This window comes from Streptomyces sp. NPDC002588 (assembly GCF_040295925.1).
Lineage (GTDB): Bacteria > Actinomycetota > Actinomycetes > Streptomycetales > Streptomycetaceae > Streptomyces.
In genome coordinates, this window is sequence record NZ_JBEOWF010000039.1 from 2578 (window position 1) to 55989 (window position 53412).

Genomic DNA, 53412 nt, shown 5'->3' on the forward strand with positions numbered 1-53412 from the left:
CCCTCGGATCCAGAACCTCCAGCAAAACCATGGACGACTGAAAGTGTAAATGTCATCCGTGAAAGCTCCCTCGGATCCAGAACCTCCAGCAAAACCATGGACGACTGAAAGTGTAAATGTCATCCGTGAAAGCTCCCTCGGATCCAGAACCTCCAGCAAAACCAGGCTGGCCGCCCGCCCGGCTGCCCGCCCGCCCGCCCGGCCGGCCGGCCAGCCGAGGACCGGTTCAATGGATCAATGGAATAACGGAATAATGGATTTCTGGTTCGAGGACCCAACGGTTCTCTGCGAGCAAAGTAAGGCAAGGCCTACCGGGGTCGTCAACCGTCGGTGAAGTCACCCAGAGAAGCCAACATCCGAGTTAGGGGCGGAGAACAACCGCTTTAGCTGCGGGTTTGTTATTGCCCCCGCACGGCAAGTAAGGTCCTGCCACCGATATACCGGAGAGGCCGCCCGTAGGGGGGCGGCCTCTCCTTTCCATGGGATCGGTTATCGCCTACAGAACGGACAACGCATGACCCACATGGAGAAGGCCATGGTGCCACGCCGAGGCCTCCGCATCGACCTCACCCTTCGCCCTCTGCCGTTCCCGCTCATCGGTCTCGGCGGCGCTTGGCTGGGCGTCCGGGCCGACACTGACGTAGCAGTCGCCGCCCTGGTGGCGCTCGTCGTTTCGGTTCGCATGACGATCACCCGTATCTAAGCGCCACGGCCCAGCGGCGGCCCCAGCGCAGCAACGAGCCCCCTAGCCGCGAAGAAACCGCAGGTAGGGGGCTCGTTCAGTACTCCGGCCGCCACAGGACCCGCCGCGCTGAGGTCCCACAGAGGTCCCAGGCCGTGAGAATGCCCCCGCTCCGCGCCATATGCGCAGGTCGGGGGCATGATCACACTGCTTACTTCTTCTTGCCCTGGTTCTTGACCGCCTCGATTGCGGCTGCTGCTGCCTCTGGGTCGAGGTAGGTGCCGCCGGGGGTCAGGGGGTTGAAGTCGGCGTCGAGTTCGTAGGACAGGGGGATGCCCGTGGGGATGTTCAGGCCCGCGATGTCGGCGTCGGAGATGCCGTCGAGGTGCTTGACGAGGGCGCGGAGGCTGTTGCCGTGGGCGGCGACCAGGACCGTGCGGCCGGACAGGAGGTCCGGGACGATGCCGTCGTACCAGTAGGGGAGCATGCGGACGACGACGTCCTTCAGGCACTCCGTGCGGGGGCGCAGCTCCGGAGGGATGGAGGCGTAGCGGGGGTCGGAGGACTGGGAGAACTCCGAGTCGTCCGCGAGCGGCGGGGGCGGGGTGTCGTACGAGCGGCGCCACAGCATGAACTGTTCCTCGCCGAACTCGGCCAGGGTCTGGGCCTTGTCCTTGCCCTGGAGGGCGCCGTAGTGGCGCTCGTTCAGGCGCCAGCTGCGGTGGACCGGGATCCAGTGGCGGTCCGCGGCCTCGAGGGCCAGCTGCGCGGTGCGGATCGCGCGCTTCTGGAGGGACGTGTGGACCACGTCGGGGAGGAGGTCGGCGTCCTTCAGGAGTTCGCCACCGCGGACTGCCTCCTTCTCGCCCTTCTCGTTGAGGTTGACGTCCACCCAGCCGGTGAACAGGTTCTTCGCGTTCCACTCGCTCTCGCCGTGGCGGAGGAGGATCAGCTTGTACGGTGCGTCGGCCATGCGTATGAGCGTAATCCACCGTCCTGATGCGTTGCGGCCCTGCTCGTCCCTCGGACGGCGAGGCGACGGCGATGCGACGGCCGTTCGGTCGGTTGACTGGATCTGTTAATCGAGTGGCTTCCCGGCCCACCGCCCCCGTAAGTTCTGGTCACCGAGTTCGCCACTTACACGCGGGAGCCCGCCATGTCCGTCGCCGCCCTTAGACGTGCCTCCCGCGAGACCCTCTCGGGGCTGCCTCGCGAGTTCTGGTGGCTGTGGACGAGCACCCTCGTGAACCGGCTCGGCGCCTTCGTCGCCACCTTCATGGCCCTGTACCTGACGCTCGACCGCGGGTACTCCGCCTCGTTCGCGGGGCTCGTCGCCGCACTGCACGGGCTGGGCGGGGTCGTCTCGTCACTCGGGGGCGGGGTCATGGCCGACCGGATCGGGCGGCGGCCCACGCTGCTGTTCGCGCAGACCTCCACCGCCCTGTCCGTCGCGGTGCTCGGGTTCGTGACCGGTCCGTGGGCGATCGCCGGGGTCGCCTTTCTCGTCGGCGCGGCCTCCAGCGCCTCCCGGCCCGCCGTGCAGGCGATGATGGCCGACATCGTGCGGCCCGAGGACCGGGTGCGGGCCTTCTCGCTCAACTACTGGGCGATCAACCTCGGGTTCGCCGTGTCGTCCATGGCCGCCGGGTTCGTCGCCGAGGTCAGTTACCGTGCCGGCTTCCTGATCGAGGCCGGGATGACGCTCGTGTGTGCCGTCGTCGTCTTCCTCAAGCTGCCCGAGTCCCGGCCGCGGCGGCAAGAGGGGGAGAGGTCCGCCGACAAGGGCTCCGTGGGGCTCGGGGCCGTACTGCGCGACACACGGTTCATGGGTGTCGTCGGGCTGTCGTTCCTGATCGCGGTCATCTTCCAGCAGGGCTCGGTCGCACTGCCGGTGGCGATGGGAGCCGCCGGGTTCACGCCGGCCGACTACGGCATGGCGATCGCCGTCAACGGCGTGCTCATCGTGGTGCTGCAGATCCCTGTGACCCGGTTCATCGAGCACCGGGATCCGCGGCGGCTGCTCGTGGTCTCCTCCGCCCTCGCGGGGTACGGGTTCGGGCTCACCGCCTTCGCCGGGTCGGTCGGCGTGTTCGCGCTCACCGTGTGCGTGTGGACGCTCGCCGAGATCGTCAACGCGCCGACCCAGACCGGGCTGGTCGTCCGCCTCTCCCCCACCCACGGGCGGGGCCGCTACCAGGGCATGTACACGCTCTCCTGGGCGGTCGGCTCCCTCGTCGCCCCGCTGATGTCCGGCTTCGTCATCGACCGGTTCGGGGCGGAGTGGCTGTGGGGGATGTGCGCGGTCGTGGGGACGGTGGCGGCCGCCGGGTACGCCCTGCTGATGCGGCACCTGCCGGACGGGGACGGGGCCGCCCCCGCCGACCGTACGGCCGGCGCTTCGAAGCCCGAGGTCAGCGCCGCGTGAGCCGACGGGGACGGCGCCCTCCGGCGGTCACCGAGCAGGCCGGCGCCGTCCCCGTCGGCTCACGGATGCATCCGCGCACCCTTCAGCACCTTGTCCACCGCGTTGCGCGGGCCGTGCAACGCCAGTCCGACCAGGTCCAGTCCGGCCGTCGGCACGGCTCGCACCGCCGCGCGGTTGTCGCGGTCGTTGCCGGTGGCGAAGAGGTCGCTGGTGAACACCGCACGCGGGAGGGAGCGGGACAGCACGCGCGCGTGGGCGGCGGCCAGCGTCTCCTTCGTGCCTTCGAAGACCAGCACCGGCTGGCGGAACATCGGCAGATAGCCCACGCCGTCGGCGTCCTCGTACGGCTCCCCGATCACCTCGGGGACCACCGTGCCCAGGCCGCTGACCAGGAACGCGGTGACGTTCAGGCGCTGCCAGGTCTCCAGGTCCTCGCGCAGCAGGACGGCGATCTTCGTGTCGAAACGGACGGGTCCGGCGGGTCCGGCGGGTCCGGCGGGTACGACAGGTTCAACATGTCCAGCGGGTTCCACAGTGCTCTCGCTCATGCTGTGAGACTGCCGTTCGGCCCACGCCGACGTCTTGTACGTTCTTTGCATGGCCGCCCGGCAGGAAGTCTCCGCATGGCGTCCGGCCGTCCCGGGCGTCGTCGAGGTCTTCCATGCCCGCTTCACCGGCTACGCCTACCCGATGCACGTCCATGACGCGTGGACGCTGCTCATCGTGGACGACGGCGCCGTGCGGTACGACCTCGACCGGCACGAGCACGGCACCCCGCACGACACGGTGACGTTGCTGCCGCCGCAGGTGCCGCACAACGGCTCCCCCGCCACCCCGCACGGCTTCCGCAAACGGGTGCTGTACCTCGACACGGGCGTTCTCGGCGAGGATCTCATCGGGCCCGCCGTCGACGCGCCCGTCCTGCGCGATCCGGTGCTGCGGCGCAGGGTGGGGCAGTTGCACTCCGCGCTCGCCGCGCCCGGCGACGAACTGGAGGCGGACAGCCGGCTGACGTTGATCGGGGAGCGGCTGCGCACCCATCTCCAGGGCCGTGGCGGACGGTCCCCCCGTCCCGACCCGGCCCTCGCGCGCCGGCTGCGGGAACTGCTCGACGCCTGCGTCGTCGACGGCGTCGGTCTGGCGGAGGCGGCGCGGGTCGTCCAGGCCCATCCCGCGCATCTCGTACGGGCGTTCAGCGGCGCGTACGGCATCGCACCGCACCAGTACCTCACCGCCCGCCGCGTCGACCGTGCCCGGCGGCTGCTGCTCGACGGCCGGCCGCCGGGCGAGGCCGCGGTGGCGGCCGGCTTCTACGACCAGGCCCATCTCACGCGCCACTTCAGGAAGTTGGTGGGCGTCACACCGGGCCGGTACCGTCGCGTGCCCTGATCCGCGGAAGTCCTCCGTCCGGTGATCACCCAGGGCTGGCGTCCCGTTCATGGACGAGACACAGCGCACGGAGAACGGACGGGACAAGGCACAGAGCAGACGACTGGGGCGGTTCTCGGCCGCCCTCGCGGGGGCGGCCGCACTGGTGGTGCTGAGCGTCGGCGTCGCCCTCGCGGCCGCTTCGGACGAGGGTGACGGCTCCCTTCCCACGGTGAGCGAGAGCCCGAGCCCGAGCCCGAGTCCGTCGGAGTCGGGGGATCCCGCCGACAGCTCGGGCGGCAGCGCAGGAACCGACGGCGGCACCATCGGGGGTACCGACGGCGGCACCGATCCCGACGCGAGCGAGACCCCCGTCGAATCGGAGCCCAGCGCACCGGCCGACCTGGACGAGCTGAACCGGCGCATCGCGGAGCTCGATGCGAAGGTCGACCAGCTGCCCACCAAGCAGGAGCTGGCGGACGCGCTGCGCGCCTTCGCCGACCAGCTGGACAAGCCCTGACGGGCTGACAGGCTGACAGACCTACGGGCTGACGGGCTGCCCGTCCCGGGGTCAGCCGGCCGGGCCGGGGCGCTGGGTCAGGTGGGCGAAGGCGTCCAGGTTGTGGGTCGGCTCGCCCCGGGAGACGCGCCATGCGTACTCCCTGCGGATGGCGGCGGCGAAGCCCAGCTCCAGGAGGCTGTTGAAGGCGCCGTCGGAGGCCTCCAGGACCTGGCCCAGCAGGCGGTCGGTCTCGTCCGGGGTGACGGCGGCGAGCGGGAGGCGGGCGGTGACGTAGACGTCGCCGAGCTGGTCGACGGCGTAACTCACGCCGTACAGCTTGAGGTTGCGCTCCAGGAGCCAGCGGTGGACGCCGGCCTCGTTCTCGTCGGGGTGGCGGATGACGAAGGCGTTCAGGGAGAGCGAGTGGCGGCCGACGATCAGGGAGACCGTCGTCCGCAGCTTGCGGGTGCCGGGGAGCTGGACGACGTAGGTGCCGGGCCGGGGGCTCTCCCACTCCAGCTCGGCGTCCTGGAGGAAGCCCTCCAGGACCCGCGCCGCCGTCTTCTCCGCGTCCGAGTCACCCATGCTGGGAGCGTACGTGACGGCGGTGGGCCTGGGCCGCTGCCGCGTAGACGTCGGCGGTGGTGGCGGCCGCGGTGTCCCAGCCGAAGGACTGGGCGTGGGCGGCGGCGGCCGCGCCCATCCGGGCGGGCAGTTCGGGGGCGTCGGCGAAACCGGCCAGCACGCGCGCGTACGCCGCAGGGTCGTGACCCTGGACCAGGAAGCCCGTCTCCCCGTCCCGTACGGCCACCGGGAGGCCGCCGACCGAGGCCGCGAGCACCGGGGTGCCCGCCGCCTGCGCCTCTATGGCGACCAGGCCGAAGGACTCGCTGTAGGAGGGGACGACGAGGACGGACGCGGCGCGGAACCAGTCCGCGAGCCGATCCTGTCCGACCGGCGGGTGGAAGCGTACGACGTCCGAGATGCCGAGCCGGGCGGCCAGCTTCTGCAGGCCCTCCGGCTTGGCGAGGCCGCTGCCGCTCGGGCCGCCGACGACCGGTACGACGATCCGCGACCGGAGGTCGGGGCACTCGTCCAGGAGTACCGCGACCGCGCGCAGGAGGACGTCCGGGGCCTTCAGGGGCTGGATCCGGCCCGCGAAGAGGGGGATCAGGGCGTCCTGGGGAAGGCCGAGGCGGGCGCGGGCGGCGGCGCGGCCGTCCGCCGGACAGAAGCGGTCGAGGTTCACGCCGGGGTGGACGACGGCGACCTTGCCGGGGTCGGCGTGGTAATGCCGTACGAGCTCGTCGGCCTCCTCGGCCGTGTTGGCGATGAGGCGGTCGGCGGCCTCGACGATCTGTGTCTCGCCGATGACGCGGGCGGCGGGCTCGGGGGTGTCGCCGTCGGCGAGGTTGGCGTTCTTGACCTTGGCCATGGTGTGCATGGCGTGCACCAGGGGGGCGCCCCAGCGCTGGGCGGCGAGCCAGCCGACGTGACCGGAGAGCCAGTAGTGCGAGTGGACGAGGTCGTAGTAGCCGGGGCGGTGGCCGGCCCAGGCCTGCATCACTCCGTGGGTGAAGGCGCACAGCTGGGCGGGGAGGTCCTCCTTGGCGAGGCCCTCGTAGGGGCCGGCGTCGATGTGCCGGACGAGGACGCCGGGGGCCATCTCGACCTTCGGGGGGAGGGCGGCCGTCGTCGCGCGCGTGAAGATCTCGACCTCGATGTTGATCGCGGCGAGGCGTTGCGCGAGCTCCACGATGTAGACGTTCATGCCGCCGGCGTCCCCGGTGCCGGGCTGGTGGAGCGGTGAGGTGTGCACGGAGAGCATCGCGATACGGCGGGGGCGGCGGTGGAGCCTGAGCCGCGGGGGCGTCGCCGGAGAGCGACGCCCGAGCCTGCTGGCGTACTGGCTCACGTGGCGTTCCTCCTCCTTGCTGTCCTTGCTGCGGGCATGCCGGACGGGAGGGGTGGGGCCCTCCTCGGGGGTGCAACATCGGAGGAGGGCATTCCCATTCCGGGCGGACCACGAAGAGAAACGATTTTGCCGAGCCATTACCCGGTGTCGCTCAACCGTTCGAGGGGGCGAAGCGTCATGCAGGGCCGCCCAATCCCGGCCATCCACTCCAGATCACCACCCACTCCCGGCCACCCGCTTCCGGTCACCCACTCCCGGGCCATCCACTCCCGGCCTCCGCTCCCGGGCCATCCACTTCCGGTCATCCACTCCCGGCCTCCGCTCCCGGGCCATCCACTCCCGTTCACCAGCCCCCCGTCGCCTACCCTCATACGCATGGCCTCCCGCGTGCCCCTCCCCCACTCTCGGCTTCGCCCGAGCGGGGGGACCCCCATCGTGGGCGTCGTCACGCGCGGGACCACCAACCCCAACCGGCTTCGCCGCATGGACCGCTGGATCGCCGCGGCGCACGGTGCCGAACTGCGGCGGGCCGCCGATCCCGTGGCCGTCGACCTCGGATACGGGGCGGCCCCCTGGACGGCCGTCGAACTCCTCTCCCGGCTGCGCCGCGTCGCGCCACGCGCGCGCGTGGTGGGTGTGGAGATCGAACCGGCCCGGGTCGCGGCCGCGAAGCCGTACGAACGCGACGGGCTCACCTTCCGGCACGGCGGGTTCGAGCTCCCCCTCGCCCGGCGGCCGCACCTCGTACGGGCCGCCAACGTGCTGCGGCAGTACGAAGAGGGGGAGGTCGCCGGGGTCTGGGAACGGCTGTGCGCGCGGCTCGCACCGGCCGAGGGGAACTCGGCGGGCGGGCTGCTGGTGGAGGGGACCTGCGACGAGATCGGGCGGCGGCACGTCTGGGTCGCGCTGGGGCCCGAGGGGCCGCGCACGGTCACCTTCGCGACCCGGCTGGGCTCCCTGGAGCGGCCGTCGGACCTGGCGGAACGGCTGCCGAAGGCGCTGATCCACCGCAATGTCCCCGGGGAGCCGGTGCACGCCTTCCTGCGCGACTTCGACCGCGCCTGGGCGGCCGCCGCGCCCTACGCGTCGTACGGCGCCCGTCAGCGCTGGATCCGGGCGGTGCGGGACCTCAGGGCCGACTGGCCGGTGACGGACGGGCCGGGACGGTGGCGACAGGGGGAAGTGACGGTGCGGTGGGGCGCGTTGGCGCCGCGCACCTGACCGTTGACCCGTAGGTGCCCCCCCCCGGGAACGATCTCCGTGCGTCGTTCGTCACATGGACGGGGAGATCATCATGCGGTGCGCATGAGGGGGGCAGGACTGTTGCTGTCGCTTTCGTGTCGCCTCTGTCACTTTCCGGCGTGACGTGGCACGATCCCCCGGGCACCGTATGTTACTGACGGGAAATCAGTTTGGGGGACGAGGTATGGGACCGGGCAAGCGCGGCCTGTTCGCGGCGGCGGTGGCGGTCGTCTGCGCGGTGACCGTGCTGGGGGCACCCGGCATGGCGTTCGCGAGGCCCGAGCCCTCACCGTCCGCCACGGCCACGACCAGCCCGGACCTGACCCTCCCGCCCAGCAGGGACCTCGAGGCCGTCCGCGAGAAGCTCGACACGCTCTACCACGACGCCGCGGTCGCCACCGACGCGTACAACGCGGCCGAGGAGGCGGCGAAGAAGCAGTCCGCCGAGATCGTGGCGCTGGCCCAGAAGATCGTCGAAGGCCAGGAGCGGCTGGCCGACCTGAAGGACCGGGCCGGAGCCGCGGCCCGCTCCCAGTACCGCACCGGCGGACTGCCGGACGAGGCACAGCTGATGCTGAGCGACGACCCGACCGAGTTCCTCGACGGCGCCGGCCGGATCCTCCAGGGCCAGCAGGCGACCAAGGGCCTGATCGCCGAGCTGACCCGCACCCAGCAGGACTTGGAGCAGTACTCGCAGGACGCCTCAGCGCAGTGGGCCGAACTGGAGGCGAACCGCAAGGCCAAGGCGAGCGCCCAGAAGAAGATCGAGAAGCAGATCTCGGCGGCCGAGAAGCTCGAGTCCCAGCTGGAGAAGAAGGAGAAGGAGCGGCTCGCCGAGCTCCAGAAGCAGGCCGACCAGAAGGCGCAGACCGCCTGGCTGGACACCGGCATCCTCGACGAGATCGACGGCAGGGCGAGCGAGCAGGGCAGGAAGGCCATCGCGTACGCCACCGCCCAGATCGGCAAGCCGTACGAATGGGGCGCCGAGGGCCCGAAGTCGTACGACTGTTCCGGGCTGACCTCCGAGGCCTGGAAGAGCGCCGGGCAGCAGATCCCACGCACCTCGCAGGAACAGTGGAAGCAGCTCCCGCACGTGGACATCGAGGACATGCGCCCCGGCGATCTGATCATCTACTTCGACGACGCCAGTCATGTCGCGCTCTATGTGGGCGACGGCCGGATCATCCACGCCCCGCGCCCGGGCCGCACGGTCACCCTGGCCGGCGCGGGCACCATGCCGATCCTCGCCGTGGTCCGACCGGACGCCTGAGGCAAATCGTTCAAAACAGCCGAACTCGCCTGTATGTACCGGCCGAAGGGCGCCGGCCGTGGCCTCCGCCACGTGACGCACGGCACGCCCACCGGGCCGCCAAACCCGGCAGGGACGTGACCTTCGTCATTCCCCCACCCCTGCCACCCCGCCCAACTGCGGTACGGAAAACCGCATATGACGGCGGCCTGAGATCAAACCGCTTGCCGCACACCATTCCACTCCGGCGCCTTCTGCCGCTATGGTCCCCGTCGGTGGGTCGAGGTCCCTCGTCCCCGCCATGCCCTCGGGGGGAGGGAAGGAACCGACACGATGCCCGTACCCGTACCGCGGCAGAGAGCGATCCCGGCCGTGGAGTGTGGTCAGGCGCAGGCCGTACCCTCAGGCGGCCCCTCCAAGGACGCCGCCCCGCCCCGGCGGGAAACCGCCCCGGGAGACGAGACCGCGCGCGACGAGGCGCCGGTCCCCGCCGAGCACGACACCGCACCCACCACGCTCACCCTGCTGCTGATCGAGGACGACCCCACGGCCGCGCCGGTCGTCCCGGGTCTGTTCGACTCGGACGGCAAGCCGATCCGGATCCGCACCGCCCGCAACCTCACCGAGGCCGAGCGGCTGCTGACCGACGACGTGCACTGCATCCTGCTCGACCTGGCGCTGCCCGCGCCCGGCAAGGCGGGCGAGCCCGACGACGAACTCGCCGTACTGCGGCACGTCCTGCGACTCGCACCCCGGCACGCCGTGCTCGCACTCACCGCCTCCGGTGACGCCGAGCGCGGCGCCGAAGCGGTGCGCGTCGGCGCCCAGGACTACCTGTTCCGCGACGAACTGGACGGCCGGCTGCTGAGCCGGGCGATCCGGTACGCCGTGGAGAGGAAACGTTCCGACACGGCGGAGCGGAGGCTTGCCGAGGGCAAGCTGCGCGCGCAGGAGAACGCCCGCCTCGAGCGCGGCCTGCTGCCCACGCCGCTCCTGGAGGGCTCCCCGCTGCGGTTCGCCGCCCGCTACCGGCCCGGCCGCTCCCGCGCGCTGCTCGGCGGCGACTTCTACGACACCGTCCGCACCCCGGACGGCACCGTGCACGCCATGATCGGCGACGTCTGCGGGCACGGCCCGGACGAGGCGGCGCTCGGCGTGGAGCTGCGCATAGCCTGGCGGGCGCTGACCCTGGCCGGGCTGTGCGGGGACGAGCTCCTCGGCACCCTGCAGCAGGTCCTGGAGCACGAGCGCGACAACGACGAGATCTTCGCGACGCTGTGCACGGTGGACATCTCGCCCGACGGCCGCCGCGCCGGCCTGTGTCTGGCCGGCCATCCGGCGCCGCTGATCGCCCGCCCGAACCGGCCGGCGCGACTGCTGCCGTACGACAACAACGGCCCCGCGCTCGGGCTGCTGCCGGGCGCCCGCTGGCCCCGGACGCAGGTGGAACTGGGCGCGGAGTGGAGCCTGATGCTCTACACCGACGGGCTGATCGAGGGCCGGGTCGGTGCCGGACGCAAGGAGCGGCTGGGCGAGGACGGCATGGTGGAGATGATCCGCCGGCAGCTCTCCGAAGGGTTGAGCGGAGAGGCGTTGCTGCGGGCCGCCGTGAACGAGGTGCGGGAGCTCAACGGAGGTGAGCTGACCGACGACGTGGCGGTTGTGCTGTTGGACCGGGTGCCGTAGCGCTCCGCCGGGAGCGCCGGTTCGCAAGCCCGCCGTCGCGGGGTTTGCCCGGTGCCGCCCGCGGGCTGTGTGCGGCTGGTCGCGAGCGCGCGGCGCACCCGCGGATCACATACGGCCCCGGGCCTCCGGAATCCGCAGTGAAGGTGGGGGGCTTCGCCCCCTTCGTCCCCTCTACCGGCCGCCGTTGTACGGACCGTACGGGCCGTCGCTGCTGGAGCCGCCGCCCTTGCGGCTGCGGCCGCCGCCCGGGAGGGCGCGCAGGGCCGGGCGGACGTCGACCATGTAGACGATCGTCGCGACCAGGCCGATGATCGGCAGGAACGACAGGATCGGGAAGATCAGGTTCACCACGAAGGCGATCCCGAGGACGATCAGCCAGAACGGCTTGGTCTGCTTGTCGGCCGCCCGATAGCCGTCCTCACGGCGGATCGTCGCGTCGACGAGAGCGAAGCCGCTGAACACGATCAGGGCAAGGCTCAGCAGCGCCATGAAATTGTTGAACCCCTGCATCAGCACTACGTCCACCACCCGGCTCGGCACAACCTGGCTCGTCCTTACGCGGTCACCGTACCCGCAACCGCGCTCCCGCTACCCGTACAACGGGCCGGGCACCGCGTGAGTGCCCGGCCCGTGACCGTATGTCGGTATTGATGTCGGTGTCGGCCGTCGGTCTCACTTGGCGGGCGGCGTCGTCTTCTTCGCGGTGGTCTTGCGGGCCGCCGGAGCCTTCTTGACGGCGGTCTTCTTCGCGGGCGCCGGCACGGGCACGACCTTGGCCTCGGCCGCCGGAGCGGGCTTCGGCGCCGCCGCGGCCGGGGCGGGCTTCGGCGCCGCCGCGGCGGGAGCGGGCTCGGCCTTCGGGGCGGGCTTCGGCTCGTCGTCCTTGCCCTCGACCGCGATCGCCAGTTCCTCGATCTCCTCGGCGGCCTCGCCGCGCCAGGTCTTGACGGCCTGCTCGCCGTGCTCGGCGACCTTCTCGTAGGTCTCGCGGGCCTTGACGGCGTACTCGGCGGCGACACCGACGCCCCGCAGCGCGAGGTCCTGGGCGTTCTCGCCGAGCTTCTTCAGGTCGGCGTCGAGGGTCGAGCCGAGCTTCTTGATGTCGCCGTCGAGCGTGGCGATGAAGTCGTTGACCTTGGCCTGGAAGGACTCCTGGGCCTCCTTGGCCTTGCTGCCGGCCTCCTTGGCGCGGGCGGCGGCCTTCTCCTGCACGGCCTTGGGGTCGGTGTTGCGCACGGCCTCGATACGGGCCGGCGCCTCGGTGCGCAGCTGCTCGACCAGGGCCGGCACCTTCTTCGCCTGCTGGAGAGCCAGGTCGGCAGTGCCTGCGGCGAAGTAGAGCGGGGTCGGGTCGCTGAAGGTCTTGCGCAGGTCGTCGGTGATGGCCATGGTGTAGTTCCTCCCGGATGCGCGTTCGTCGTGTTCGTCGTGTGCGGCTGAGGTGGTGCGGTCCGCAGCGGGCGGCCGGTCCCCTGGTCCGGTCAACCCGCCGTCTGCTGCGGATCGGCGTCGCTCCCGTCCTGCCTGTCCCCGGGGGTGTCCACCGTGCCCTCGCTGAATCCGTTCTCCTTGCGGAAGGACTCGTAGATCTGCAGGAGCACCTGCTTCTGCGCCTCGGTCAGGGTGGGGTCGGCGAGGATGACCGCGCGGGTCTCCACCTCGTCCCGGTCCCGCTCCGCGTCGAGGATGCCGGCCCGCACGTACAGCGTCTCGGCGGAGATCCGCAGGGCCTTGGCGACCTGCTGCAGCACCTCCGCGCTCGGCTTGCGCAGCCCGCGCTCGATCTGGCTCAGATACGGATTGGACACCCCGGCGGCGTCGGCGAGCTGCCGCAGCGAGAGCTGGGCGTTGCGCCGCTGCTCGCGGAGGTAGTCACCGAGATTGCCGACGTTGAGCGATGCCATGCCTCCACTGTGCACCACCGCCGCTAACTATTGCAAGCACCCGCTTGCAAAAGTGTGCCACGCCACTGGGACGGGCTTGTCGAGTGTCCTGTCCCTGTCCGGAGACCCGGGATGGATGCGGATGAGGTGTCGGTGGAGGACATCGAACTGGAGTACGTCAGCACAGCCGGGGTCCGCGAACGGGACAGCGCTTCCCCACCAAGAGCCCGATTCGCGGCACCAGCCGCGTCTGGCTCACGAAAACCGTCAAGTCATCGGCCGCGGAGATCGAGTATCGGCTCGGCAACCCCGAGGGCGTGGCCACACTCATCGCCAACCGAGACGAACCTCACCTTCCTCGTCCCACTCAGCTCTGAGCGTCCTTGGTCAACGACCCGATCCGAGGGGTCAGTTCAGCAGGGCGGCCGTGAACATCTCGCGGCGCTCCGCCAGCCAGGTCTGCATGCGGTCCCAGCGTTCCCATCCACCGCGCTCGGCCAGCGCCTGGAGATAGACGGGGTCGCCGTCAGCCACGCGGCGGGCGACGAAGGCCCGGCAGACCTCGGTGGCCTGCTCGATGACGCCGAACAACTCGGCGCGGTCCCGCGGCGAAAGGCCGTAGCTGTCGGCAAGGATCCGCAGCCGCGCGGGCGCATCCAGCCCGGAGGGGTAGAAGGCGGCTGCGGATGCGGGATCGACCAGGGGCACCCAGTAGCGGGCGGTCATGGCGACGTCCCAGAGGGGACGGCCCGGAGCTGCCAGATCGAAATCGATCAGGGCAGCGGCACGGCCGTCGCGGAAGACGACGTTGTCCGGGCACACGTCGTTGTGGCACAGCATCGTTCCCCCCTCCGGGTCGGCCAGGCCCCCTGGCCACCCGGCACGGGTGTCGACCTCGACGGCCGCGCTGGTCTCATGCAGGCGTCGCAGCAGACTCCCCACCGATTCCAGGGCGGTCTTCGTCATCGCCCAGTCCGCGAACGGCGGCAGAGCCACGTCTCCAGGAATGAAGGTGAGCTGTTCACGACCATCCTCGGTGAGACCGACAGGGGTCGGCGCTGCGTCGAAGCCGTGCTCTTTCAGGGCAAGGAGGTACGCATGCAAGGCGCGAGCGTTGCGCGGCGCCGGGCGCTCCACCAGCGCACCACGGCGGAAGACCGCCCCTGCGTTCACCATGCCGCCGACCAGCGCCTCGCCCTCAGCCGTCATGACGATCACGCTACCGCCGCATCGACTCCACGCGGGCCGAGCCCCGAAACTCCGACGCGAACAAGCGCCCGAGGCCGGTACAAGACCAGGATCACCCAAGCCATGCCCAGGGACACAACCCAGGTCACAGCAAGAGCGCGTACACGTCAGCCGAGGACGCTAGAGACTTGGCACGTTGCGCACATTCCGCTCGCTGACGTCGGGCAGGAAGCGGGCCACGGTGACGAAATCGGCGTCGTCGTGCAGGACAATCAGTCCATGATGCGCAGCGGTCGCGCAGATCATCAGGTCGAGCGGACCGGCCGCACCGAGGGCACCCTTCTCGGCGAGAGCATATTGGGCGGTTTCGACCCAGTCCCACAGCCTCTTCGGAAGAGGTACATCGGGGTACAGATCGGCGAACATCTCCCCCATGGCCTCGTACTCCGCCGCGTTGCGCGCCGAACGCCGGAACTCGGCCCGCTGGGCGGCGCACGACCCGATGGCCCGGAGAGTGGTGGTCTCCAGCCACGCGTCCCTCAACCGCTCCTCGCGGAGGAGGCGCCACAGACCCGAGGAGTCGAGCAGGTAGTGGATCACGCGCCACTCTGTTTGTCCTCGACGCGGCGCCGCTGCCAGCCCTCGTAGTCCCACTGCTGGGCGGCGTGGAAGTGCTTGGCCACGAGCGCAGCCCGCTCATGGCGTTCGGCGTACTCGCGAAGGGCGGCATTGACCACGTCTTTCTTGGTGCCACCACCAGCGACACGCATGGCCTTCTCCAGCGCATCGTCATCAAGGTCGATTGTCGTCACGCTCATACTGGACTCCTTTATTCAAGGGCAATATCGAGTATATGTATGTGCGGGACATGCCTGCCCGGGGTCGCCAAACGCGTTCCAGCCCCCAGCCCCCAGCCCTCGTCGTGGTCGCTGAACGCCGGCAGAGACTGATCCCGGGTCGCTGGAGCTGGTCGGCGCCGCGCAGGCGAAGCAGGCCTGGCCCGTGGTGCATGCGGGCGTGCGTCCCTATCGCGTCGGTGAGCTCACGCCCCTCCCCGGACACTGGGACGGCCTGTCCGACACATCAGACGGCACGAACGGACCGTTGCGGTATCTCGTCCACCGTGACCAGCGCGGCAATGTGGACGGCATCGCCAACCTTCGACTGCCGTGGTCCTCGACGGCGGACAAGGCGGGAACGCTCGTCGTGGAGGCCCTTGAGGCGACGAATCCGACGGCCTACCACGCCCTGTGGAGTGTGCTGATCGACTTCGATCTCACCAAGACCGTCGTGGCACCCGGCCGTCCGCGCGACGAACCCCTGCGGTGGATGCTCACGAACCCGCGCGCGATGCGCATCACCCGCCAGTCGGACAACCTGTGGGCGCGCCTTCTCGACGTCCCCCTCGCCCTGACGCGGCGCTCGTACGACACACCTGGCGAGCTGAAGTTCACCATCGACGGCGACCGGATGTGCCCGGCGGACAACCGGACATGGCGTCTCCGAGCGGACGGTGCCTCGGTGACGTGCGTTCCCACCAGCCAGGTGGCGGACCTGACCATCACGATCCCGGCGCTCAGTTCGCTCTACTTCGGTGGCATGTCGGCGCACGACCTGGCGTATGCGGGCCGCATCACCCCGCACACCGACGGCGCGGTCGGACAGCTGGCCCGGTTGTTCCGGATCGATCCCGAACCGCACAACTCCTTCGGCTTCTGACGAGTTGGTGCGTGACAGCGGGTGAGGCCGTCGGGCGCACTTCGAGTGTTCGTGCCGGCAGTGCTGCGCTGTGACCAGCGGCCCGGCGACCTGGCCGGCGGCAACGGAGTACACCGCGCACCGTGACCCGATGGGTCCGGGAGGTCGTCGGCCTGCTCGCCGCCCGCGCCCGACGCCTGGACCGGGCACTGAAGAAGATCGCCCGAATGGGCGGCGGCGTGGCGGTGTGCGCGTCCTCGACGCCGCAGACCGCCTTCTTGGCCCTGGCGGTGAAGTCATCGGGTTCGCGGGTCAGACTGCCGGACGCGGTGTGCAGGACCAGGGTGCCGGTGGGGTTGCCCTATTGGGCCAGGTCCGCCTTGGCCAGCAGGTCGGCCGTCTCCTGGAAATGGAATCGGCCGCGCAGAGCGGGAAGCGGGCCTGCGCCGTGAGCTGGGCAGGCCGAGGGAACATCGGTCACAGGCAGCGCGGGTGAGGGGCGGCGGGCCGACGGCCGCAGGAATGGAGCGGCTCCATCAGGAGCGCGCGGGTTTCCGGGCTGCAGGTCAGGCCGGGGATGAGCCGGGGTCAGACCGTCTCGGCCCGGAAGCACAGCACATTCCCTGAGGGGTCGCTCACCGTCAGCGTGGATCCGGCCAGGGTGTGGGGCCAGGAGGCGGCAGCAAGCCGCTCGGCCAGCACCTGCAGCTGGTCCGCGCTCGACACGAGCAGGTCGACTGCGATCAGCTGTGCGCTGTCGCCAAGAGGTGGCCCGGCCGGGCCGGTGCTGAAGCGATTGGTCACGACCAGCAGGGCGCGGTGCTGGTGCACGCCGACGGCCAGGAACATCTGTCCCAGCCGGCCCTGGACATCGAATCCGAGCAGGTCGGTGTAGAAGGGTTCACTGTCCTGCAGTTCTGCGTCGGTGACCTTCAGCTGTACGTGACTCATTTCGGTGCCGGCGGGCAGCCCGGCGAACGGCGCGTCGGCGCCGGTCTCGCCGGTGAAGTCCTGCAGCGTCATCGGGTCGGCGACGACGGCGGGGCTTGCGCCCTGCCAGCGCCATTCGCGCTGCGGCCGGGCGCAGGTGATCTCAACGCAGTGGCCGTCGGGGTCGGTGACGTAGCAGGAGCGGGCGACGCTGTGGTCGGTCAGTTGGGCCTACCGAGGCGCCGTACGAGTCCCGGTCGAGTACCTGAAGGCCGATGGAGCGTGTGTAGTAGTCCAGGCTCCGCCCGAGGTCGGTGACCGTGAACTCGACAGGGCCGAGCGTGAGGTGGGCATTTGCCCACGATGCCGAGGCAGCAGAAAGGGTCATGATCACGTGTTCCTTCCGGCGGGGATGCGCTCGAACGGCCTGGTGACTTTGGCCACGGCACCCATGGCCTTGAAGAAGAGGATCAGTTTTCGCGGCAGGCCCTTGACGAACATCATGTCCAGGCCGCGCTGGGACGCTGCGGCCGACTTGGCCCCCCGCGCGAACATGGTCTTCTCGTAGCGGGCCAGCGCGGCCTCGGTATCGCCGCCGGACACGATTTCGCGTGCGAGGTCGGCGCCGTCGATGAGCGCCAGATTGGCGCCCTCGCCCGCGAACGGGGACATCAGGTGCGCGGCATCGCCGACCAGTGTCACGCCGGGTACCCGCTGCCAGGCCAGGCCGGTCGGCAGGGCGTACACGGGCCGAGGCCAGAACATGTCGTCGCACGCACGGACGAGATCGGTCAGCTCCGTCGCCCAGTCGGGGTACTGGCGCAGCAGTCCCGCGCGGGCGGATGCCGGATCGTCCCAGTCGATGCCGCTGGTGGCGACCCAGTCCTCGCTCACGCGCATGCCGCATCCGAGCGCGATGGCGTCTCCGCCGTGTCCGCCGATGTATTTGTGGTCCGACAGGGCGAAGAAGTTGCCCCGCCCGGTCACGGCCAGGGCCTGAGGATGCCGGGACGCCGCATCGGACAGGCGGATCTCCACCAGGGTGATACCGGTGTAGGCGGGCTTGGCGGATGTCACCAGCGGACGGATCTTCGACCAGGCACCATCCGCGCCGATCAGCAGACCCGCGCGCTCCCGGGCACCGTCGGCGAAGTCGAGGATCCACTCCTGCCCCGCCTGCTGGGCCGTCACGACCTTGCGTCCCCACTCGATCGTGCCGGGCTCCAGCGAATCGATCAGCAGTTGCCGGAGATCGGCGCGGCCGATCTCCGGACGGCCCCGCCCACCGGGCGGCTCCCGGCGGTCGATATGAACCCGGCCGCTCTTGTCGAGCAGCCGCGTGTCCTCGCCGCCGGTGTGCGTGCGCGCCCGAAACTGCTCGAACAGGCCGGCCTCCCGCAGAGCGATCTGGCCGGTGTCCTCATGGATGTCCAGCGAGCCGCCCTGCGGCCGTGCGTCTGGCCCCGTCTCGGCCTCGAAGACCGTGACGGCCACGCCGTCGCGCTGAAGGATCCGCGCGCAGATCAAGCCGCTCAGACCGGCGCCGACCACCGCCACACTGCTGACTGACATGAGACTCATCACCCTTCTGACATGCAGGGGAAGCGCCGGCCACGCTCATCGCGCCGGATGACCCGCACCCTGCGACCGGTCGTCGAGGGCTGGGACGCTGTGCCCGCCCACTTTTGAAACGGTATTCGTGACGAACACTGTTCGTCAACGCGTTGACGGGCGACGTTCGCGACGAATACCGTTCTGAAGTGCCTGACAAAGACCCTTTCCGGGAATCGCGCGTCGAGAGCCGTCGCAGCCGCCCGGCAAAGCCGCCGCTGAGCAGGGACGTGATTGTCGAGGAAGCGCTGCGACAGATGAGCACGGAGGGCGGTGCACCCCTCAGCCTTCGCCGGATCGCGAAGGCCCTGGATACCGGGCCGGCGTCCCTGTACGCGTACGTGGACGGCATGAGCGAGCTGCAGGCTCTCGTTCTCGACCATGCGCTGGCGGGAGTGCAGACCGACTCAGTCGGGTCCTGGCGTGAGCGGCTGGAGGCGCTGCTGATCTCGCACGCGACCGTGCTGGCCCGCAGTCCCGCCCTGGCCCGGATGGTCTTCCAGACCACAGCCGTGGGCCCCAACGCCCTGCGCATCAACGATGCCGTGCTGCAGCTTCTTGCGGAAGGCGGCGTCGATCAGGCGAACGCGGCCTGGGCCATCGACCTGCTGGACATGTTCGTGAGCGCCACGGTGGCCGAACACGCCGCAGACACCGGGGCGGCCCAGCCTGGAGGGCCGATCGAACAGGCTCTGGCACGGGCGTCGGCCGGCGAACACCCGCACGTCCATGCAGCCCGTGACGACATTCTCTCGGGTACAGGTGAGGAGCGGTTCCGCTGGGGCGTCGACATTCTGGTCCGCGGCATCCTCTCGCGCGCACAGTCGCAGTGACCCACCCCGCGGCCCAGCCGTGATCGGACAGTCTTCCTGGGCCCGGACCAGGGCGGTCGTCCAGGCGGGGGCGGTGCGTGAGTGAGCGGGTCCCGGACGACCTGTGCAGCGAGTTGCCCTGCCGGCCCGTGAAGCCGTGGCGGGCTGTCGGTGCCGGTAGGTCTCGCGCGCTTGGCAGTCAGGACGGCTGGACTTCGTCGAAGACGGCGAGGGCTTGAGCGGGGTCCGGGCTCATGAGGCGTTCCAGACCCGCCATCGTGATCTTCGCCCACTTGCCGGCCCGTGCCCACATCTGTTCCTCGAAGGCGCGGACGGCCTCGTCCAGATCTCCAGGACCGGGGGCGGCGGCGATGGACTCGGCGAGTTCGGCGCCTTCCAGCATCGCGAGGTTCGCGCCCGCCCCCAGCGGGGGCATCAGATGGGCGGCGTCGCCCATCAGCGTCACCCCGGAGACGTGGGTCCAGGTGTGGGACACGGGCAGGACGTAGAGGGGGCGGTGGACGAAAGCGGTGCCGTGGCGGAGGAGGTCGAGGACGGGAGCGGCCCAGCCGTCGAACAGAGCCAGCAGACTCGATCGCACGGCCTCGACGTCGGCCAGGTCCAGGTTCGTGTGCCAGTCCAGCGGTGCGCGGAACTGGACGCCCACCTTGACGTGGCCGCCGCTGTTGCGCTGGGCGACGAGGGCGCGGTTCACGCCGTACACGGCCATGGAACCGTCGCCGATCAACCGGGCGAGGTCGGGGTGGCGGGTGTCGATGTCGTCGAGGGAGGTCTCGACCCGGGTGACGCCGGTGTAGTGCGGCGTCACGGACGAGACTGCCGGGCGGATCCGGGACCAGGCGCCGTCCGCGCCGACCACGAGGTCGAACGTCTCCTGCCGCCCGTCCGCGAAGTGGACCAGTGCGCCGTCCCGGGTCCCCGGCACCACCCGCGTCACACCCCGGCCCCACTGGACGTCGAGAGGGCCGAGCAGCAGGTCACGGAGTTGCCTGCGGTCGATCTCGGGATTGGCCCGGTCATCCGGACGGGGTCGCCAGTCGCGCAGGACGGTCCCGTCCGCGTCCAGGATGCGCATGGCCTGCCCCTCGGGACGGGACAGCGCCTGGAACTCCGCCAGCAGCCCCGCCTTGTCCAGTGCGAGCTGGCCCATCCCTTCGTGCAGGTCCAGCGTGCCGCCCGGGGGGCGGGCGTCGGGGGTGGGATCGCGTTCGAAGACGGTGACGGGGTGATCATGGCGGTGCAGGACGCGGGCGAAGGTAAGGCCGGCGGGACCGCTCCCGACCACTGCGATGCGATGTCTCATGTCGATACACTGTATCGATTCATGACGATGCATCGCAACGGTACGGTGTGAACATGACTGTGTGGGACCGGCCGGAGCCGCCGACTCAACCCGTGCCGCTCGACCGGCAGCGGATCGTCGCCGCCGCCATCGCGCTGGCCGACGAGGGCGGGCTGGAGGCGGTGTCCTTGCGCAAGGTCGCCGCCCGGCTGAACGCCGGCCCGATGCGGCTGTACGGATACATCTCCACCAAGCAGGAGCTGTTCGACCTCATGGTGGACGAGGTCCAAGCCGAGATCCTCCCCGAGGAGCGGCCCGGTGACTGGCGGGAGGCACTGCGCACCCTCGCCCACCGCACCAGGCAGGCCGCTCTCCGTCATGAATGGCTGGCCGACCTGCTCGGCGGCCGCCCGGCCCTGGGCCCGAACGGCCTCGCCGTGACCGAGGCCACGCTGGCCGCCCTCGACGGTCTCGCCGACATCGACACCGTCATGCGCGCCGTGGAGACTGTCAGCGCCTACTTCACCGGCGCGATCAGGCGCGAGATCGCGAACCTGCGGGCCGAGCGCGCCACGGGCCTGTCCAAGCGCGACTGGCAGCGCGCCTCCGGCCCGCATGTGACGAGGATGTTGGCCACCGGCCGCTTCCCGGCGCTGGCCAAGGCCGTGCACGACGGCACGGACGTGGACGCCGGGACATCCTTCGCGACCGGCCTGGACTGGGTCCTCGACGCCGTGGCCGCCAAACTCGCCCGGCCGCCGGCGTGATGCTCGAAACCGGTGTTCACCGAGGTGTCGGAGCGGTTCCGCCCAGGCAGTCGGTGAGGGCCTGGGCCGTCTCGATGACCTGCCTTCCGATCTCCGCGAGGCGGTCGTGTGTCACACGGGAGGCCGGGCCGGAGATGCTGACCGCGGTGACGACGGCCCCGCTGTGGCTGAAGGCCGGTGCGGCCACGCAGCGGATGTCGCGTTCGTTCTCCACGTCGTCGACGGCGTAGCCGCGCTCGCGGATGCGGGCCAGTTCGGCGTGCAGTTGCTCGGGCGAGGTGATGGTGGCCGGTGTGCGTGCGGGCATGCCGGCCGCGATCACCTCGGCGAGGACGTCGTCCGTGGCGTGAGCGAGGAAGGCTTTGCCGGTGGCCGTGCAGTAGGCGGGCTGGCGCCCGCCGACCCGGGAGTGCATGCGTACGGCCTGGGAGCTCTCGACCTTGTCGATGTAGACGATCTCGGGAGGGTCGAAGCTGACCAGGTGCACGGCTTCGCGCACGTCCTGGGCGAGCTGGTGCAGCAGCGGCGACGCGGTGCGCCGGATGTCGAGGCGCTCCAGGTAGAGCTGCCCGAGCAGGGCGTTCTGCGGTCCGAGGCGGTAGTGGCCGCTTTCCGGATCCTGGTCCACCAGCCGTGTCTCCCGTAGCGGGCCGACGAGCCTCAGCACGGTGGACTTGCTCAGCTGGAGCCCGGTGGCGAGGTCGGTGAGTGAGGTGCCGTGCGGATGACCGTCGTCCTCCGCCAGGTACATCAGGATGCTCAGCGCACGTCGCAGGGACGACGAGGCGTTTCGACGGGCCCCGGACACGTCAGGGGTCTGGTTCGCACTGTCGAGCGAAGCCACGCCGGTTCCTCCTGAGGGATGCGAGGCGAGGCTGTTCAGCCCCTGCCGGCCCCGTGCCGGGACCCAACCGCACCCTATCGAACTGCATTGCAAAACGGAATGTCACATATCGAAATCGAGCGTTGACGACCGTGGGGCGCCGGGCTAACTTCTCCCCAACGTTCTGCGAAACGCAATTTTGCATCGCAAAACCAGCAGGCGATCGATGGTGATCACCCCCTTCTCCGGCCGCCAGGCTCACCCTCAAAAACCCTCCCGGAAGGGAATGCACGTGATGAGATTTCGTCACCGTACCCGCACTCTGATGACGATTTGTATCGGTGTGACCGCTGTCGCATCGCTCGCCGCCTGCTCCTCCAGCAGCGGCACCTCGGCTGGGAACCAGCAGTCCTCGACGCTCCAGGACGTCATCAAGCGCGGCACCCTCAACGTCGCCAGCTGCCTGACGTTCCCGCCGTTCGGCTCGATGGACAAGAACAACAAGCCGCAGGGCTTCGACGTCGACGTCGCCACCGCCATGGCCACAGCTCTCGGCGTCAAGGTCAAGATCGTCGACACCACGTCCGCCAACCGCATTCCCAACCTGCAGACCAAGAAGGTCGACGCGGTGGTCTGCAACTTCACCACCACCGCCGAGCGAGCGAAGCAGGTCTCCTTCAGCGACCCCTACATCGTCGCGGGCGAGGTGATGCTGGTGAAGAAGTCCAGCGGCATCTCCACCCTCGAGGACCTCAGTGGCAAGACGGTCGCCGTGACCAAGGGATCCACCAACGGCGACGCGGTCAAGGCCGGCAACCCCGAAGCGAAGATCCAGGAGTACGACACCTCCGCCGCCGCCGTGCTCGCCGTCAAGCAGGGCCAGGCCGACGCCATGGTCGAGGACTCCAACTTCCTCAACTACCAGGCCAAGCAGGACTCTTCGCTCAAGGTCACCAAGGACTCCGTCGTACCGCTGGAGTACAACGGCATCGGCGTTCCGCTGGGCGACGCCACCTGGCTGCAGTGGGTCAACACGTGGTTGCGGGAGTTCAACACCTCCGGACAGGCCAACGACCTCTACAAGAAGTGGTTCGGCGTCGACCGAGTCTTCCCGCTCAACCCGTCCTACTGAGTCCCGGCCGGGCGGCGGCCCCCTCGCCGCCGCCCCGTGGAGGAGTCCCATGTTCGTTGACTGGACCTACGCCCTCCGGGACTGGGCCACCTATCTCGACGCGGCCTGGCTGTCCCTGAAACTCTCGCTCGAAGCCTTCGTGCTCGCCTTCGTCCTCGGCCTGTTCGGCGCCCTGGCCCGCAGATCCCGCCACCTGGTGCTGCGCGCGCCCGCCGCCGTCTACGTCGAGGTCATCCGCAACACCCCCGTGCTGCTGCAGATGTTCGTCGCCTACTTCGCGCTCCCGTCGGCCGGCCTCAGGCTGAGCCCGGTACAGGCGGGGGTGCTCGCCCTCGGCGTGAACGTCGGCGCGTACCTCACCGAGATCTTCCGCGCCGGCATCCAGGCCGTCCCCCGCGGCCAGCGTGAAGCCGCACGGGTACTCGCCCTGAGCCCACTGCGCACGTTCGCGCATGTGGTGCTTCCGCAGGCCCTGCGCAACGTCTACCCCGCAGTGGTGAACCAGCTCGTGCAGATCATCCTGGGTTCGTCGCTGCTGTCCGCCATCTCCGTCCCCGAGCTGACGGGCACGGCGATGGTCATCAACTCCCGCACGCTGCTGACCGTGCAGGTCTTCGGTATCGCCGCGGTGCTCTACCTGGTCCTCACCAACGCGGTCGTCCTCGTCGCGGGACTCATCGGGCGGGTCGCGTTCAAGCCCCCGCTGCGTCCCGGCGAGCGCCCCCGTCCCCTCAGCGCCGTACGCCGTCTGCTGCCGGCGCGTTCCGCGCGTCCCGTCCAGAAGGAGGCCTGATGGACTGGTCGGTCATCTGGTCGAACCGCGAACTGTACGTCTCCGGCCTGTGGGCCACGATCCTGCTCTCGATCGCGGCGATCGCCACCGGAACCCTGGTCGGTCTGGTCGTCGCGGCCGTGCGCACCAGCCGCATCCCGGTCCTGGCCCAGCTCGCCCGGGGCTATCTGGAGATCTTCCGCGGCACACCGCTGCTGATCCAGATGCTGTTCCTCTACTTCGGCGCGGCCTACCTGGGCCTCGTGGGCATCACCGTCTTCGGCGCGGCCCTGCTCGCCCTCACTCTCTACCAGGGCGCCTACATCGCGGAGATCTTCCGGGCCGGCATCGAGGCGGTGCCCCGCGGCCAGTGGGAGGCGGCGCGGGTGCTGGGCCTGCCCCGCGTTCAGACATTCCTGAGCGTCATCCTTCCCCAGACCCGGGCGATCGTCCTGCCCCCGCTGGTCGGCCAGTACCTCTCCCTGATCAAGGACACGTCGATCGCCGTGGTGATCGGCTATGTCGAACTGGTCCGCCAGGGCCAGGCCGTCATCGACCGGGTGGGCGACCCGGCGACTTCCTACGTCGCTGTCGCCGTCCTGTACTTCGTCATCTGTTATCCGCTGTCGCTGCTCGTGCGGCGCATGGAGCGAAAGGCTGTCACCGCATGATGACCACCGACCCCGCCGCCCTGCAGAAGGCGGTGACCACCTCGCGGATCTCGCTGTCCGGCGTGCACAAGCGCTTCGGTGACCTGGAGGTCCTCAAGGGCGTCGACATCGACGTGGAGCCGGGCGAGGTCGTCGTCCTGATCGGCGCCAGCGGTTCGGGCAAGAGCACACTGCTGCGCATCATGTGCGACCTGGAGCGCGCGGACAGCGGCGAGGTGTGGGTGGGCGGTGTCCCGCTGCATGACCGCAAGCGCGCGCCTGAGATCTTCGGGCACGTCGGGATGGTCTTCCAGCAGTTCAACCTCTTCCCGCACAAGACCGCGCTGGGCAATGTCACGCTCGCCCTGCTGAAGGTCCGCAAACCCTCCCGCGCGGAGGCAGAAGAGCGCGGCCGGGCCGCTTTGAAGCGGGTCGGACTCGCCGACAAGGCCGACTCCTACCCCGCACAGCTCTCCGGTGGCCAGCAGCAGCGCGTCGCCATCGCCCGGGCGCTCGCCATGGACCCCGCGATCATGTTCTTCGACGAACCGACCTCCGCTCTCGACCCCGAACTCGTCGGCGAGGTCACCGGCGTCATGCGTTCCCTCGCCGAGGACGGCATGACCATGGTCGTCGTCACCCACGAGATGCGCTTCGCCAAGGACACCGCCGACCGCGTCGTCTTCATGGACGGCGGCGTCGTCCTCGAACAGGGCTCGCCCGAGCAGGTCTTCGGCAACCCGGCCGAGCAGCGCACCCAGCAGTTCCTGCACCGAGTCCTGGACACCTGAGGGGCACTCCTTCCGCCCTGGCACCACTGTCTGAAAACCCGCAGAAGGAACCCCCCGTGCTCATCCCGCCTCCTTCTCCCCGCGCGCCCTCCGGCTCCGAGACCAAAGCCGACGTGGTGTGCATCGGAGAAACCATGGCCGTACTCAGCCCCCGGGACACCCGGCCTCTCGCGCACCAGAGAGCTCTGGCGCTCACCGTGGGCGGAGCGGAGTCCAACGTGGCCTGCGCCCTGGCCGGCCTGGGGCACAGCGCCGCCTGGCTGGGCCGAGTGGGCGACGATCCCCTCGGACAGCGCGTCCTGGAGGAACTCACCGCCCGCGGCGTCGACGTCTCCGCCGTCGAGACGGACCCGCAGCGGCCGACGGGCGTGTACTTCAAGGACCCGGGCCCGGACGGCACCGGCACGTACTACTACCGCCGGGACTCCGCGGCCGCCGCCATGGATCCCGGCCTGGCGAACCTTGCGCTGCTCCACCGGGCCCGTGTGCTGCACCTTTCCGGCATCACCGCGGCACTCTCGGACAGCTGCGCCGAACTGGTCACCCACCTCGTCTCCCGCCGGGCAGTCCCCGGGCCGGTCCTGTCCTTCGACGTCAACCACCGCCCGGCTCTGTGGCGGCACCGCCCGGCCGACGCCGCCCCCGTGCTGCTGGAGCTGGCCCGCGGCGCAGACCTCGTGTTCGTCGGACGCGACGAGGCCGAGAGACTGTGGGCCACCCGCACGGCACAGGACGTCCGCGACCTGGTCGGCCCCGGCCCGGTACTGGTCGTCAAGGACGCCGGGCACGGAGCGACGGCGTATGGCGCTGACGGCGAGGAAACCTTCGTCTCCACCCCTGCCGCCCAGGTCGTCGAACCCGTCGGAGCCGGTGACGCCTTCGCCGCCGGCTACCTCGCGGCACTGCTGGAAGGCCGCACCCCGCGGAACGGGCTACGCCTCGGCCACCTCGTGGCCGCCGCGACGCTCAGCACCCGGGAGGACATCCCCGCCGACCTGACCCGCGAGACCCTCGACCGCCACCTCGCGCTCGACGACGCGGCCTGGTCCGCCCTGCGCCTGACCTGACACTCCGTTCCCCCACAAGGAACACCACGACGAGCCGGGCCGCGATACCGACGACCGGGATCCGCACCGGCCAGGACACCTCCGCGGGCGCGTCGAGGGGGACTTCGCTCTCGGCCCCTCCTCGTTGCGTCCCGGGTCAGTCCCCGGCGGACTGCTGGAGCATGGCCAGGGTCAGGACGTCGCCGCCGATGCCCCAACCGCCGTCGGCGACCTCCTCGACCAGGACCATGGTGTTGGCCCGGGCGCGTTCGCCGTAGATCTCCACGTACAGCTCGGTGGTGCGGGTCACGATCGTCTCCTTCTGCTTCTCGTCGAGGGTTCCGGCAGGGACCTTGAAGTTCGCGAACGGCATGGTTGTTCTCCTTTTTCGATGGACATGGGGTCACGGGAAACCTGCCGCGGTGAGCAGGTGCCGGGACCGGGGTCTGCGGGGGCGTGTCGGTCGGGTGCCGGCACCGTGCAACGGGCCGCGGCCGTCAGATGATGCCGCCGTTGGCGCGGATGACCTGGCCGTTGACCCAGTGGCCGGCCGGAGAGGCGAGGAAGGCGACGACTTCGGCGATGTCGGCGGGGGTTCCGAGGCGCTCCAGCGGGGGCTGGGCGGCCAGTCGGGCGATGGTCTGTTCGTCCTTGCCATCGAGGAACAGATCGGTGGCGGTGGGGCCGGGCGCCACGGCGTTGACGGTGATGTTCCGGCCGCGCAGCTCACGCGCGAGGACCAGCGTGAGTGCTTCGACGGCGCCCTTGCCGGCGCTGTAGGCGCCGTAGCCGGGGAAGGCCAGGCCCACCACGGACGTGGAGAAGGTGATGAACGCGCCGCCGCTGCGGATCCTGCGCGCGGCCTGCTGGGCGACGACGAAGGTCCCGCGGACGTTGGTGCGGTGGAGCGCGTCCAGCTCCGCCAGGTCCAGTTCGGCGACGGGCGCCAGGTGGACCCGGCCGGCCGCGTGGACGACGACGTCGACGCCCCCGAACTCGGCCTCCGCGGTGGCGAACAGCGCGGAGATCTCCTGCTCGTCGGCTACGTCGGCCCGGACGGCGATCGCCCTGCCGCCGGCGGCCGTGACGTCCTTGACGGCGGCCTCGGCCGACTCGCGGTTGCCCACATAGCCGACCAGAACCGCGCACTGGTCGGCGGCGAGCCGGCGCACCGTCTCGCGGCCGATGCCGCGGGAGCCGCCCGTGACGACGGCGACACGGGGGCGGTCGCCCGGGGGCCCTGACGTGGTGTGGCGGTCCGCGGTTTCCTGGGCAGACATGAACACTCCTGCTTGAGGTGCCAGAGGGTTGGTGCCACGACGGATGGATCATGGCCGGGGGCGCCGGTGCGGTGCCCCGCTCGTGGCTCCAGAGTGGTCCGGTGTGCCCGCACCGGCCAGGGCTGTCCCCACCCTGGGGTTGCCGTCCCCTGGCTCACGTCCACCGGTGCACGCGACGATGGGAGACGTGAAACATTCCGCACTCGCCGCGTTCCTGAAGTCCCGGCGCGACCGGATCCGCCCGGCGGACGTCGGCCTGCCCACCGGCCCGCGGCGACGGGTGCCCGGTCTGCGGCGCGAGGAGGTCGCCCACCTGGCCGGACTGTCCGCGGACTACTACACCGAGCTGGAACGCGGACGCGGCGCCCAGCCCTCGGCCCAGGTCCTGGCCTCGCTGGCCCGGGCGCTGCGGCTGGACGGCGACGAACGCGACCATCTGTTCCACCTCGCCGACCGGGCCGTCCCCCCGGCGGCGCAGGGCCTCACCGCGCATGTCCAGCCCGGTCTGCTCAGCCTGCTGGACCAGCTCACCGCGACCCCTGCCCAGGTCATCACCGACCTGCACGAAACCCTCGTCCAGAACCCGCTGGCCGCCGCCCTCGTCGGCCGGCCCCCGGCGCTGCGCGGTCTCCAGGCGAGCTTCGTCCACCGCTGGTTCACCGACCCCGGGGCCCGCACCCTCTATCCGCCCGAGGACCACCCGCACCACTCCCGGGTCTTCGTCGCCGACCTGCAGGCGGTCGCCGCCCGGCGCGGCAGCGACCCGGAGGTGGGCAGGATGGTGGCCGGACTGCGCCGAAGCAGCCCGGAGTTCGCCGCCCTCTGGGACACCCACGACGTCGCCCTCCGGCGAACCGACCACAAACGCATCGTCCACCCCGCCCTGGGCGTCATCGAACTGGACTGCCACAGCCTGTTCAGCGAGGACGGACGCCAGCGCCTGCTGTGGTTCAGTGCCCCACCCGGCACCGAGGGCGCGGCCCAGCTGAGCCTGCTCTCCGTGATCGGCACACAGGACATGACGCCGTCGACGCTCGCATGAGGGGGACGAGGACGACACCCCGCCGCCTCCCGCCGACTGCCCGCCGAGGAACCGGGACTCGGGGTGTCGGTGGTGGGGCGAGCGCGTCAGCCGCCCCCTGACCCCGGCATCCCGCTCACCCACGCCTCCACCGCCGCGAGGTCGGCGTCGGTGAGGCCGCGGCGGTGGTCGACGCGATGCAGGAGAGCCGGGCCGGGATGCCGCGCGGCCACCCAGACGCGGTCGGCGTCGGTGATCTCGTCGTCGAGCCAGACGAAGGGGCGCCCGTCGGCCCAGGCGACCAAGGGCCGCGTCTTCCAGTGCCGCCGACCGGCCGGCGGCTCCTCGTCCGGCCACTCCACCACCGGCAGCGGGGGCAGCCCGAGCCAGGGCGCGAGGAGGGTGTTCGCCTCGTCCAGCCAGGTCGTCGCCCACACCGCCGTGCAGCCCAGCGCGGCCAGCCGGGGGCCGAGTGCCGGGTCGACCCGGGGCAGGAGGGGGTGCGGTGAGGTTCCGTGCACCGGGTAGGGGGCCGGGCCCCCGAACGGGATCAGGGTGCCGTCGACGTCGAGGAAGAGCAGTGTCATCGGCCCTCGAACCCGTTCTCCGTGAGGATCTTCTGGACTCGGGCCCGGTGGGTCTCCTCCCATGCGTCGAGGGTCTCGGTGGCCTCCTTGGCGAGCCGGGCCCTGGCCGCGGTCAGGATCTCCGCGGCGCGGGCGGCCGGCACGACGACCACTCCCTCCTCGTCGGCGACCACGACATCGCCGGGATCGACGTCGACGCCCCCGCACCGCGCCCGCTCGTTCAGCGGGCGCACGGCGGCCTTGGCGCCGGGGATCGGGATGACGCCCCGCGCGTGGACGGGGAAGCGTGCCTCCCGCACCTCCGCCAGGTCGCGGATCAGGCCGTCCAGGACGAAGGCGGCGACGCCCCGCCGCTGCGCGACCGCGCAGACGTTTCCGCCGGCCAGCGCGTAGTCCAGGTCGCCCGACTCGACGACGATCACCGAGCCGGGGTCCGCGCGGTGGATGGCCGCGTGCAGCATCAGGTTGTCGCCGGGCGGGCAGCGGACGGTGAACGCGGGCCCGGCGACCCGCGGGGCCGGCCCCCACAGGGGGCGTATCCCGATGTCCATGACCCGGGAGCGGCCGAGCAGGTCGGCGAGAATGGTGGTGGGGACGGCGGCGAAACCCGTGCTGTCGTTGCTGTCGGTCGTCATGCAGGGGACGATAGTCGGCCCGGTTCCGCGGCGTCCGACCACGGCAACTCCCTTGCGTGCACCACCTCCAGCCGGGACACCGCGCGGGTCAGCACCACGTACAGGCGGTTCAGGCCGCGTTGCTCGGACTCGGCGATCGCGGCCGGTTCCACGGCGACGACGTGGTCGTACTCCAGGCCCTTGACGAGGGTCGCGGCGATCACGGTTACCCGGCCGGTGGTGAGATCGACGCCGGCGTCGGTGAGGGCCTGGCGGATGCGGGAGGTCTCGGCGTCCGCCGTCACCACCCCGACCGAACCCTCGTGGGTGAGGGCGTCGCGTACGGCGGCGACGACCTCGGGGGCCGGGTCGCCGGTGGTGCGGCGGATGCGCAGTTCGCCGTCGCGGCGCAGGGAGCGGGCCGGGGGGACGTCCGCGTGGAGGCGGCCGAGGAGGCGGTTGGCGAGGGTGAGGACGGCGGCGGGCACCCGGTAGCCCGTGGTCAGCGGGACGAGGGCGGCGTCCGGTTTGCCCAGGTGGGCCAGTTGGACCCGCCAGGAGGCCGCCGCCCACGGGGTGGTGCCCTGGGCCAGGTCGCCGAGGACGGTGAGCGAGCCGAAGGGGACGCGGCGGGCGATGGCCCGGCACTCCATCGGGGAGAGGTCCTGGGCCTCGTCGACCACGACATGGCCGTAGCCCCGCGGATGCCGGAGGAGTCCGGCGATCTCGTCGAGGAGGACCAGGTCGGCGGCCGACCAGCGCGCGGACTTCGGTGAGCGGGGCGGCCGGGACCAGAGCAGGGCCCGCTGCTCGGAGTCGTCGAGCAGGCCGTGGGCCGCCCGCGCCAGTGCCTCAGGGTCGCTCAGCAGTCCGGCGAGCTCCTCCTCGGGCCGCAGCTTCGGCCACAGCGCGTCCACGCACGCGCCGACCGCCCGCGCCCGTTCGATCCGGCGCACCCAGGAACCGGGGGGCGGGCCCGAGCGGCGCTCCGCCTGTTCGAGGATCCGGCGGACGATCCGGCTGCGGACGCGTTCCCGCCCGACCTCGTAGGGCGGTTCCTCGGCGAGGACGGCGGTCACGATCTCCGTCAGCGCATGAGCCGGGATCCGCCAGCGGTACGACCCGTCGGGCACGGCCAGTTCCTCGGCGCGGCCGGCCGCCACCCTCCCGTACACCGCCCGGCGCAGCACCTCCGCCATGCGGGCGTCGTGCTTGGCGGCGGCGGCCGCGTCGGTGTCCGTCCCGGTCACCGGGTGGCGGGCGATCTCCTCGTGCAGGGTCGACTGGCGCACGCCCGTCTCGCCGAGGGAGGGCAGCACCTCGGCGATGTAGGAGAGGAAGGTGGGGTTGGGGCCGAGGATGAGGAGACCGGCGCGGTCGACGCGCTGCGGGTGGGTGTAGAGGAGGTAGGCGGCGCGGTGCAGGCCGACGGCGGTCTTGCCGGTGCCGGGGGCGCCCTGTACGCACACCGACTCGGTGAGTTCGCCTCGTACGAGGTGGTCCTGTTCGGGCTGGATGGTGGCCGCGATGTCGCGCATGGGGCCGACGCGGGGACGTTCGAGCTCGCGGGCGAGGAGGCCGCCGGTGCCGGCCGGCTTGCCCGCCGGTTCTCCCACGGCGAGGTGTTCGTCCTCCAGGCCGGTCAGGTCGGCGGAGTCGCCGCGGCTGCCGGGCGCCCAGCCGAACCGGCGCCGTACCGCGACACCCTGCGGGTCTCGGGCACTGGCCTGGTAGAAGGCGCGGGAGACGGGGGCCCGCCAGTCGACGACGAGGGGCGGGGCGGCGGGGTGTTCGCTGATGCGGAGCCGGCCGATGTGGTGGCCGGGCTCCCCGGTGGTGAAGTCCAGGCGGCCGAAGAACAGGGGGCCTTCGGGCAGTTCGTGCAGGGCCTTGGCGCGGCTGCGCAGCCCGTAGCCGAGGACCTCGGCGTCGGCGCCGGACGCGGAGACGTCCTCGCCGGTGACGACGTGGAGGTCGGCGCCCTCGATCATCGCGGCGAGGGCGGCGCGGCAGGTGTCGTGGTGGGCGCGTTCGTGGCGGAGGGCGGTGGCGAGTTCCTCGTGCGCGGCGGGGTCTGCGGACGTCATGGGCCAAGAGTAGGCGAATAACGTAACCGGGTTACATCTTTTACCGACTCTCGATATTTGGCGTGGGGCCGGCCGGAGCAGGACCGGCCGGGGCGGCCAGATGCGGAAGAGCCGCCTCCAGCAGTCCGAACGCCCGCTCCGCCGCCGCCACCGCCTCCGGCCGAACCTCCTCCAGCGCCTCCCCCGCCGCGATCCGCCGCCAGTTCTCCTCGGCGAGGATCCGTCGCACGGCGACGATCTGGCCCGCCGCCAGCCGGGCGTCGAGCCCGCCGCCGAGGGCCTCGGCGAGGGTGGACTCCGCGCGCTCCAGGTGGGCGTACAGGCGGGCGACCAGGGCGGGGGTGCCGTAGACCAGGTTGTGGAAGGCGCGGACCTGCGGATGGTCGTTGAGCCCGGTGACGGGGTCCTGCGCGGCGAGCCCGGCGAGGAAGTGGCGGCGCAGCGCGGGCAGCGGCGCCTCCCCCTCGGCCCGCGCGGCGGTGACCACCCGCGCCGACTCGTCCTCGTGGTCGGCGATCCGGTGCAGGACGAGGTCCTCCTTGGCCGGGAAGTACCGGAAGAGGGTCGGCTTGGAGATCTCGGCCGCGGCGGCCACCTCGGCGACGGACACCGCGTCGAAGCCCCGCTCGACGAAGAGCCGCACCGCGATGTCCGACACGGTCTCGTACATCCGCCGCTTCTTGCGCTCCCGCAGCCCGGTCTCACTCATGGGACGAGCCTACGGGCGCCACGGGTGTCGCTACGCCAGAGCGCGGGCCAGGTACGGGTTCGCGGTGGCCGGCATCGGCAGCCCCAACGACGCCGTCGCCGCCGCCAGGGTGGCGGCGTAGGAGTTCACGGCCCTGCGGACGTTGGGAACGTCGAGACTCGCGCGGGTCACCAGGCGGTCGAGGTCGATGTACGCGGAGCGGACGATCTCGATACGGCGGTAGACACCCCAGTCCCGCCGCCAGTTCCTCGTGTACACGGCGTCCAGCTGCCGCTCCCACCGCCGGACCATACGTTCCTTGATCTCGGGGCGGGTCGGGGTGAGATGCGTGTGCCGGACGAGGTCGTAGAGCGGGTCGCCGACGAGGGCCATCTCCCAGTCGATGATGGTGACCCCGAACCGGTCGTCACGGCAGACCAGGTTCCACGGGTTGAGGTCGCCGTGCAGGAGGACGGGCGACCGGTCGCTGATCCGGTGCGGGGACAGCAGCTGGCGCAGCCGCTGGTGGTCCGGCAGTCCGAGGGTCCGGGCCAGGCTCAGGGACTCCTTCGGCAGCTCCCGCACCAGCCCGACCAACTGCTCGGTCAGCCACTCGTAGAAGAGGCCCGCGCCGGCCGCCGGGTCGATGCCCTTGAAGTCGACGGCGGTCAGGGCGCACAGCTGGTCGACGAGCCCGTCGGCCTCGTGCGGCCACAGGCCGTTGACCGGGTGGCGGGGCGGGATGTCGCCCTGCGGACCGACGTACGTGTGGATGGCGAAGGGATCCTTCGGGTAGCTCTCGCCCAGCGCGAGCACACGCGGCGCCGCCACCTCGACCCCGCTCTCCTGGATCGCGCGCAGCACCGCGTGCTCGCTCAGGTAACAGGGTTCCCGGCGCGAGACGTTCGGCAGTTTGCGCCGTACGACGAGGGGGGCCGGGCGGCCCGCGACCCGGACCACGGTGTTGAGATGCGCGGTCCCCTTGAACACGTGGTCGGCCCGGGCGGCGCCCTCGGCCAGCAGGGCCTCCCGGACGGCGGCGTCGGACAGGCCTGGCTCGGGGAGGCGCGGATCCGGCTTCCAGTCGAACGCCTTCACCAGCCAGCCCCGTCGGCCGGCGTCGGCGCGGGACGACAGCCACCGGAACAGGGCTCCCTCGATCTCGCCGGTCTCCGGCACGTTCCGCAGCCGCAGCGGCTCCGCGGCCGTGGTCAGCGCCCGGCGCACCTCCGCGGTCGCCTCGTCCAGGTTCTGCTGGGTGAGCGACCGCTGCAGCGACCGGGCGGTCCGCATGACGTCCGGGTAGACGGACTGCGCCCGCTCGAAGTTGACGTAGTGCCACAGATCCGTACCCAGGCCGGTGACGGCCGCGGGCCGCAACCTGAGCATGGCCTCACGCCACGCCTCGATCACCTCGTCCCACTGGTGCGCCGGATACCGCATCCGCACGAGGTGCGTCGCGAGGTCGTGCAGCGGGTCGCCGTAGGTGGCCAGCTCCCAGTCGACGCAGATCAGCGGCGGGGCGCCGTCGTACGACACGATCAGGTTGTCCCGGTGCAGGTCCGCGTGGAGCAGGCTGTACGGACGCCGCGCCATCGCGGGCACCCGGTCGGCGAAGTCGAGGAGGGCCCGGTCGGGAAGACCCAGCGCTTTGAACAGCCCACCGAATTCGGTCCAATTGGGCCGACGGATCTGTTCGTCGGCGCACCGGGCCAGGGTCCGCAGAAAGCTCTGGCTGTCGGTGTGGCTGGCGGGCCAGCCGGCCGGCAGCGGCGGCAGCGCGGAGCGGCGCACCTCGGTCATCCGGGCCAGCAGCTCGGCCAGCGCCTTCATGAGCAGGGTGTCGACGGGTTTACCGTTTCCGCAGATGGTGGAGAGCGGCACGCCCTCCACATAGCTGTGGACGGCGAACCCCGGGCCCTTCAGCAGACATTCCGGCGCGTGCGGCAGCACATCGCGGACGGCCGCGAGGACCGCGGCCTCGTCATGCCAGGTCCTGATCACCACCGGCAGCGCGTCGGCACGCGGAACCCGCACGGTGACCTCGGTGCCGGCCGGCCGGCCCGCCCACGGGGCGATGTACTCCGTCAGAGGAACCACATAGTTCCGGTTGTGGTGACCGCTGGACGCCGGCGCCCCCTGCGCGAACTCCAGGAACCTCGTGAGTGCGGCGCCGGACGGAGCGGCGGAGGCTCGGCCTCCGGCCAGGTGCCGGGGGACTAGGGGCTCGAGCACTGGCCGCTCCGGAAAGGTCTTACTCGTTCGAATGGGTACGGCAATCGTGAGATGCCGGGCGCTGCGCCGCACGCCGGCGATGACCGGTGGAGTGAGCGCGGGCGAGCACGGGGTGCCGTCTCATCCGTATGGGACGTGCGAGGTACGCGTTTTCTCACGCGGAATGCGGGGGATACTAGCGCACTCAAATGTCAAATTTCTGGGAAACATGTTTCCAGAGGGAGTCGAACCAGCGCTGCCAGCTGACGACGAACAGGGAGTCCGGGGAGTCCGGGTCGGCGTTCTTGACGTGCTGTGTGATGGGCGCGCCGAAACCCAGGACGTCGAGGGCGGGGATCGTGGCTCCGGAGTCCAGAACGATGTCACGCTCGATCACCTCGTACGGCGCCAGGAGGGCTTGGACGCCGTTGACCAGGTAGAGCTTGAAGGCGGGGACCAGCGGAACCTGGCGGACCAGAAGATCGCAGTCCGGCACCAGCCCCTCGGTGCGCCAGGTGGTGAGCAGTCTGCGCACCGACGCGGTCGACCTGCGGGTGATCTCGTGCAGACGGCCCGTCAGGCGCGGGTCGTCCGGGTCGTCCCGGGGCCGCGGATAGGGCATGGCCACGTCCTCGGAGGGCAACAGCAGCCGCAGGGCGAGGGATTGCGGAGCGATGACCCCGTTGACGATCCGCTCCACCTGGGTCTGGAGGTGCGCGGCCAGCGACTCGGAGGTCAACGAGTAGACGTCCAAGGTCACTTCGGGCTGTTCGAAGGCCTCGTCGAGCAACGAGCCCAGCGTCCGGCCGCCCCTCAGCCGACCGGTGACCACCGATGCGGGCTGGCTCGTCGGCACCTTGATCACCCGTGAACCGCTGCCCTGCCGGGACTCGATCCAGCCTTCGTCGACCAGTTCGCGCAGAACCCGCTGGACGGTGTCCCGTGAGACACGGAGCTCCACGGAGAGATCGCGCTGGGACGGCAGGAAGGAGCGCAGCGGATAGGCGCCCTCGGCGATCCGCCCGCGCAGCTCTTCGGCGACCCGCTGGAACTCCCTGCCGCCGCCGTCCCCGCTCCGCCGTTCACTCACAAGGCGACCGTACCGTCCCCGGTCCAATGGCAAACCACTTTCAGTCAGGCCTGATTGCGAATGGACTGCCGCTTAAGGATCAGCCGGCCGGGGGAAATCCACTTCACGACAACCAGTCCAATTGGACCGAGAGTTGCACGCTTCACTGAGAGTGGCTGGAAGAGGGAGGGGACATGCTTCTGGTGTCGGCGCTGCAAGGACTGTTCGAACTGGCCGCGGGACTGCTGGCGCAGGCGAGACTCGGAACACTCGGCGTACTCCTGCTGCTGGCGGTCGGCGTGGGCGTCCGGGCCCGCCACAACGGTCTGGCGGTCAGCGCTGCCGTCGTCCTGGTGGTCCTGATGACTCAGGCCTGACGTCTGGCCGCTCTGAGTACCGTCTCGAGCGAGTTCACCACGGTCGTGGCGCCCGCGCCCCTCAGCAGTTTGTCCTTGGCCTCGTTACGCGCGTAGCCGAGGAACGGGACTCCGGCCTCCTGGGCGGCCAGGAAGTCCGAGGGCGTGTCGCCGATCATCAGGGCGGTCTCGGGGGCGGAGCCCGTGGCGCGCAGGGCGCGGTGCAGACAGTGCGGGTGGGGCTTGAGGTACTGCAGATCCTGGGTGCGGCCGTAGATGTGGGGGTTGAAGCAGGAGCCGAGGCCTCGGCCGGTGAGGTACTTGGCCACCACCCGGGGGGAGTTGTTGGTGGTGATCGCCAGGCGCAGGCCGAGCGCCGTCCAGGTGTGTATCAGCGGGTCGGCGTAGGCGGTGGGCATCGCGGAGGAGGCGGCCTTCAGTTCCTCCTGGGTGAGACGTTCCTCCAGCTCGGCGACGAGGTCGCTGCCGGGGCGCAGCCGGTCCACGGCGCGCAGGACGACGTGCGGGTCCAGCGACTCCCGCTCGGTCTCCGTCAGCAGGTGGTGCAGGCCTCGCCCCTCGAGCCACTCCACCAGCCGCTCGGCCACGTCCTCCGCCGAGTGACCGGCGAAGAGCCGGCAGATCGGGCCGTCGAAGTCCCAGAGGACGACACGTGCGCGGCCGATCATTTCCCGCAGTGTCGCCGTGTCCGCCTGGGAGTCGGGGGTCGCCTGTTGAGTCTGCTGCGTATCAGAGGTCACTAGGAAAGTGTCAGGTCCGTCGTAATGGTTTCCCAGAGGGCGTTGAACCACTTCTGGGATTCCTCGACGAACGCGGCGTCGCGCTGGCCGGCCGAGGTCTCGAAGGAGAAGAGCAGGGACTCTGTGCCCAGCACGTCGTACATGTCGAGCGTCTCGCCGCTTTCGGTGGGCTCCTCCCGGCGCTCGACCATGTAGTAGGCCATCAGCGCCTCCGTGCCGTTGAGGAGGTACAGCTTCATCGGCGGGGTGAACGGCAGCGCGCGGAAGGTGATGTCGACGTCGATGCCGTGGGAGCGCAGGGTCTGCAGGTTGTGGCGCAGGACATGGCCCTGCGCGTTGCGCATCGCCAGCCAGCGCTGGTGGACGGGGTCGTCGTCACCGCGCCCGTCGACCGGGACCGGGAAGGCGAGGTTGATGCGCCGGGACGGCAGGAGGATGCGGACGTCGATCTTGCGAGGGTGGATCACACCGGCGTGGATCAGGCGCAGGGGCTCGCCGAGGGCGGGGATGAGGCTCTCGGCGGTGAGGCAGGCGGCGTCGATCCGGACGTGCTCGGCGGCGAAGGCCTCGGTCAGGCGGGGGGCCAGGCCGACCATGGTGGGCTGGGGCTCGTCGTGACCGGGGGCGGGCGGCTCGGCGATACGCGGCGGGCTGCCCTTGCTGACGTTGGTGAGGAGGCCGTCGTCCTGGAGGGACCGCAGCGCCTGACGCACGGTGCCGCGCTCGACCCCGAACTCCTCGGCGAGTTTCTCCTGGGTGGGCATGCGCTCGCCCGCCCTGAGCTCACCGGCGTGGATGCGTTCCCGCAGGATGTCGGCGATCTCCTGGGGCGAGGGCTTTCTGCTGCCGTTCACTGCCACTTTCTCCGCCACGCTCTCCTGGGTCACGACCAAACGCTACAACTTAGATCCATCTAAAGGGAGTTGTTTGGAAGTTGTTTAGAGGTTGATGCCAAGTGGGGACAACATAGACAGAGTTGGTTGCCAACTCGATCGAGTTGGCGGAAGGTTTGCCTCCCCTGTCCCCGCGACCCTCCGAAGGGGGGAACACATGCCCGTCACCGCCCTTCTCGGCGCCGCCTTCGTCGTCGGCGTCGAGCAGACGATCCAGTGGAAGTACGGCACCGGAGGCGCCGTCGGCCTGCTGTTGCTCAGCATCGGCATCAAGGTCAAGAGCCCGGCCCTGAGCTCCGTCGGCGCAGTGATCCTCGCCCTCCTGGCCACCGGACCCGCCGTCAGCTCGTGAGCACCAGCTTCGAGCTGATCGTGTCCCACAGCGCGTCGAACCACAGGTGGGACTGTTCCACGAACGCCGAGTCGCGCGGCCCGGCACCCTGTTCGAAGGCGAACAGGACCGACCGCGTGCCCTCGGCGTCGTACATCTCCAGGTGTTCCTGGTCGATCGTCTGTTCGCGCCGCCGGACGGTGTAGTACGCGAACAGCGCCTCCGTGTCGTTGAGGAGGTACAGCTTCACGGGCGGGGTGAACGGCAGCGCGCGGAAGGTGACGTCGACGTCGATGCCGTGCGTGGAGCGCAGCGTCATCAGATTGTGCCGCAGCACCTGGCCCTGCGCGTTGCGGTGGGCCAGCCAGTGACGCTGGAGCCGCTCGGTGGCGGAGGAGTCCACCGGTGCCGGAAAGGCGAGGTCGATGTTCCGGGACGGCAGCAGCACCCGGACGTCGATCTTGGCCGGTTTCAGTTGTCCGGCATGGATCCGCTGCAGCGCCTCGCCGACCGCGGAGGTCAGTGAGACGGCGGTCAGGCACAGGGCGTCGACCTTGACGTGCTCTGCCGCGAAGGCCTCGGTCATCCGCGGCGGCAGACCCACCATCGAGGGCTGCGGGGTCGCGGCGGCACCCAGCAGGAGGCCCGCCCCGCCCGGCTGCGGGGCGACCGTCGCGGGGCTTCCCTTGGAGACGTTGGTGAGCAGGTGCTCGGACTGCAGAATGCGCAGCGCCTGGCGGACGGCACCGCGCTCGACCCCGAACTCGTCCGCCAGCTTGGCCTGCGTGGGCATGCGCTGCCCAGGCCGCAGCACGCCGGTTCTGATCCGGGTGCGCAGCTCGTCGGCCACCTCGCGGTGTGAGCGCTGCGGCCGCTCCGCCCTCCTCCGACCGTTGACGGAGGCATTTTCAGGCTCCACGTCCGAACAGTACAACTTCCCGCCATCTTCCGGCAGTTCCAAGAGAGATGGTTATAGGACGCTTCCAAGCGGACATAGTTACAGTGAAGTTGGCAGCCAACTTCAACAACATGGTCAAGCTTTCAGATGGTTGGCCGGTCGGGCTCCCTTCCGGAGGGGAGCCGGGAGCCCGAGCAGCCGGCACCGACGCACAGCCACAACTGCAGATCGCCGCACAGTCACAACCGAACATCGCGAGCACAGCCACAACTGAACAGCTACGGATGCACAGCGAAACACCCGCAGGTCTTCCCCAGCCGTCGGAAGGAGGTTCAGAACAGGTCCGGGCACCACGGTCGCCCGGACGTGCGCAGCAGGGCGTCGGCCACCCGGGCGGCGCCCGCTCGTTCTTCCCGGAGCCGGCCCAGCGCCGCGAGCCGCGCCGCGGACTGGTCGCCGAGCCACAGCGACGCCAGCTCGGCCACGTCCAGCGTGAGGTCGGCGGTGCGGGTCGTCGGCACGCAGGAGGCGCCGTCCGGGGCCGCGTCCAGCAGATAGCGGCCCCCGGCCAGGCCGGCCCGGTCGACGACCTCCAGGACCAGCGTGCCCGTCGCGTCGTAGGTCCGCGCCTCCAGAGCCCGTACGACGTCCAGCAGCCGCACCCACAGCCAGTCCGCCTGGGTGGTGATGGTCGCCGCGCGCGGATCCGGCAGCAGCAGCGGGAGCAGGTCGTCGGGGGACCGGAAGCCCGACCTGACCCGGGTGATCCAGTCGATCGAGCACAGGTAGTGCCACAGCGCGCGCTCCGCGGCCGGGGTCACCGAGAGCAGCCAGTTCACCGAGGCCGTGTTCAGCGGCTGCTTGGCGTCGCTCCACTTGTCGTCCGCCGTGTAGGAGACCATGCCCTCGACCTCGCCGTCCGCCGAGCGGTACACGGCGTAGTACGGCTCGGTCCACTCGCCGTGCAGCCGCAGCACCCCGGTGTTCAGGTCCCACCAGCGGTGGGCGCGGCTGACGGCACCGGGCTGGGCGAGGCGCAGCCGCCCGTGCAGTTCGGGGCCGAGTTTGCGGACCTCCTCGCCGTCGGCCAGGTCGATCCGGCCGCCGGCCAGGGGGACCGTGCCGCGCGGGTCGAGACCGGAGCGCGCGACGTCGACCGTCCACTCGGTCATCGTGGTGGCGGGGCCGAAGCCGTGGCGTCCGTAGATGCGGTACTCGGCGGCGATGAGGGTGGCGACGACGTCCCCCCGGTCCTTCGCGGCCGTCAGGTCCTCGAACATCAGGCGGGTGAGGAGACCGCGGCGGCGGTGGGTGGGGCTGACGGTGACGTTGGAGATCGCGTCGGCCGGGACGGGCCTGCCGCCCACCGCGGTGAGCTCCTGGGGGAAGGAACGGAAGGTCGCCACACAGCGGCCGGCGTCGAAGGCACCGTAGACGCGGGAGCGGGCGTCCTCGAGGGTGGTGCGGCGGGCCGCGAAGGCCTCTTCCGAGACGACGGGGGGACGGAGGAAGCCCGTGTCCAGGGTGCGGAGCCAGTCGGCGAGTTCAGGGGCGGTGGGGGCGATGAGGCGGACGTCCATGGGGCCACCGTAGGTTCGGCGCGGGTGGGTGTCGCCGGGTTTTTCCCCGCCGCCCAGGGACGGCACCGCTCGCTACACCAGCAGGTCGTCCACCTGGGCCTCGCCCTCGCGGTAGCGGCGGGTGATCTCCGCGCCGCAGTCGTCGGCCGTGCGTTGCAGGTGCTGGCGGTGGCGGGAGACCTGCTGCTCGTAGCGCTCCAGACGGTCCATCGCGGTGTGGAGTTCGGGGTCGGTTCGGGCGTCGAGGTCGGAGAGTTCGACGTCGGCGAGCATGTCGGCGGCGAGGCGGCCGTACTCCTCGCTGTGCGGGGTGCCCAGGGTGACATGGCGGGCGGAGGAGCGGTGGCGGGCCGGGGCGTCGGTGAGGATCTCCGGCAGCCGCTCGACCACGGAGGCCGCGCCCGTCGGGGAGCGGCGGGCCAGCTCGGCGCGCAGGATGTCGATCCGCCCCTGGAGCAGCCTCCGTACATAGCTGAGGTCGGCCTCGTCGCGCTGGGCGCCCTGGCGCAGGGTGCGCAGCTCGGGCAGGCTCAGCCGGACGAGGTCGTGCTCGGGCGGATCCGCGGGCGGCCCGGGGCTGTCGCCGCGCTGGGAAGGCGGCCGGTGTGCCGTCGGCCGCCCGGTACTCGGTGTGCTCATGTCCCTCTACCGTCCCCTCGACCGGCGTGTGGTGGAAGCATCGTGCCACCCCGAGTCGCCACCACGTGACCGAGTCCCCCCGAACGGCCCCAGACAGGGCCTAAAGGATCAAAAATGGGCCCCCGGAGGGGGTGTGCGGGGCGACCGGCATGATGGTCCGCATGCGAGCGGTGGTGCAGAGAGTGGACGGCGCGAGCGTCGTCGTGGACGGGGAGACGGTCGGGGAGATCACCGGCGAGGGGCTGTGCGTCCTCGTCGGGGTGACCCACGAGGACACGAAGGAGAAGGCGGCGCAGCTCGCGCGCAAACTGTGGTCGGTGCGCATGCTGCAGGACGAGAAGTCGTGCAGCGACATCGACGCGCCGCTGCTGGTGATCAGCCAGTTCACACTGTACGGCGACGCGCGCAAGGGCCGCCGGCCCACCTGGAACGCGGCCGCCCCCGGCCCGGTCGCCGAGCCCCTGGTGGACGAGGTGGTGGCGCGGTTGCGTGCGCTGGGGGCGACGGTCGCGACGGGCCGGTTCGGCGCGCAGATGAGGGTGGCACTGACGAACGACGGCCCTTTCACGGTCCTGATCGAGATCTAGGGTTCCGGGAGTTCCAGGGGGGCTTGCGTTCTAAGGCTCTACGACGACTTCCTGGGCGGCCGCCGTGGTGTCCGCCATCAGCGGGGCGTCCACCGGGACGTTCCGCTTCACCAGGGCCAGGGCCACCGGACCCAGTTCGTGGTGGCGGACGGACGTCGTGATGAAACCGATCTTGCGGCCGTCGGGGGCCCCGTCGGCGACCCGGAGTTCGGTGCCGGCGACGGGGAGGTGGACCTCGCTGCCGTCGAGATGGAGGAAGACCAGGCGACGGGGCGGCTTGCCCAGGTTCTGCACCCGGGCGACGGTCTCCTGGCCGCGGTAGCAGCCCTTCTGCAGGTGCACGGCCGTACCGATCCAGCCCAGCTCGTGCGGGATGGTGCGGTGGTCGGTCTCGAAGCCGACACGCGGCCGGTGCTGTTCGACGCGCAGCGCCTCGTACGCCAGGATCCCGGCCGGAGGCCCGGCCTTCTCCGCGTACGGCTCCAGGTCGGCGCGGGGCAGGAAGAGGTCGCGGCCGTACGGCGTCTCACGCACGACGACGCCTTCGGGCACCGCGGCGATGGAGCCGGCCGGGAGATGGACGACGGCGGTGTCCGCGGTGCGGTCGGCGACCTCGACCCGGTAGAAGAACTTCATCGACTCCAGGTACGTGATCAGCGCGTCCGTGGTGCCGGGCTCGACATGGGCCCAGACCGTCTCTCCGTCGTCGACCAGGTAGAGCGCGTGCTCGATGTGGCCGTGGGCGGACAGGATCAGGGCCTCGGTGGCCTGTCCGGTGGGGAGTTCGCTGACGTGCTGGGTGAGCAGCAGGTGCAGCCAGCTGAGGCGGTCCTCGCCGGTGACGGTGATGACTCCGCGGTGCGAGAGGTCGACGAAACCGGTGCCGTCGGCGAGGGCGCGCTGTTCGCGGAACAGGTCGCCGTAGTGGGCGGCGACACCTTCATCCACCCCCTCGGCGGGGACGGCGCCGGGCAGGGACAGCAGGGGGCTCTTCATACAGACAAGCCTACGACTCGGTAATCGAAGCCTTGGTGGTCGAAGGCTTGGTGGTCGAAGGCTTGGTGGTCGAAGGCTTGGCAGTCGAAGTCCTGGCGGCTGAGGCCTTGAGCGAGCAGTCCTTGCAGCGGCCGAAGATCGCGAAGTGCTTCATGTCGGTCTCGAAGCCGAAGGTGTCGCGCAGTTTGGCGGTGAACTCGGCCGCCACCGCCACATCGGCCTCGATGACGTTCTCGCAGTCCCGGCAGACCAGATGGATGTGGTGATGCCGGTCGGCGAGGTGATAGGTGGGAGCGCCGTGCCCGAGATGGGCATGGCTGACCAGCCCGAGCTCCTCGAGGAGCTCCAGGGTCCGGTAGACGGTGGAGATGTTGACCCCCGACGCCGTCCTCTTCACTTCCGTGAGGATTTCGTCGGGGGTCGCGTGCTCCAGGGTGTCCACGGCTTCGAGCACGAGTTGCCGCTGCGGCGTCAGCCGGTAGCCACGCTGCCTGAGGTCGCTCTTCCAGTCGGTGCTCACCACACCACAGAGTCTAGAACCACGTCAGCCGCCCGGGAGCATCCTCCCGGGCATGCGGCTCGGACACCGATCCACCGAGGAAAGATCGCCTCGGGTCACTTGAAGAAAGCGATGCCGTCGTCCGGCATGTCGTCGGGCAGGGCCTTGGCCCAGCGCTCGACCTCCTCCGGGGTCACGACCTTCTTCAGGTGGGCCGACATGTAGGGGCGCAGCTCGACCTCGGGGGTCTGCTTCTCGCCGACCCACATCAGGTCGCTCTTGACGTAGCCGTAGAGCCGCTTGCCGCCGGAGTAGGGGCGGGAGGCGGCCGTGCGGGCCACCGCGTCCGTGACCAGGTCGATCTGCGGCTTCTTGTCGGCCAGCTCGCCGTACCAGATCTCGATGACGCCGTCGTCGCGGGTCATCGTGACCTCGACCTTGCGGGCGTCGGCGATCCGCCAGAAGCCGGACTCCGACTCCAGGGGCCGGACCTTGTTGCCGTCGCCGTCCAGGGCCCAGGTGTGGGAGTGGTACTCCAGGAAGTCCCGGCCGTCGTGGGTGAAGGTGACCTCCTGGCCGAAGTTGCACTTCTCCGAGCCGGGGAAGTCGTGCACACCCGCGCCCGCCCAGGTGCCCAGCAGGAAGGCGAGGGGGACGAGGTCCTTGTGGAGGTCGGACGGGATCTCGATCATGAGTGGCGGTTCCTAGACGTGGGTCAGCGCTGGCCCTGGTACAGCTTCTTCACGGTCAGACCGGCGAAGGCGAGCACGCCGACGCAGACCAGGACCAGCAGGGTTTCGAAGAAGATCTCCACGGGTGCTCCTTGAGCGAGGGTGAGCGTACATACACAGAGCCGGACCCCAGCTTACGCGGCCGGGGTCCGGCCCTCCCCACGAGGTCCTCAGCCGAGCAGCTGGCTCTGCAGTGCCACCGTCTGCTGGAAGGGGACGGCCTCGGCGCTGCCCTTGCGGGACTGGACGACCAGGGCGATGACATCACCCACCCGGACGTACGCCTGCCGGACCTGCTCGGCGCCGTACGGCTTCGCCTCGTCGTAGGCGGAACGCGTGATGTCCAGAGGGTCGGCGGCGGTCGGGTAGGCGTCGTCGAACTCGGTCTCGGCCGCGCCGCGCAGCGCGTAGGAGGGGGCGGCGTAGCCGGTGAACTTGCCGTAGACCGCGTTGGCCAGGGTGCCGGTGCCGAACTGGAGCAGGTAGATCCGGGTACGGGTGCCGTCCTCGGTGGTCCAGCCGCGGGCGGCGATGTGCCGCAGGGCGTGATCGGTCAGCACCTGGCCGGCGTCCTCCCGGTCCTCCTCCCCCTCGTACACGGACAGGAAGTCCTTGGTGGCCAGAAAGCCGTCCGTCCCTCGCAACGCCTTGTCGTCCGTCGCGCCCTCGGGCGCGGGCAGCACCAGGGCGCGCAGATCCGCGTAGTGGGCGTCGGCCACGTTGCCGCTGTCGGACGGTCCCGGCTTCCCGGAGGGCAGCGGCGGCAGGGTGATCTGCGGATACGCCCATCGCCCGTCCGACTCCGTGGCCAGTCCCGGAACGTCGGTGCGCTTCATCCCGGTGATCCCGTACGCGGCTGCGGCCCCCACCGCGGCAAAGACGGCAACGGCCACCCCCCACCGCACCCCGACCCACAGGCCCCGCCGCTTCCTGCCGGCGGCAGGGCTTTCGGGTGCGGGGCTTTCGGGGGCGGAGTCCTCAGCGGCAGCGCTGTCGGCGGCCATCGGCTGCTCCGGGGCCGGTGCCTCGGGGGTGTCGGGGGTGGCGGGAGTCTCGGGGGTGGGGCTGGGCTGTGAGGTGTCGGTCATACGGACTGTCCCGGGGCGTCGATGCGGTCGAGTTGGGCTGCCAGGAAGCCGGTGACGTTGTCGGCGTCAAGCGGGCTGGGGCCGCTCGCGGTGGCGCTGACCAGGATGTCCCCGACGTACGCGGAACAGAACGCGCCGTCCAGTTCCTCGTCCTTGCCCTTGGGCGTCAGGAAGCACCGCGCGTCCTTGTGCTCCTTGATCTTCGGCCCCTCGCGGAAGAGGTCGGTGGCGGCGAGGAACTCGCTGAACGAGGTCGCGACGTCCTGCACCGCGGCGCGGTTCTGCATCCGCTGCAGCGTGACGGTGACCGTGAACGTCTGCGTGCTGTCGATCGCCTGGCCGTACGTGGCGACATAGCTGCGCATGGCCATGCCCTGGATCCGCTGTTTGTCGATCAGCTTCTCCATCCGTTCCCGGGTGGACTTGGGCAGTTCCTTGATCGACTCCTTGCGCAAGGCGGTGGCCTGCGCGCCGCTGAGCTCGGTGTCGTTGCCGAACGAGCCCACGTCCGGCCCCGGGAAGTACCCGTCGTTCTCGAACGGCAGAAACAGTGCCCGCAACCCCGTGGCCTGCGATGTCTTCTTCTCTTCGGCGTCCGTGTCCGGGAACTTCCACGTCGGCCTGCCCGGATCGCGGTCGGCGTCCTGGACGGTCACCACCGTGTAGCCGACCCCGCCGACCAGCGCGCACGCCAGCAGCACGGATCCGGCGACGGCGAAGACCCGGCCGTTGCGGCGGACCTTGCGTTCCAGCCGCTCGGCGACCGGCTCGGTCTCGGGTACGGCCACCGTGCCTTCGATGACCTCGGTGTGCTCGGTGTGCTCGGTGTGCTCGGTGTGCTCGGTGTGCTCGGTGTGCTCGCTCACAGCTTGCCCACCTGCCGCTCCGCCAGGTCCATGATCTTCTGCTTGGGGATCGGTCTGCTGTCGTAGAGCCAGATCTCCATGCAGATGTCACCGCGCCAGGCGTGCGCCTCCGCCGCGTACAGGGGGAGGTAGCCCGCCTTGCGCTCGGGGGTGTCATGCACGTACGCCATCCCGTCCCCGGTGCCGGGGAGGGGCCAGCTGCGCGTGTCGTCCGTCTTCTCGGCCCAGTAGACGCCGCTCCCGGCCCACTCGGACGCCCCGATCTTGCTGTCCTCGCGGAACTGCGCGAGGTAGACCCAGGCGCTGAACGTCTCCCCCTCCCGCCACGAGGTCGTGGCGACGCGGCGGAACTCGTCACCGTTGAGGTTGGTGAAGGCGTTCGCGGGCCGGTCGTAGCTCTCGGCGTACTCGGAGATGTCCATCCAGCCCTCGGGAACCTCGGTGTCCCGGACACCCTTGGGGCGGGACACGAGCAGCTTGCGCAGGTCGCCGTCCGTTCTGACCTTGCGGTCCTGTGCCGCCGACAGCGGCTCGACCTCGCCCTTCGCCTGTCCGACGACGGGCTGGGAGAGCGGCGGCAGCGGCGTGGGCTCACGGCCCGCCTGGACGACGTACCCGGTGCAGGTGCCCGCGATCACGCCGAGCACGGCGGCCACGGCGACGGTCAGCACCGCCCGGCCACGACGACGGGGCGCCTCCGCGACGGCCTCGGCCGCCACGGCGTCCCGCGGTGCCTCCACCGTGTCGCTGCCGACCGCCTCCACGTCGCCGATCGCCCCTGCCGACGCCGTTGCCACCTCCGCTGATGCCTCTGCTGACGCCTCTGCCGTTGTCTCTGCTGATACCTCTGCGGGCTCCGAACCCTCGGCCCTTTCCGGACCTTCCACCGCATCCCCCTCAGAACATGGAGCGCGCTTTCCGTCTCGCGCTGCACAGGAGACCCATGGTCAACGCACGGAGTTGTAAGGGAGTTGATTACGATTCGGGCATGGCGAAGAAGCTCGTGATCAAGGTGACGGCGGGGGCCGATGCCCCCGAGCGGTGCTCTCAGGCGTTCACGGTCGCGGCGGTGGCCGTGGCCAGCGGGGTGGACGTCTCGCTGTGGCTGACCGGGGAGTCCGCCTGGTTCGCGCTGCCGGGCCGGGCCGCCGAGTTCGAGCTGCCGCACGCGGCCCCGCTGCCCGACCTGATCGACTCGGTCCTGGCCGGCGGCCGGCTGACCCTGTGCACCCAGTGCGCGGCCCGGCGGGACATCACCGAGAAGGACGTCATCGAGGGCGTCCGGATCGCTGGGGCACAGGTGTTCGTACAGGAGGCGATGGGGGACGAGACGCAGGCGCTCGTCTACTGAGCCTCCTGGGCCGTCTCGGCCCACAGGCAGAAGGGGTGACCGGCCGGGTCGAACAGGACGCGTACGTCGTCCTGCGGCTGGTGCGCGGCGAGTACGGCGCCCTCCGCCACCGCCCGCGCGGTCTCGCTCCCGAGGTCGTCGACCTGGATGTCGAGGTGCAGCATCATCTGCTGGTCGCCGGGGTGGCGGGTGGGCCAGACGGGCGGCACGTAGGCGGGTTCGGTCTGGAAGGACAGCGCCGTGCCCGCGGTGCCGGGCGGAGGGCCGATGAGGACCCAGTGGGGCTCCTCGGTACGGACCTCGTAGCCGAGCAGCCGGAGATAGAAGGCGGCGAGCTCGTGCGCGTCGGGTGCGTCCAGCACCACGGTGGAAAGCCTCGTCGGCGACATGCCCGCCTTCCTACCGCGGGCGTTTCCTGCCGTCCAGTTCGTCCCACCACTCGTCCGACTTGGGGTCGCCCGAGGGGTCGTCCCACCAGCGGTCCTCGGGCCCCCGGCGGTTGGCGACCATCGCGGCGAGCGGCGGGATGACCATGGCGACCAGGCACATCCCGACGGCCACCGGGACCGACCAGATGCGGACGACTCCCCAGGCCAGGACGAACAAGCCGATGCAGGTGCCCATCATGGCGAAGTACACGTGCCGGCGTCGTGCGTACATAGGTTCAGGGTAGGTCCGGGGACGCCGAAGGGCCGCACCCCGTGGGGTGCGGCCCTTCGCGAGCCTTGCTCAGACCGCGATCGCGACCTCCGCGAGGCCACCCTGCTGGGCGACGACCGTGCGGTCCGCGGTGGCGCCGGGGACGAGGGCGCGTACGGTCCAGGTGCCCTCGGCCGCGTAGAAGCGGAACTGTCCGGTGGCGGAGGTCGGGACCTCCGCGGTGAACTCGCCGGTCGAGTCGAGCAGACGGACGTATCCGACCACCGGCTCGCCGTCGCGGGTCACCTGGCCCTGGATCGTGGTCTCACCGGGCTTGATCGTCGAGGCGTCCGGGCCGCCGGCCTTCGCTCCGCACATGTCTTTCTCCATAAGGGGTCTGACCGGAAGGAAGGCCGGTCGGGTTTGCGGGTGTGTTGACTTACTTGTTGGCGCCGAGCTCGATCGGGACGCCGACGAGGCTGCCGTACTCGGTCCAGGAGCCGTCGTAGTTCTTGACGTTCTCGACACCGAGCAGCTCGTGCAGGACGAACCAGGTCAGGGCCGAGCGCTCGCCGATGCGGCAGTAGGCGATGGTGTCCTTGGCCAGGTCGACGCTCTCCTCGGCGTAGAGCTCCTTGAGCTCGTCGTCCGACTTGAAGGTGCCGTCGTCGTTGGCGTTCTTGGACCACGGGATGTTGCGGGCGGACGGGACGTGGCCCGGACGCTGCGACTGCTCCTGCGGCAGGTGCGCGGGGGCCAGCAGCTTGCCGGAGAACTCGTCGGGCGAGCGGACGTCGACCAGGTTCTGCGAGCCGATCGCGGCGACGACGTCGTCACGGAAGGCGCGGATGGAGGTGTCCTGCGGCTTGGCCGTGTACTGGGTGGCCGCGCGCTCGGGGACCTCGGTGCCGTCGACCAGCTCGCGGGCGTCGAGCTCCCACTTCTTGCGGCCGCCGTCGAGGAGCTTGACGTTCTCGTGGCCGTACAGCTTGAAGTACCAGTACGCGTAGGACGCGAACCAGTTGTTGTTGCCGCCGTAGAGGATCACCAGGGTGTCGTTGGCGATGCCCTTCTTCGACAGGAGCTTCTCGAAGCCCTCCTGGTCGATGAAGTCACGACGGACCGGGTCCTGGAGGTCCTTGGTCCAGTCGATCCGGATCGCGTTCTTGATGTGGTTCTTCTCGTAGGCCGACGTGTCCTCGTCCACCTCTACGACGGCGATGTTCTCGTCGTCCAGGTGGTCCTGCAGCCAGTCTGCGTCGACCAGGACGTCGGTGCGGCTCATGCTCGTTCTCCTCCGGGGCAGTTGCGGCGGGGGTGTGCAAGAAAGTGAGGGGTGCGCGGCCGGGTCTCGCCGGCGGCCGACGCACGGATGCCCTCGGATCGAGGGCGCCGGGAGGCGCGGAACGCCGGCGGCGTGCCGCTTCAGACGGTGCGACAGAGCATGGCGGCGACACGGCACAGGTCTACTGCCCGCCGCTTCGTGAGATCCGCCTGTCGCTGCATCATGCGGTCGATCGTAGGGACGGACAGGCGGGCGTGTCACCAGCTGGCCGGATGATGAGACGCGATCGTCCGGATAGTGGGATGAGCAATGCGCCGGAGCCGTTCCCGCACCATCTCCGGGCGCGTGTGCCCACGACCACTTCTACGGTACGGACGGTGGCGTCTCGTCTGACGGACACCGCAGGTCCACAGCCGGACCGGGTCCTACCCGGCCAGCCGCACGTTCGAACCCTTCACCGTGACCTCCACACCGTTCTTCCCCGCCTCGACCTTGTCCAGCCGGATCCCGCCGGGCAGGTCGTCGATCTTCTGCTCGAAGTCGGTGATCGTGCGCACCTCGTTCTCGGCGGCCGTGACCCCGCGGAAGTCGGGCAGCGAGTCGGCGTGCACCCGGACGGTGTCGCCCTCCACGGTGACCGTGCTGAGCACGGAGACGGGCTGCTTCAGCTTGACGCCGAGCACGGTCGCCTCGACGGTCACCTTGATCTTGCCGTTGCCGCCGTCGGAGAGCCCGATGACATTGGCGGTGAGGCCCGGCGTGACCTGGGTCGGCTCGGACTTGGCGGTCTTCAGCAGCTCGTCGTAGGCGATGCTCGCCGTGCCCGTGGCCGAGGCGGCGGTGGCGGAGCTGTAGTCGCCGGAGAAGTCGACGCCCTTCATGTCCGCCTTGAGGTCGTCGAGGCGGATCGTCTGCCCGCTGATGCCGGTGGCCGCCTGGTAGTCCGTGATGCCGACCTCGACGTCGTCCAGGGAGCCGCCGGCGACCTGGGTGAGGAAGGGGAAGCCCTTGATGGACACGTCCGGGGTGCTGTCGAGGCTCTCCGTGGTCCTCAGCTTGTCCGCCACCTCGCCCTCGGCGAAGTGGACGGCGAGCCGGTCCGCCAGGACGAAGAGGCCGCCCAGCACCACGACGACGATCAGCAGTATTCGAAGCGCACGCATTGCCGTTGGTCCCCCGGATGGCCCGACAGTCGGTCTGACGACCCACCGTAACCCTGTGGGGAACGGCGCCCGGGGGATTGTCGATCAGCTGTGACAGACCCTGCCCTACCGCTTACCCGGGCCTGCTCAGCCCAGCGCCCGCCCCAGCACGTACACGGCCGGTGCGGCGGCCGCCAGCGGCAGGGCCACGCCCGCGGTGAAGTGGACAAAGCGGGACGGGTAGTCGTAGCTCGCGACCCGGTGGCCGATCAGCGCGCACACCGCCGCGCCCGCGCCGAGCGCGGCGCCCCCCGTGCCGAGGTCCGTCATCCCGCCGACCGCGATGCCCGCGCCCGTGGCGGCGAGCAGCGACACGACGACGGAGGCCGGGGTCGGCAGCGGCAGCGCGCGGGCCAGGACGGCCACCGCGACGGCCGCGGCGCCCACGGACACCGCGTCGGGGTCGGCGCCGAGGTGCCCGGTGGCGAGGATCGCCAGCGCGGAGGAGGCGACGGTCGCCATCAGGCCGTACATGCGCTCGTCCGGGTCGGCGTGCGAGCGCAGCTGGAGGACCAGACAGAGCAGCACCCACACGCCCAGCGTGCCGAGGATCGCGGCGGGGGCGTTCTCCCGGCCGGCCACGAGCAGCGCGACGTCGGAGACCAGCGCGCCGAGGAAGGCGAGCGCGATGCCCTGCCGGGCCGGCCACATGCCGTTCAGCCGGAACCAGCCCGCGGCCGTCACGGCCTGCAGGACGACGAGCGGGACGAGGAGGGCGTACGAGCCGACGGCCGCCGCGCCGGAGAGGAGCAGGCCGAGGAGCGCGGTGAGCACCGCGGGCTGCATACCGGGCTCGATGATCGGCGAACGGCCCTCCAGCCGGGCCCGCTGGGCGTCGGTGACGCGTGCGTTGCCGGCGAGGGTGGCGGGGCCGTATCCGGCTTCGCCGCCTTGCGGGACCTGGGCCGGGGCGGACGGCTGCTGACCGCCGTAGGCCTGCGGCTGCGGCTGCGGCTGTGCCTGCTGACCGCCGTACGCCTGTGCCTGCGCCTGCTGACCGCCGTACGCCTGTGCCTGCTGCTGCCACTCCGGGGCGGGCTGCTGCCACTGGGGCTCGGCGGGGTCCGCCGCGGTGACCGGCGGCTGGACGCTGGTCTCCCAGGTCTGGCCCTGCCACTGCTGCGTGTACTGGAGCTGGGCGGCCTGCGGGTCGTCGTAGCCCTGCTGCTGCCCGGGCCACCCCTGCTGGTCGTAGCCCTGGTGCGGCTGCTGATACGGCTGCTGGTCGCTCATCGTCACCCTCCTGCGAACGGCGGGAGCACCTCGACCGTGCCGCCGTCGGCCAGCCGTACCGTCTCATGTTCGCGGGTGCCCACGGGATCACCGTCGACGAGGAAGGAGCATCGCCGCAGGACACGCGTGAGTTCACCGGGGTGTCGCGTACGCGCGGCGTCCAGGGCCTCGGCGAGGGTGGCCGCGTCGAACGGCTCCTCGGCGACCCCGGCCGCGGCCTTCGCGGCGGCCCAGTAGCGCACCGTGACCTCTGGCATCTCGTCCCTCAAGTCGTCGTGATCAGTCGTCGTCAGTCGTCATGAGTCGTCGTCGTACTCGTCAGGAGTCAGGCTAGCCCGCCCGCGACGCCGCCCAGTCCCCCATGCGGGCCAGCAGGGCGTCGTCGGCCGCTTGCTCGGCGTGGCCCATGCCCGGCTCCACCCAGAGTTCGCCGTGGTCACCGGCGGCCTCGGCGAGCATCCGGGGGTGGTCCAGGGGGAAGTAGCCGTCGCGGTCGCCGTGCACTATCAGCAGCGGGGTGGGGGCGATCCTGGGGACCGCCTCCGTCGGGGAGAGCGGTACGGGGTCCCAGCCGCGGTGGTGGATACGGGTGCGGAAACCGAAGCGGCCGAGGAGGCGGCCCTCGGGGCGGGTGATCAGCCAGTGCACCCGGCGCATCTGCACGGTGCCCCGGTAGTACCAGCGGGCGGGGGCGCTGACGGAGACCACGGCGCCGACCGTCCCCGTGTGCAGGGCCGCGTGCCGCAGGACCACCGAGCCGCCCATGGAGAAGCCGACCGTCACCACGCGCGCGTGCGGTTCCACCTCACGGGCCCACTCCACCGCCGCCGCCAGGTCGAGCACCTCCCGGTCGCCGACCGTCGAGCGGCCGCCGGAGCGGCCGTGGCCGCGGAAGGAGAAGGTGACGACGGCGCCGTACCGGGCGAGGGCGTCCACCACTCTTCGAACATGAGGACGGTCGACGTCCCCCGTGAAGCCATGGGCCATCACGAACACGAGGTGACCTCCGGGTGGCGCGGAGGAGTCGTATACAGCCGCACTCGGGTCGTATACGGAATCGATGGAAATCCCGTCTGCGGTGGTCAGAAACGTCCGCAATGGTGTGCGGCTGCCCGTCTCGTAGTTCGGACGAACGGTGGAACCCACCACATGACCTGCCGGACTGTTGCTCATGTGGGCTATTCTGCTGGGCAGAGGACTCGGGCAGCGTAGCCCCCGGGTCCTTTTGTGCTTTCGGACGCGTTGTATACGAAACGGGAACCGGGTGGGAAACACCAGGTGACCGCGGGTGTACGGGCCTTCGGGATCGCAGAGCGGTGCCGTACCGCACACAGACGTCCTCGCAGGGACCGAGGAGGAACCAGACGTATGAGTTCTCTGCTGCTCCTGACCAATGCCCTCCAGCCGTCGACGGAGGTGCTTCCAGCCCTGGGCCTGCTGCT

Annotated in this window: 63 protein-coding genes (1 of these 63 only partly in view); 21 read left to right on the forward strand and 42 right to left on the reverse strand. The window is 70.6% G+C overall.

Translation table 11 applies throughout. From position 1 onward, the window contains the following. The first annotated feature begins 514 nt into the window (after positions 1 to 514). Complete coding sequence (locus tag ABT057_RS35255) at positions 515 to 703, forward strand: hypothetical protein (RefSeq protein ID WP_352347946.1); 189 nt, start codon at positions 515 to 517, stop codon at positions 701 to 703. A gap of 190 nt (positions 704 to 893) precedes the next feature. On the opposite strand, the gene ABT057_RS35260 is transcribed toward ABT057_RS35255, so the two are convergent. Next, positions 894 to 1655, reverse strand: a complete 762-nt coding sequence (locus ABT057_RS35260) for a phosphoglyceromutase (protein WP_352347947.1) — start codon at positions 1653 to 1655, stop codon at positions 894 to 896. Positions 1656 to 1838: 183 nt separating this feature from the next. Here ABT057_RS35260 and ABT057_RS35265 point away from each other — a divergent pair, with 183 nt between their 5' ends. Further along, positions 1839 to 3107 carry an MDR family MFS transporter gene (locus ABT057_RS35265; protein WP_352347948.1) on the forward strand — a complete coding sequence of 423 codons (1269 nt, stop codon included), beginning with the start codon at positions 1839 to 1841 and terminating at the stop codon, positions 3105 to 3107. A gap of 59 nt (positions 3108 to 3166) precedes the next feature. On the opposite strand, the gene ABT057_RS35270 is transcribed toward ABT057_RS35265, so the two are convergent. Further along, complete coding sequence (locus ABT057_RS35270) at positions 3167 to 3655, reverse strand: DUF2000 family protein (protein ID WP_502974016.1); 489 nt, start codon at positions 3653 to 3655, stop codon at positions 3167 to 3169. Between the two features lie 49 nt (positions 3656 to 3704). On the opposite strand from ABT057_RS35270, the gene ABT057_RS35275 reads away from it, so the two are divergent. Further along, complete coding sequence (locus ABT057_RS35275; RefSeq protein WP_352347950.1) at positions 3705 to 4496, forward strand: helix-turn-helix domain-containing protein; 792 nt, start codon at positions 3705 to 3707, stop codon at positions 4494 to 4496. Between the two features lie 49 nt (positions 4497 to 4545). Beyond that, positions 4546 to 4995 (forward strand): hypothetical protein, encoded by a 450-nt coding sequence (locus ABT057_RS35280; RefSeq protein WP_352347951.1) that lies wholly within the window; start codon positions 4546 to 4548, stop codon positions 4993 to 4995. Positions 4996 to 5046: 51 nt separating this feature from the next. On the opposite strand, the gene ABT057_RS35285 is transcribed toward ABT057_RS35280, so the two are convergent. Both ABT057_RS35285 and mshA read right to left on the reverse strand, forming a co-directional pair. Then, positions 5047 to 5562 carry a type III secretion system chaperone family protein gene (locus tag ABT057_RS35285; protein ID WP_352347952.1) on the reverse strand — a complete coding sequence of 172 codons (516 nt, stop codon included), beginning with the start codon at positions 5560 to 5562 and terminating at the stop codon, positions 5047 to 5049. Then, positions 5555 to 6892: a D-inositol-3-phosphate glycosyltransferase gene (mshA, locus tag ABT057_RS35290; protein WP_352347953.1), complete on the reverse strand. Its 1338-nt coding sequence runs from the start codon at positions 6890 to 6892 to the stop codon at positions 5555 to 5557. Before mshA ends, ABT057_RS35285 begins: the two co-directional genes overlap by 8 nt. Positions 6893 to 7327: 435 nt before the next feature. Here mshA and ABT057_RS35295 point away from each other — a divergent pair, with 435 nt between their 5' ends. The 3 genes from ABT057_RS35295 to ABT057_RS35305 all read left to right on the forward strand — a co-directional run bounded on the left by ABT057_RS35295 (position 7328) and on the right by ABT057_RS35305 (position 11069). Beyond that, entirely contained in the window at positions 7328 to 8113 is a 786-nt protein-coding gene (locus ABT057_RS35295) for a class I SAM-dependent methyltransferase (RefSeq protein WP_352347954.1), read from the forward strand. A gap of 205 nt (positions 8114 to 8318) precedes the next feature. Beyond that, a complete protein-coding gene (locus tag ABT057_RS35300) occupies positions 8319 to 9404 on the forward strand; it encodes a C40 family peptidase (RefSeq protein ID WP_352347955.1) in 1086 nt (361 codons plus the stop codon). A 312-nt stretch (positions 9405 to 9716) separates the two neighbouring features. Continuing rightward, complete coding sequence (locus ABT057_RS35305) at positions 9717 to 11069, forward strand: PP2C family protein-serine/threonine phosphatase (protein ID WP_352347956.1); 1353 nt, start codon at positions 9717 to 9719, stop codon at positions 11067 to 11069. Positions 11070 to 11240: 171 nt separating this feature from the next. Here the strand turns inward: ABT057_RS35305 and ABT057_RS35310 are convergent, their stop codons facing one another. The 6 genes from ABT057_RS35310 to ABT057_RS35335 all read right to left on the reverse strand — a co-directional run bounded on the left by ABT057_RS35310 (position 11241) and on the right by ABT057_RS35335 (position 14958). Next, a complete protein-coding gene (locus ABT057_RS35310) occupies positions 11241 to 11579 on the reverse strand; it encodes a DUF2516 family protein (protein ID WP_352348051.1) in 339 nt (112 codons plus the stop codon). Positions 11580 to 11741: 162 nt separating this feature from the next. After that, positions 11742 to 12458 carry a hypothetical protein gene (locus ABT057_RS35315; protein WP_352347957.1) on the reverse strand — a complete coding sequence of 239 codons (717 nt, stop codon included), beginning with the start codon at positions 12456 to 12458 and terminating at the stop codon, positions 11742 to 11744. A 92-nt stretch (positions 12459 to 12550) separates the two neighbouring features. After that, positions 12551 to 12973, reverse strand: a complete 423-nt coding sequence (locus ABT057_RS35320; RefSeq protein WP_352347958.1) for a helix-turn-helix domain-containing protein — start codon at positions 12971 to 12973, stop codon at positions 12551 to 12553. Between the two features lie 387 nt (positions 12974 to 13360). Continuing rightward, complete coding sequence (locus ABT057_RS35325) at positions 13361 to 14161, reverse strand: phosphotransferase (RefSeq protein ID WP_352347959.1); 801 nt, start codon at positions 14159 to 14161, stop codon at positions 13361 to 13363. Between the two features lie 159 nt (positions 14162 to 14320). After that, positions 14321 to 14740: a PIN domain-containing protein gene (locus tag ABT057_RS35330; protein WP_352347960.1), complete on the reverse strand. Its 420-nt coding sequence runs from the start codon at positions 14738 to 14740 to the stop codon at positions 14321 to 14323. Continuing rightward, positions 14737 to 14958, reverse strand: coding sequence for a type II toxin-antitoxin system VapB family antitoxin (locus ABT057_RS35335; RefSeq protein ID WP_352347961.1), 222 nt, complete (start codon positions 14956 to 14958; stop codon positions 14737 to 14739). Before ABT057_RS35335 ends, ABT057_RS35330 begins: the two co-directional genes overlap by 4 nt. 199 nt (positions 14959 to 15157) lie before the next feature. Here ABT057_RS35335 and ABT057_RS35340 point away from each other — a divergent pair, with 199 nt between their 5' ends. Further along, positions 15158 to 15859: a sterol carrier protein domain-containing protein gene (locus ABT057_RS35340; RefSeq protein ID WP_352347962.1), complete on the forward strand. Its 702-nt coding sequence runs from the start codon at positions 15158 to 15160 to the stop codon at positions 15857 to 15859. 567 nt (positions 15860 to 16426) lie between these two features. Here the strand turns inward: ABT057_RS35340 and ABT057_RS35345 are convergent. Further along, complete coding sequence (locus tag ABT057_RS35345; protein ID WP_352347963.1) at positions 16427 to 16861, reverse strand: VOC family protein; 435 nt, start codon at positions 16859 to 16861, stop codon at positions 16427 to 16429. Between the two features lie 297 nt (positions 16862 to 17158). Beyond that, positions 17159 to 18340 carry an FAD-dependent oxidoreductase gene (locus ABT057_RS35350; RefSeq protein WP_352347964.1) on the reverse strand — a complete coding sequence of 394 codons (1182 nt, stop codon included), beginning with the start codon at positions 18338 to 18340 and terminating at the stop codon, positions 17159 to 17161. A 188-nt stretch (positions 18341 to 18528) separates the two neighbouring features. Here ABT057_RS35350 and ABT057_RS35355 point away from each other — a divergent pair, with 188 nt between their 5' ends. Then, on the forward strand, positions 18529 to 19212 hold the full coding sequence (locus ABT057_RS35355; protein WP_352347965.1) for a TetR/AcrR family transcriptional regulator: 684 nt from the start codon (positions 18529 to 18531) through the stop codon (positions 19210 to 19212). Positions 19213 to 19390: 178 nt separating this feature from the next. Here ABT057_RS35355 and ABT057_RS35360 read toward each other — a convergent pair whose 3' ends face one another. After that, positions 19391 to 20515, reverse strand: coding sequence for an FAD-dependent oxidoreductase (locus ABT057_RS35360; RefSeq protein WP_352347966.1), 1125 nt, complete (start codon positions 20513 to 20515; stop codon positions 19391 to 19393). Positions 20516 to 20568: 53 nt separating this feature from the next. On the opposite strand from ABT057_RS35360, the gene ABT057_RS35365 reads away from it, so the two are divergent. Next, positions 20569 to 21261: a TetR/AcrR family transcriptional regulator gene (locus ABT057_RS35365; RefSeq protein WP_352347967.1), complete on the forward strand. Its 693-nt coding sequence runs from the start codon at positions 20569 to 20571 to the stop codon at positions 21259 to 21261. 16 nt (positions 21262 to 21277) lie between these two features. Here the strand turns inward: ABT057_RS35365 and ABT057_RS35370 are convergent, their stop codons facing one another. Beyond that, entirely contained in the window at positions 21278 to 22105 is an 828-nt protein-coding gene (locus ABT057_RS35370) for an IclR family transcriptional regulator (RefSeq protein WP_352347968.1), read from the reverse strand. Positions 22106 to 22427: 322 nt separating this feature from the next. Between ABT057_RS35370 and ABT057_RS35375 the strand changes: the two genes are divergently transcribed. From ABT057_RS35375 to ABT057_RS35395, 5 genes are read left to right on the forward strand one after another with little or no spacing between them, the layout of a single operon-like run. Then, positions 22428 to 23216 (forward strand): ABC transporter substrate-binding protein, encoded by a 789-nt coding sequence (locus ABT057_RS35375; protein ID WP_352347969.1) that lies wholly within the window; start codon positions 22428 to 22430, stop codon positions 23214 to 23216. 49 nt (positions 23217 to 23265) lie between these two features. Beyond that, positions 23266 to 24009: an amino acid ABC transporter permease gene (locus ABT057_RS35380; protein WP_352347970.1), complete on the forward strand. Its 744-nt coding sequence runs from the start codon at positions 23266 to 23268 to the stop codon at positions 24007 to 24009. Next, entirely contained in the window at positions 24009 to 24659 is a 651-nt protein-coding gene (locus ABT057_RS35385) for an amino acid ABC transporter permease (RefSeq protein WP_352347971.1), read from the forward strand. Before ABT057_RS35380 ends, ABT057_RS35385 begins: the two co-directional genes overlap by 1 nt. Next, positions 24656 to 25429: an amino acid ABC transporter ATP-binding protein gene (locus ABT057_RS35390; RefSeq protein ID WP_502974017.1), complete on the forward strand. Its 774-nt coding sequence runs from the start codon at positions 24656 to 24658 to the stop codon at positions 25427 to 25429. Before ABT057_RS35385 ends, ABT057_RS35390 begins: the two co-directional genes overlap by 4 nt. 56 nt (positions 25430 to 25485) lie before the next feature. Further along, entirely contained in the window at positions 25486 to 26496 is a 1011-nt protein-coding gene (locus tag ABT057_RS35395) for a sugar kinase (protein WP_502974018.1), read from the forward strand. A 136-nt stretch (positions 26497 to 26632) separates the two neighbouring features. On the opposite strand, the gene ABT057_RS35400 is transcribed toward ABT057_RS35395, so the two are convergent. Together ABT057_RS35400 and ABT057_RS35405 are read right to left on the reverse strand one after the other, a co-directional pair. Further along, on the reverse strand, positions 26633 to 26848 hold the full coding sequence (locus ABT057_RS35400) for a tautomerase family protein (RefSeq protein WP_352347972.1): 216 nt from the start codon (positions 26846 to 26848) through the stop codon (positions 26633 to 26635). 124 nt (positions 26849 to 26972) lie between these two features. Then, positions 26973 to 27755, reverse strand: a complete 783-nt coding sequence (locus ABT057_RS35405; protein WP_352347973.1) for an SDR family oxidoreductase — start codon at positions 27753 to 27755, stop codon at positions 26973 to 26975. A 187-nt stretch (positions 27756 to 27942) separates the two neighbouring features. Between ABT057_RS35405 and ABT057_RS35410 the strand changes: the two genes are divergently transcribed. Then, the gene (locus tag ABT057_RS35410; RefSeq protein ID WP_502974019.1) at positions 27943 to 28797 is read left to right on the forward strand and encodes a helix-turn-helix transcriptional regulator; all 855 of its coding nucleotides are present in this window, start codon (positions 27943 to 27945) and stop codon (positions 28795 to 28797) included. Positions 28798 to 28883: 86 nt separating this feature from the next. Here ABT057_RS35410 and ABT057_RS35415 read toward each other — a convergent pair whose 3' ends face one another. The 6 genes from ABT057_RS35415 to ABT057_RS35440 form a co-directional block, all read right to left on the reverse strand. After that, complete coding sequence (locus ABT057_RS35415) at positions 28884 to 29363, reverse strand: HAD domain-containing protein (RefSeq protein ID WP_352347975.1); 480 nt, start codon at positions 29361 to 29363, stop codon at positions 28884 to 28886. After that, positions 29360 to 29998 (reverse strand): RraA family protein, encoded by a 639-nt coding sequence (locus tag ABT057_RS35420; RefSeq protein ID WP_352347976.1) that lies wholly within the window; start codon positions 29996 to 29998, stop codon positions 29360 to 29362. Before ABT057_RS35420 ends, ABT057_RS35415 begins: the two co-directional genes overlap by 4 nt. After that, positions 29995 to 32064, reverse strand: coding sequence for a HelD family protein (locus ABT057_RS35425; RefSeq protein ID WP_352347977.1), 2070 nt, complete (start codon positions 32062 to 32064; stop codon positions 29995 to 29997). Before ABT057_RS35425 ends, ABT057_RS35420 begins: the two co-directional genes overlap by 4 nt. Positions 32065 to 32104: 40 nt before the next feature. Next, on the reverse strand, positions 32105 to 32773 hold the full coding sequence (locus tag ABT057_RS35430) for a TetR/AcrR family transcriptional regulator (RefSeq protein ID WP_352347978.1): 669 nt from the start codon (positions 32771 to 32773) through the stop codon (positions 32105 to 32107). Between the two features lie 30 nt (positions 32774 to 32803). Beyond that, positions 32804 to 34987: a phosphotransferase gene (locus tag ABT057_RS35435; RefSeq protein WP_352347979.1), complete on the reverse strand. Its 2184-nt coding sequence runs from the start codon at positions 34985 to 34987 to the stop codon at positions 32804 to 32806. Between the two features lie 184 nt (positions 34988 to 35171). Further along, positions 35172 to 36056 carry a GntR family transcriptional regulator gene (locus ABT057_RS35440; protein ID WP_352347980.1) on the reverse strand — a complete coding sequence of 295 codons (885 nt, stop codon included), beginning with the start codon at positions 36054 to 36056 and terminating at the stop codon, positions 35172 to 35174. 173 nt (positions 36057 to 36229) lie between these two features. Here ABT057_RS35440 and ABT057_RS35445 point away from each other — a divergent pair, with 173 nt between their 5' ends. Then, the gene (locus tag ABT057_RS35445; protein WP_352347981.1) at positions 36230 to 36412 is read left to right on the forward strand and encodes a hypothetical protein; all 183 of its coding nucleotides are present in this window, start codon (positions 36230 to 36232) and stop codon (positions 36410 to 36412) included. Here ABT057_RS35445 and ABT057_RS35450 read toward each other — a convergent pair. Next, positions 36403 to 37203: an HAD family hydrolase gene (locus tag ABT057_RS35450; protein ID WP_352347982.1), complete on the reverse strand. Its 801-nt coding sequence runs from the start codon at positions 37201 to 37203 to the stop codon at positions 36403 to 36405. The two genes, ABT057_RS35445 and ABT057_RS35450, sit on opposite strands and share 10 nt — an antisense overlap. Further along, positions 37152 to 38045 carry a GntR family transcriptional regulator gene (locus ABT057_RS35455; RefSeq protein ID WP_352347983.1) on the reverse strand — a complete coding sequence of 298 codons (894 nt, stop codon included), beginning with the start codon at positions 38043 to 38045 and terminating at the stop codon, positions 37152 to 37154. The genes ABT057_RS35450 and ABT057_RS35455 overlap by 52 nt, the downstream gene beginning before the upstream one ends. A 157-nt stretch (positions 38046 to 38202) precedes the next feature. Here ABT057_RS35455 and ABT057_RS35460 point away from each other — a divergent pair, with 157 nt between their 5' ends. Next, positions 38203 to 38397 carry a hypothetical protein gene (locus tag ABT057_RS35460; protein WP_352347984.1) on the forward strand — a complete coding sequence of 65 codons (195 nt, stop codon included), beginning with the start codon at positions 38203 to 38205 and terminating at the stop codon, positions 38395 to 38397. Here the strand turns inward: ABT057_RS35460 and ABT057_RS35465 are convergent. The 3 genes from ABT057_RS35465 to ABT057_RS35475 form a co-directional block, all read right to left on the reverse strand. Continuing rightward, positions 38387 to 39295 carry a winged helix-turn-helix domain-containing protein gene (locus ABT057_RS35465; protein WP_352347985.1) on the reverse strand — a complete coding sequence of 303 codons (909 nt, stop codon included), beginning with the start codon at positions 39293 to 39295 and terminating at the stop codon, positions 38387 to 38389. The genes ABT057_RS35460 and ABT057_RS35465 overlap by 11 nt on opposite strands. Positions 39296 to 39606: 311 nt before the next feature. Next, a complete protein-coding gene (locus ABT057_RS35470) occupies positions 39607 to 40854 on the reverse strand; it encodes a GNAT family N-acetyltransferase (RefSeq protein WP_352347986.1) in 1248 nt (415 codons plus the stop codon). A gap of 72 nt (positions 40855 to 40926) precedes the next feature. Next, entirely contained in the window at positions 40927 to 41493 is a 567-nt protein-coding gene (locus tag ABT057_RS35475) for an RsiG family protein (protein WP_352347987.1), read from the reverse strand. A 161-nt stretch (positions 41494 to 41654) separates the two neighbouring features. Here ABT057_RS35475 and dtd point away from each other — a divergent pair, with 161 nt between their 5' ends. Continuing rightward, positions 41655 to 42080, forward strand: coding sequence for a D-aminoacyl-tRNA deacylase (gene dtd / locus ABT057_RS35480; RefSeq protein WP_352347988.1), 426 nt, complete (start codon positions 41655 to 41657; stop codon positions 42078 to 42080). A gap of 30 nt (positions 42081 to 42110) precedes the next feature. Here dtd and ygfZ read toward each other — a convergent pair whose 3' ends face one another. From ygfZ to ABT057_RS35510, 6 genes are all read right to left on the reverse strand, one after another. After that, positions 42111 to 43076: a CAF17-like 4Fe-4S cluster assembly/insertion protein YgfZ gene (gene ygfZ / locus ABT057_RS35485; RefSeq protein ID WP_352347989.1), complete on the reverse strand. Its 966-nt coding sequence runs from the start codon at positions 43074 to 43076 to the stop codon at positions 42111 to 42113. Positions 43077 to 43086: 10 nt separating this feature from the next. After that, positions 43087 to 43599, reverse strand: coding sequence for a Fur family transcriptional regulator (locus tag ABT057_RS35490; RefSeq protein WP_352347990.1), 513 nt, complete (start codon positions 43597 to 43599; stop codon positions 43087 to 43089). A gap of 92 nt (positions 43600 to 43691) precedes the next feature. Next, positions 43692 to 44267 carry a heme-binding beta-barrel domain-containing protein gene (locus ABT057_RS35495; protein WP_352347991.1) on the reverse strand — a complete coding sequence of 192 codons (576 nt, stop codon included), beginning with the start codon at positions 44265 to 44267 and terminating at the stop codon, positions 43692 to 43694. 209 nt (positions 44268 to 44476) lie between these two features. Further along, the gene (locus ABT057_RS35500; protein ID WP_352347992.1) at positions 44477 to 45394 is read right to left on the reverse strand and encodes a hypothetical protein; all 918 of its coding nucleotides are present in this window, start codon (positions 45392 to 45394) and stop codon (positions 44477 to 44479) included. Continuing rightward, positions 45391 to 46260, reverse strand: coding sequence for a hypothetical protein (locus ABT057_RS35505; protein WP_352347993.1), 870 nt, complete (start codon positions 46258 to 46260; stop codon positions 45391 to 45393). The genes ABT057_RS35500 and ABT057_RS35505 overlap by 4 nt, the downstream gene beginning before the upstream one ends. Beyond that, the gene (locus ABT057_RS35510) at positions 46257 to 47057 is read right to left on the reverse strand and encodes a hypothetical protein (RefSeq protein ID WP_352347994.1); all 801 of its coding nucleotides are present in this window, start codon (positions 47055 to 47057) and stop codon (positions 46257 to 46259) included. Before ABT057_RS35510 ends, ABT057_RS35505 begins: the two co-directional genes overlap by 4 nt. Positions 47058 to 47248: 191 nt before the next feature. Here ABT057_RS35510 and ABT057_RS35515 point away from each other — a divergent pair, with 191 nt between their 5' ends. Next, positions 47249 to 47611 (forward strand): DsrE family protein, encoded by a 363-nt coding sequence (locus ABT057_RS35515; RefSeq protein ID WP_352347995.1) that lies wholly within the window; start codon positions 47249 to 47251, stop codon positions 47609 to 47611. Here ABT057_RS35515 and ABT057_RS35520 read toward each other — a convergent pair. The 9 genes from ABT057_RS35520 to ABT057_RS35560 form a co-directional block, all read right to left on the reverse strand. Beyond that, positions 47605 to 48000, reverse strand: a complete 396-nt coding sequence (locus ABT057_RS35520; RefSeq protein WP_352347996.1) for a VOC family protein — start codon at positions 47998 to 48000, stop codon at positions 47605 to 47607. The two genes, ABT057_RS35515 and ABT057_RS35520, sit on opposite strands and share 7 nt — an antisense overlap. A gap of 10 nt (positions 48001 to 48010) precedes the next feature. Next, positions 48011 to 48271 carry a DUF3099 domain-containing protein gene (locus ABT057_RS35525; protein ID WP_352347997.1) on the reverse strand — a complete coding sequence of 87 codons (261 nt, stop codon included), beginning with the start codon at positions 48269 to 48271 and terminating at the stop codon, positions 48011 to 48013. Positions 48272 to 48340: 69 nt separating this feature from the next. Then, entirely contained in the window at positions 48341 to 48628 is a 288-nt protein-coding gene (locus ABT057_RS35530; RefSeq protein ID WP_020122955.1) for a DUF1416 domain-containing protein, read from the reverse strand. Between the two features lie 61 nt (positions 48629 to 48689). Beyond that, complete coding sequence (locus ABT057_RS35535) at positions 48690 to 49535, reverse strand: sulfurtransferase (RefSeq protein ID WP_352347998.1); 846 nt, start codon at positions 49533 to 49535, stop codon at positions 48690 to 48692. Positions 49536 to 49675: 140 nt separating this feature from the next. Continuing rightward, positions 49676 to 49759 (reverse strand): putative leader peptide, encoded by an 84-nt coding sequence (locus tag ABT057_RS35540; protein WP_352348054.1) that lies wholly within the window; start codon positions 49757 to 49759, stop codon positions 49676 to 49678. Positions 49760 to 49960: 201 nt separating this feature from the next. Then, complete coding sequence (locus tag ABT057_RS35545; protein ID WP_352347999.1) at positions 49961 to 50698, reverse strand: LmeA family phospholipid-binding protein; 738 nt, start codon at positions 50696 to 50698, stop codon at positions 49961 to 49963. A 126-nt stretch (positions 50699 to 50824) separates the two neighbouring features. After that, positions 50825 to 51970 carry a hypothetical protein gene (locus ABT057_RS35550; protein ID WP_352348000.1) on the reverse strand — a complete coding sequence of 382 codons (1146 nt, stop codon included), beginning with the start codon at positions 51968 to 51970 and terminating at the stop codon, positions 50825 to 50827. A gap of 2 nt (positions 51971 to 51972) precedes the next feature. Then, positions 51973 to 52227, reverse strand: a complete 255-nt coding sequence (locus ABT057_RS35555; RefSeq protein ID WP_352348001.1) for a MoaD/ThiS family protein — start codon at positions 52225 to 52227, stop codon at positions 51973 to 51975. A gap of 73 nt (positions 52228 to 52300) precedes the next feature. Continuing rightward, on the reverse strand, positions 52301 to 53143 hold the full coding sequence (locus ABT057_RS35560) for an alpha/beta hydrolase (protein WP_352348002.1): 843 nt from the start codon (positions 53141 to 53143) through the stop codon (positions 52301 to 52303). 195 nt (positions 53144 to 53338) lie between these two features. Between ABT057_RS35560 and ABT057_RS35565 the strand changes: the two genes are divergently transcribed. Continuing rightward, a protein-coding gene (locus ABT057_RS35565) for a response regulator transcription factor (RefSeq protein WP_352348003.1) crosses the window boundary here: on the forward strand, positions 53339 to 53412 show its start. Its footprint extends 706 nt past the window's final position; the window shows 74 of its 780 coding nt (coding positions 1-74); its start codon is at positions 53339 to 53341; its stop codon lies off the right edge, out of view.

Bases quoted from the DNA above. Each gene is read 5' to 3' on its own strand.
- ABT057_RS35320 (WP_352347958.1), bottom strand. From the start codon at position 12,973: ATGGCATCGCTCAACGTCGGCAATCTCGGTGACTACCTCCGCGAGCAG.
- ABT057_RS35305 (WP_352347956.1), top strand. From the start codon at position 9,717: ATGCCCGTACCCGTACCGCGGCAGAGAGCGATCCCGGCCGTGGAGTGT.
- ABT057_RS35560 (WP_352348002.1), bottom strand. From the start codon at position 53,143: ATGAGCAACAGTCCGGCAGGTCATGTGGTGGGTTCCACCGTTCGTCCG.
- ABT057_RS35310 (WP_352348051.1), bottom strand. From the start codon at position 11,579: ATGCAGGGGTTCAACAATTTCATGGCGCTGCTGAGCCTTGCCCTGATC.
- ABT057_RS35420 (WP_352347976.1), bottom strand. From the start codon at position 29,998: ATGACGACCGACAGCAACGACAGCACGGGTTTCGCCGCCGTCCCCACC.
- ABT057_RS35475 (WP_352347987.1), bottom strand. From the start codon at position 41,493: ATGAGCACACCGAGTACCGGGCGGCCGACGGCACACCGGCCGCCTTCC.
- ABT057_RS35415 (WP_352347975.1), bottom strand. From the start codon at position 29,363: ATGACACTGCTCTTCCTCGACGTCGACGGCACCCTGATCCCGTTCGGG.
- ABT057_RS35430 (WP_352347978.1), bottom strand. From the start codon at position 32,773: ATGAGTGAGACCGGGCTGCGGGAGCGCAAGAAGCGGCGGATGTACGAG.
- ABT057_RS35515 (WP_352347995.1), top strand. From the start codon at position 47,249: ATGGCGAAGAAGCTCGTGATCAAGGTGACGGCGGGGGCCGATGCCCCC.
- ABT057_RS35500 (WP_352347992.1), bottom strand. From the start codon at position 45,394: ATGACCGACACCTCACAGCCCAGCCCCACCCCCGAGACTCCCGCCACC.
- ABT057_RS35360 (WP_352347966.1), bottom strand. From the start codon at position 20,515: ATGAGACATCGCATCGCAGTGGTCGGGAGCGGTCCCGCCGGCCTTACC.
- ABT057_RS35530 (WP_020122955.1), bottom strand. From the start codon at position 48,628: ATGTGCGGAGCGAAGGCCGGCGGCCCGGACGCCTCGACGATCAAGCCC.
- ABT057_RS35405 (WP_352347973.1), bottom strand. From the start codon at position 27,755: ATGTCTGCCCAGGAAACCGCGGACCGCCACACCACGTCAGGGCCCCCG.
- ABT057_RS35270 (WP_502974016.1), bottom strand. From the start codon at position 3,655: ATGAGCGAGAGCACTGTGGAACCCGCTGGACATGTTGAACCTGTCGTA.
- ABT057_RS35350 (WP_352347964.1), bottom strand. From the start codon at position 18,340: ATGTCAGTCAGCAGTGTGGCGGTGGTCGGCGCCGGTCTGAGCGGCTTG.
- ABT057_RS35315 (WP_352347957.1), bottom strand. From the start codon at position 12,458: ATGGCCATCACCGACGACCTGCGCAAGACCTTCAGCGACCCGACCCCG.
- ygfZ (WP_352347989.1), bottom strand. From the start codon at position 43,076: ATGAAGAGCCCCCTGCTGTCCCTGCCCGGCGCCGTCCCCGCCGAGGGG.
- ABT057_RS35520 (WP_352347996.1), bottom strand. From the start codon at position 48,000: ATGTCGCCGACGAGGCTTTCCACCGTGGTGCTGGACGCACCCGACGCG.
- ABT057_RS35255 (WP_352347946.1), top strand. From the start codon at position 515: ATGACCCACATGGAGAAGGCCATGGTGCCACGCCGAGGCCTCCGCATC.
- ABT057_RS35445 (WP_352347981.1), top strand. From the start codon at position 36,230: ATGCTTCTGGTGTCGGCGCTGCAAGGACTGTTCGAACTGGCCGCGGGA.
- ABT057_RS35280 (WP_352347951.1), top strand. From the start codon at position 4,546: ATGGACGAGACACAGCGCACGGAGAACGGACGGGACAAGGCACAGAGC.
- ABT057_RS35390 (WP_502974017.1), top strand. From the start codon at position 24,656: ATGATGACCACCGACCCCGCCGCCCTGCAGAAGGCGGTGACCACCTCG.
- ABT057_RS35555 (WP_352348001.1), bottom strand. From the start codon at position 52,227: ATGCCAGAGGTCACGGTGCGCTACTGGGCCGCCGCGAAGGCCGCGGCC.
- ABT057_RS35425 (WP_352347977.1), bottom strand. From the start codon at position 32,064: ATGACGTCCGCAGACCCCGCCGCGCACGAGGAACTCGCCACCGCCCTC.
- ABT057_RS35300 (WP_352347955.1), top strand. From the start codon at position 8,319: ATGGGACCGGGCAAGCGCGGCCTGTTCGCGGCGGCGGTGGCGGTCGTC.
- ABT057_RS35545 (WP_352347999.1), bottom strand. From the start codon at position 50,698: ATGCGTGCGCTTCGAATACTGCTGATCGTCGTCGTGGTGCTGGGCGGC.
- ABT057_RS35325 (WP_352347959.1), bottom strand. From the start codon at position 14,161: ATGACGGCTGAGGGCGAGGCGCTGGTCGGCGGCATGGTGAACGCAGGG.
- ABT057_RS35400 (WP_352347972.1), bottom strand. From the start codon at position 26,848: ATGCCGTTCGCGAACTTCAAGGTCCCTGCCGGAACCCTCGACGAGAAG.
- ABT057_RS35365 (WP_352347967.1), top strand. From the start codon at position 20,569: ATGACTGTGTGGGACCGGCCGGAGCCGCCGACTCAACCCGTGCCGCTC.
- ABT057_RS35285 (WP_352347952.1), bottom strand. From the start codon at position 5,562: ATGGGTGACTCGGACGCGGAGAAGACGGCGGCGCGGGTCCTGGAGGGC.
- ABT057_RS35345 (WP_352347963.1), bottom strand. From the start codon at position 16,861: ATGACGCTGCAGGACTTCACCGGCGAGACCGGCGCCGACGCGCCGTTC.
- ABT057_RS35495 (WP_352347991.1), bottom strand. From the start codon at position 44,267: ATGATCGAGATCCCGTCCGACCTCCACAAGGACCTCGTCCCCCTCGCC.
- ABT057_RS35380 (WP_352347970.1), top strand. From the start codon at position 23,266: ATGTTCGTTGACTGGACCTACGCCCTCCGGGACTGGGCCACCTATCTC.
- ABT057_RS35385 (WP_352347971.1), top strand. From the start codon at position 24,009: ATGGACTGGTCGGTCATCTGGTCGAACCGCGAACTGTACGTCTCCGGC.
- ABT057_RS35535 (WP_352347998.1), bottom strand. From the start codon at position 49,535: ATGAGCCGCACCGACGTCCTGGTCGACGCAGACTGGCTGCAGGACCAC.
- ABT057_RS35460 (WP_352347984.1), top strand. From the start codon at position 38,203: ATGCCCGTCACCGCCCTTCTCGGCGCCGCCTTCGTCGTCGGCGTCGAG.
- ABT057_RS35550 (WP_352348000.1), bottom strand. From the start codon at position 51,970: ATGAGCGACCAGCAGCCGTATCAGCAGCCGCACCAGGGCTACGACCAG.
- ABT057_RS35470 (WP_352347986.1), bottom strand. From the start codon at position 40,854: ATGGACGTCCGCCTCATCGCCCCCACCGCCCCTGAACTCGCCGACTGG.
- ABT057_RS35525 (WP_352347997.1), bottom strand. From the start codon at position 48,271: ATGTACGCACGACGCCGGCACGTGTACTTCGCCATGATGGGCACCTGC.
- dtd (WP_352347988.1), top strand. From the start codon at position 41,655: ATGCGAGCGGTGGTGCAGAGAGTGGACGGCGCGAGCGTCGTCGTGGAC.
- ABT057_RS35540 (WP_352348054.1), bottom strand. From the start codon at position 49,759: ATGATGCAGCGACAGGCGGATCTCACGAAGCGGCGGGCAGTAGACCTG.
- ABT057_RS35260 (WP_352347947.1), bottom strand. From the start codon at position 1,655: ATGGCCGACGCACCGTACAAGCTGATCCTCCTCCGCCACGGCGAGAGC.
- ABT057_RS35275 (WP_352347950.1), top strand. From the start codon at position 3,705: ATGGCCGCCCGGCAGGAAGTCTCCGCATGGCGTCCGGCCGTCCCGGGC.
- ABT057_RS35265 (WP_352347948.1), top strand. From the start codon at position 1,839: ATGTCCGTCGCCGCCCTTAGACGTGCCTCCCGCGAGACCCTCTCGGGG.
- ABT057_RS35335 (WP_352347961.1), bottom strand. From the start codon at position 14,958: ATGAGCGTGACGACAATCGACCTTGATGACGATGCGCTGGAGAAGGCC.